General features: G+C 40.6%; 50 protein-coding genes. 30 read left to right on the top strand and 20 right to left on the bottom strand.

From position 1 onward, the window contains the following. Positions 1–13: 13 nt before the first annotated feature. The 5 genes from C7972_RS15155 (at position 14) to C7972_RS15135 (ending at position 6,416) form a co-directional block, all read left to right on the top strand. The gene (locus tag C7972_RS15155; RefSeq protein ID WP_110357023.1) at positions 14–1,216 is read left to right on the top strand and encodes a glutamate-5-semialdehyde dehydrogenase; all 1,203 of its coding nucleotides are present in this window, start codon (positions 14–16) and stop codon (positions 1,214–1,216) included. A gap of 364 nt (positions 1,217–1,580) precedes the next feature. Beyond that, a complete protein-coding gene (locus C7972_RS15150) occupies positions 1,581–2,165 on the top strand; it encodes a bifunctional precorrin-2 dehydrogenase/sirohydrochlorin ferrochelatase (RefSeq protein WP_110357022.1) in 585 nt (194 codons plus the stop codon). A 295-nt stretch (positions 2,166–2,460) separates the two neighbouring features. Next, positions 2,461–3,939 (top strand): xylulokinase, encoded by a 1,479-nt coding sequence (locus C7972_RS15145; RefSeq protein ID WP_110357079.1) that lies wholly within the window; start codon positions 2,461–2,463, stop codon positions 3,937–3,939. 10 nt (positions 3,940–3,949) lie between these two features. After that, the gene (gene xylA / locus C7972_RS15140; RefSeq protein WP_110357021.1) at positions 3,950–5,275 is read left to right on the top strand and encodes a xylose isomerase; all 1,326 of its coding nucleotides are present in this window, start codon (positions 3,950–3,952) and stop codon (positions 5,273–5,275) included. A 124-nt stretch (positions 5,276–5,399) separates the two neighbouring features. Beyond that, positions 5,400–6,416: a LacI family DNA-binding transcriptional regulator gene (locus C7972_RS15135; RefSeq protein WP_110357020.1), complete on the top strand. Its 1,017-nt coding sequence runs from the start codon at positions 5,400–5,402 to the stop codon at positions 6,414–6,416. A gap of 23 nt (positions 6,417–6,439) precedes the next feature. On the opposite strand, the gene C7972_RS15130 is transcribed toward C7972_RS15135, so the two are convergent. Together C7972_RS15130 and C7972_RS15125 are read right to left on the bottom strand one after the other, a co-directional pair. Next, positions 6,440–7,513 carry a phosphotransferase enzyme family protein gene (locus C7972_RS15130; protein ID WP_110357019.1) on the bottom strand — a complete coding sequence of 358 codons (1,074 nt, stop codon included), beginning with the start codon at positions 7,511–7,513 and terminating at the stop codon, positions 6,440–6,442. 12 nt (positions 7,514–7,525) lie between these two features. Beyond that, positions 7,526–8,416 carry a sugar phosphate nucleotidyltransferase gene (locus tag C7972_RS15125; RefSeq protein WP_258364874.1) on the bottom strand — a complete coding sequence of 297 codons (891 nt, stop codon included), beginning with the start codon at positions 8,414–8,416 and terminating at the stop codon, positions 7,526–7,528. Between the two features lie 258 nt (positions 8,417–8,674). On the opposite strand from C7972_RS15125, the gene hemN reads away from it, so the two are divergent. The 3 genes from hemN to C7972_RS15110 all read left to right on the top strand — a co-directional run bounded on the left by hemN (position 8,675) and on the right by C7972_RS15110 (position 12,124). Further along, the gene (gene hemN, locus C7972_RS15120; protein WP_110357017.1) at positions 8,675–10,036 is read left to right on the top strand and encodes an oxygen-independent coproporphyrinogen III oxidase; all 1,362 of its coding nucleotides are present in this window, start codon (positions 8,675–8,677) and stop codon (positions 10,034–10,036) included. A 53-nt stretch (positions 10,037–10,089) separates the two neighbouring features. Next, positions 10,090–10,911, top strand: a complete 822-nt coding sequence (locus C7972_RS15115; RefSeq protein ID WP_110357016.1) for a universal stress protein — start codon at positions 10,090–10,092, stop codon at positions 10,909–10,911. Positions 10,912–11,056: 145 nt separating this feature from the next. After that, positions 11,057–12,124, top strand: a complete 1,068-nt coding sequence (locus C7972_RS15110; RefSeq protein WP_110357015.1) for an amidohydrolase family protein — start codon at positions 11,057–11,059, stop codon at positions 12,122–12,124. Between the two features lie 28 nt (positions 12,125–12,152). Here the strand turns inward: C7972_RS15110 and C7972_RS15105 are convergent, their stop codons facing one another. From C7972_RS15105 to ccoS, 8 genes are all read right to left on the bottom strand, one after another. Then, entirely contained in the window at positions 12,153–13,022 is an 870-nt protein-coding gene (locus C7972_RS15105) for a PIG-L deacetylase family protein (RefSeq protein ID WP_110357014.1), read from the bottom strand. 144 nt (positions 13,023–13,166) lie between these two features. Continuing rightward, positions 13,167–13,868, bottom strand: a complete 702-nt coding sequence (locus C7972_RS15100) for a sulfite exporter TauE/SafE family protein (protein WP_110357013.1) — start codon at positions 13,866–13,868, stop codon at positions 13,167–13,169. A gap of 37 nt (positions 13,869–13,905) precedes the next feature. Next, complete coding sequence (locus C7972_RS15095) at positions 13,906–14,364, bottom strand: FixH family protein (RefSeq protein ID WP_110357078.1); 459 nt, start codon at positions 14,362–14,364, stop codon at positions 13,906–13,908. Between the two features lie 79 nt (positions 14,365–14,443). Continuing rightward, positions 14,444–15,862, bottom strand: a complete 1,419-nt coding sequence (gene ccoG / locus C7972_RS15090) for a cytochrome c oxidase accessory protein CcoG (RefSeq protein ID WP_110357012.1) — start codon at positions 15,860–15,862, stop codon at positions 14,444–14,446. A gap of 69 nt (positions 15,863–15,931) precedes the next feature. After that, the gene (locus C7972_RS15085; RefSeq protein ID WP_110357011.1) at positions 15,932–16,810 is read right to left on the bottom strand and encodes a cbb3-type cytochrome c oxidase N-terminal domain-containing protein; all 879 of its coding nucleotides are present in this window, start codon (positions 16,808–16,810) and stop codon (positions 15,932–15,934) included. Continuing rightward, on the bottom strand, positions 16,807–17,001 hold the full coding sequence (locus tag C7972_RS15080) for a CcoQ/FixQ family Cbb3-type cytochrome c oxidase assembly chaperone (protein ID WP_110357010.1): 195 nt from the start codon (positions 16,999–17,001) through the stop codon (positions 16,807–16,809). The genes C7972_RS15085 and C7972_RS15080 overlap by 4 nt, the downstream gene beginning before the upstream one ends. A gap of 3 nt (positions 17,002–17,004) precedes the next feature. Further along, positions 17,005–19,206 carry a cytochrome-c oxidase, cbb3-type subunit I gene (gene ccoN / locus C7972_RS15075; protein ID WP_110357009.1) on the bottom strand — a complete coding sequence of 734 codons (2,202 nt, stop codon included), beginning with the start codon at positions 19,204–19,206 and terminating at the stop codon, positions 17,005–17,007. A 2-nt stretch (positions 19,207–19,208) separates the two neighbouring features. Beyond that, positions 19,209–19,415 (bottom strand): cbb3-type cytochrome oxidase assembly protein CcoS, encoded by a 207-nt coding sequence (gene ccoS, locus C7972_RS15070; protein WP_110357008.1) that lies wholly within the window; start codon positions 19,413–19,415, stop codon positions 19,209–19,211. 424 nt (positions 19,416–19,839) lie between these two features. Between ccoS and C7972_RS15065 the strand changes: the two genes are divergently transcribed. Next, on the top strand, positions 19,840–22,449 hold the full coding sequence (locus C7972_RS15065; protein ID WP_110357077.1) for a c-type cytochrome: 2,610 nt from the start codon (positions 19,840–19,842) through the stop codon (positions 22,447–22,449). 114 nt (positions 22,450–22,563) lie between these two features. Here the strand turns inward: C7972_RS15065 and C7972_RS15060 are convergent, their stop codons facing one another. After that, positions 22,564–24,945 (bottom strand): heavy metal translocating P-type ATPase metal-binding domain-containing protein, encoded by a 2,382-nt coding sequence (locus C7972_RS15060; protein WP_110357007.1) that lies wholly within the window; start codon positions 24,943–24,945, stop codon positions 22,564–22,566. 173 nt (positions 24,946–25,118) lie between these two features. Here C7972_RS15060 and C7972_RS15055 point away from each other — a divergent pair, with 173 nt between their 5' ends. From C7972_RS15055 to C7972_RS15030, 4 genes are all read left to right on the top strand, one after another. Then, positions 25,119–25,754 (top strand): Crp/Fnr family transcriptional regulator, encoded by a 636-nt coding sequence (locus C7972_RS15055; protein ID WP_110357006.1) that lies wholly within the window; start codon positions 25,119–25,121, stop codon positions 25,752–25,754. Between the two features lie 267 nt (positions 25,755–26,021). Further along, positions 26,022–26,924, top strand: a complete 903-nt coding sequence (locus tag C7972_RS15050) for a universal stress protein (RefSeq protein ID WP_110357005.1) — start codon at positions 26,022–26,024, stop codon at positions 26,922–26,924. Between the two features lie 447 nt (positions 26,925–27,371). Continuing rightward, complete coding sequence (locus C7972_RS15040; protein WP_110357003.1) at positions 27,372–28,067, top strand: NUDIX domain-containing protein; 696 nt, start codon at positions 27,372–27,374, stop codon at positions 28,065–28,067. 548 nt (positions 28,068–28,615) lie between these two features. Beyond that, positions 28,616–29,773, top strand: coding sequence for a homogentisate 1,2-dioxygenase (locus tag C7972_RS15030; protein WP_110357001.1), 1,158 nt, complete (start codon positions 28,616–28,618; stop codon positions 29,771–29,773). A gap of 48 nt (positions 29,774–29,821) precedes the next feature. On the opposite strand, the gene hutG is transcribed toward C7972_RS15030, so the two are convergent. The 7 genes from hutG to hutH form a co-directional block, all read right to left on the bottom strand. After that, complete coding sequence (gene hutG, locus C7972_RS15025; RefSeq protein WP_110357000.1) at positions 29,822–30,793, bottom strand: formimidoylglutamase; 972 nt, start codon at positions 30,791–30,793, stop codon at positions 29,822–29,824. A 141-nt stretch (positions 30,794–30,934) separates the two neighbouring features. Next, positions 30,935–31,897: a glycosyltransferase family 2 protein gene (locus C7972_RS15020; protein ID WP_110356999.1), complete on the bottom strand. Its 963-nt coding sequence runs from the start codon at positions 31,895–31,897 to the stop codon at positions 30,935–30,937. 50 nt (positions 31,898–31,947) lie between these two features. Continuing rightward, positions 31,948–34,350 carry a tetratricopeptide repeat protein gene (locus tag C7972_RS15015; protein WP_146216333.1) on the bottom strand — a complete coding sequence of 801 codons (2,403 nt, stop codon included), beginning with the start codon at positions 34,348–34,350 and terminating at the stop codon, positions 31,948–31,950. Positions 34,351–34,404: 54 nt separating this feature from the next. Continuing rightward, the gene (locus tag C7972_RS15010) at positions 34,405–35,259 is read right to left on the bottom strand and encodes a class I SAM-dependent methyltransferase (protein WP_110356997.1); all 855 of its coding nucleotides are present in this window, start codon (positions 35,257–35,259) and stop codon (positions 34,405–34,407) included. 231 nt (positions 35,260–35,490) lie between these two features. Beyond that, a complete protein-coding gene (locus C7972_RS15005; RefSeq protein WP_110356996.1) occupies positions 35,491–37,503 on the bottom strand; it encodes a urocanate hydratase in 2,013 nt (670 codons plus the stop codon). Then, positions 37,484–38,782 (bottom strand): imidazolonepropionase, encoded by a 1,299-nt coding sequence (gene hutI / locus C7972_RS15000; RefSeq protein ID WP_110356995.1) that lies wholly within the window; start codon positions 38,780–38,782, stop codon positions 37,484–37,486. Before hutI ends, C7972_RS15005 begins: the two co-directional genes overlap by 20 nt. Positions 38,783–38,824: 42 nt before the next feature. Further along, a complete protein-coding gene (gene hutH / locus C7972_RS14995) occupies positions 38,825–40,405 on the bottom strand; it encodes a histidine ammonia-lyase (RefSeq protein WP_110356994.1) in 1,581 nt (526 codons plus the stop codon). Positions 40,406–40,483: 78 nt separating this feature from the next. Between hutH and C7972_RS14990 the strand changes: the two genes are divergently transcribed. Then, a complete protein-coding gene (locus C7972_RS14990; protein WP_110356993.1) occupies positions 40,484–41,377 on the top strand; it encodes a LysR family transcriptional regulator in 894 nt (297 codons plus the stop codon). 41 nt (positions 41,378–41,418) lie between these two features. After that, on the top strand, positions 41,419–41,973 hold the full coding sequence (locus C7972_RS14985; protein WP_110356992.1) for a nitroreductase: 555 nt from the start codon (positions 41,419–41,421) through the stop codon (positions 41,971–41,973). A 6-nt stretch (positions 41,974–41,979) separates the two neighbouring features. Here the strand turns inward: C7972_RS14985 and C7972_RS14980 are convergent, their stop codons facing one another. Further along, the gene (locus C7972_RS14980; protein WP_110356991.1) at positions 41,980–42,495 is read right to left on the bottom strand and encodes a DUF456 domain-containing protein; all 516 of its coding nucleotides are present in this window, start codon (positions 42,493–42,495) and stop codon (positions 41,980–41,982) included. A 778-nt stretch (positions 42,496–43,273) separates the two neighbouring features. Here C7972_RS14980 and C7972_RS14975 point away from each other — a divergent pair. From C7972_RS14975 to C7972_RS14905, 15 genes are all read left to right on the top strand, one after another. Further along, entirely contained in the window at positions 43,274–43,636 is a 363-nt protein-coding gene (locus tag C7972_RS14975) for a BlaI/MecI/CopY family transcriptional regulator (RefSeq protein ID WP_110356990.1), read from the top strand. Further along, the gene (locus tag C7972_RS14970; protein ID WP_258364873.1) at positions 43,633–45,717 is read left to right on the top strand and encodes a M56 family metallopeptidase; all 2,085 of its coding nucleotides are present in this window, start codon (positions 43,633–43,635) and stop codon (positions 45,715–45,717) included. The genes C7972_RS14975 and C7972_RS14970 overlap by 4 nt, the downstream gene beginning before the upstream one ends. Positions 45,718–45,721: 4 nt before the next feature. Then, the gene (locus tag C7972_RS14965; RefSeq protein WP_110356989.1) at positions 45,722–46,861 is read left to right on the top strand and encodes a lipopolysaccharide assembly protein LapB; all 1,140 of its coding nucleotides are present in this window, start codon (positions 45,722–45,724) and stop codon (positions 46,859–46,861) included. Between the two features lie 42 nt (positions 46,862–46,903). Continuing rightward, on the top strand, positions 46,904–47,380 hold the full coding sequence (locus C7972_RS14960; RefSeq protein ID WP_110356988.1) for a hypothetical protein: 477 nt from the start codon (positions 46,904–46,906) through the stop codon (positions 47,378–47,380). A gap of 26 nt (positions 47,381–47,406) precedes the next feature. After that, positions 47,407–47,964 (top strand): crossover junction endodeoxyribonuclease RuvC, encoded by a 558-nt coding sequence (gene ruvC / locus C7972_RS14955; protein WP_110356987.1) that lies wholly within the window; start codon positions 47,407–47,409, stop codon positions 47,962–47,964. A 184-nt stretch (positions 47,965–48,148) separates the two neighbouring features. Beyond that, a complete protein-coding gene (locus tag C7972_RS14950; RefSeq protein ID WP_110356986.1) occupies positions 48,149–48,514 on the top strand; it encodes a four helix bundle protein in 366 nt (121 codons plus the stop codon). An 88-nt stretch (positions 48,515–48,602) separates the two neighbouring features. Next, positions 48,603–49,742: a radical SAM family heme chaperone HemW gene (gene hemW / locus C7972_RS14945; RefSeq protein WP_110356985.1), complete on the top strand. Its 1,140-nt coding sequence runs from the start codon at positions 48,603–48,605 to the stop codon at positions 49,740–49,742. 37 nt (positions 49,743–49,779) lie between these two features. Next, positions 49,780–50,529 (top strand): cyclase family protein, encoded by a 750-nt coding sequence (locus C7972_RS14940; protein WP_110356984.1) that lies wholly within the window; start codon positions 49,780–49,782, stop codon positions 50,527–50,529. 11 nt (positions 50,530–50,540) lie between these two features. Beyond that, a complete protein-coding gene (locus C7972_RS14935) occupies positions 50,541–50,900 on the top strand; it encodes a DUF4260 domain-containing protein (RefSeq protein ID WP_110356983.1) in 360 nt (119 codons plus the stop codon). Then, positions 50,893–51,516, top strand: coding sequence for a DUF4230 domain-containing protein (locus tag C7972_RS14930; RefSeq protein ID WP_110356982.1), 624 nt, complete (start codon positions 50,893–50,895; stop codon positions 51,514–51,516). Before C7972_RS14935 ends, C7972_RS14930 begins: the two co-directional genes overlap by 8 nt. Before the next feature lie 181 nt (positions 51,517–51,697). Continuing rightward, the gene (locus C7972_RS14925) at positions 51,698–52,021 is read left to right on the top strand and encodes a Dabb family protein (RefSeq protein WP_110356981.1); all 324 of its coding nucleotides are present in this window, start codon (positions 51,698–51,700) and stop codon (positions 52,019–52,021) included. 9 nt (positions 52,022–52,030) lie between these two features. Next, complete coding sequence (locus C7972_RS14920) at positions 52,031–52,558, top strand: GNAT family N-acetyltransferase (protein ID WP_110356980.1); 528 nt, start codon at positions 52,031–52,033, stop codon at positions 52,556–52,558. A gap of 18 nt (positions 52,559–52,576) precedes the next feature. Continuing rightward, a complete protein-coding gene (locus tag C7972_RS14915; RefSeq protein WP_110356979.1) occupies positions 52,577–52,936 on the top strand; it encodes an MmcQ/YjbR family DNA-binding protein in 360 nt (119 codons plus the stop codon). Positions 52,937–52,970: 34 nt separating this feature from the next. Continuing rightward, positions 52,971–54,743, top strand: coding sequence for a DNA mismatch repair protein MutS (locus tag C7972_RS14910; RefSeq protein ID WP_110356978.1), 1,773 nt, complete (start codon positions 52,971–52,973; stop codon positions 54,741–54,743). Positions 54,744–54,792: 49 nt separating this feature from the next. Continuing rightward, positions 54,793–55,794 carry a metal-dependent hydrolase gene (locus C7972_RS14905; protein WP_110356977.1) on the top strand — a complete coding sequence of 334 codons (1,002 nt, stop codon included), beginning with the start codon at positions 54,793–54,795 and terminating at the stop codon, positions 55,792–55,794. A 102-nt stretch (positions 55,795–55,896) separates the two neighbouring features. On the opposite strand, the gene C7972_RS14900 is transcribed toward C7972_RS14905, so the two are convergent. Then, the gene (locus tag C7972_RS14900; protein WP_110356976.1) at positions 55,897–56,997 is read right to left on the bottom strand and encodes a DUF4407 domain-containing protein; all 1,101 of its coding nucleotides are present in this window, start codon (positions 56,995–56,997) and stop codon (positions 55,897–55,899) included. Between the last annotated feature and the right edge of the window lie 674 nt (positions 56,998–57,671).

Below are 57,671 nucleotides of genomic sequence, written 5' to 3'. Positions count from 1 at the left end.
TAAAATAGAAAGAATGAAATTGTTAAATACAGATATTAAAAATAAAGTATTGAGATCCATGATGCGAATATTGGATAACAATAGGAACCGCATAATTGCCGCCAATCGGAAAGACCTTAAACTTTTCGAAAAAGGGGACAGGGCTATGTACGATAGGCTTGTTGTGGATGATAAAAAGGTGGACGAAATGATTGTGGCTATCCAAGAAGTGCTACAACAGCAGGATCCAGTGGGCAGAATAAAATCGGAACAGGCCTTGGAAAACGGTTTGAAAATTGAAAATAAAACGGCGCCTTTTGGGACTATAATGATCATTTACGAATCCAGGCCGGATGTTACCATAGAAGCCGCTGTTTTGGCCTTCAAAGCCAATAATAAAATTTTGTTGAAGGGAGGAAAGGAAGCGGTTCACAGTAATGTTATTTTGGAGAAATGTTGGCACCTGGCACTAGAGGAAAATGGTTTGGATACGCAGTGGATACAATTACTTCATATGAACAGGGAAGAGACCCAAGAGTTTTTGAGGAATCCTTCCGAGAAGTTAGACCTGATCGTTCCACGGGGCGGGGAGCGTTTAATAGCTTTTGTAAAGGAACATGCCAAATGCGCAGTACTGGTCAGTGGAAGAGGCAATAATTTTCTCTTTGTGGACAAGGAAGCGGATTGGGCACAAAGTATGGAGGTAATCTTAAATGCAAAGACCCAAAAGATATCGGCCTGTAATGCCCTTGATAAAATCCTGATCCATACTAAAATGGATGACTATTACAACAAGTTAACAGAGCTCAATACTATCCTGAATAACCATGGGGTCACCGTTGTGGTCGATAGGAAAGTGGCCGAGGTACTACCCGCAAATACTACCATTAAAACCGAGTCTATTTGGTATGAAGAATTCCTCGCCATGAAATGTGTTATTGGAGCGGTTGATGATTTGGAATCAGCGGTACAAAAGATAAATAACTATTCCGGAGGGCATTCCGCGACCATTATGACCCAGAATAAGGAGCTGGCCATGGAATTCATGAATCAGGTGGATACTGCCGCAGTATACCACAATGCCTCGACCAGGTTTACGGATGGTGGACAAATGGGAGTTGGTGCCGAATTGGCAATCAGTACGGACAAGCTGCACCATAGGGGGCCGCTGGGACTGGAGCAGTTGGTAACCAACAAGTATTACATATACGGAGATGGGCAAGTAAGAATGTCTTAATTTCATAGGCCCTTAAAGGAACGGGCAACTGTGCTGTTCCAAAGGCAAGTTTTTACGGGTTTACAAGGACGGTCACTATAGGTTAGAAAACAGTTATTTATCACAACAAGTCCTAGCTATTATTAGGGGCTAGGGCGTTATAAGTAGTGTTTTTTGTCATGGCCATAAAAAGGTGGGCACCATTTTCCATAGAATTGTCATAAAGGAGATGGTGTATGGAAAAAATCTAGCCAAAATGAAAGAGGGCCTAGCATTTTGTGCCTTATCTTTGAATGGATTGTTTTTTTTGGATAAATGGTGATATCCTTTAAGGAAAGGCAATTGTTGTAACGCGTATGTGTAGTGGAACAAAACAAGAGTCATTATGGAAAGGAATGAATTATATCCTGTTTTTTTAAAGGTATCCCAGCTCAATATTTTAATAGTGGGGGGTGGCAATGTTGGTTTGGAAAAACTAACGTTCATGCTTAAGTCCAGCCCCAATGCCCAAGTAGAAATGGTGGCACCCGAATTCTTGGATGCAACCTTGGAACTTGCCAAAAAGTATCAGGTAAAAATAACGCAGGATAGCTATAGGAAGAGTTATTTGGAAGGTCGTCATATGGTTATTGCCACAACGGATAAAGTGGCCGTAAACGAACAGATTTATCACGACTGCAGGGAAAAGCACTTACTTGTGAATGTAGCCGATAATCCACCTTTTTGCGATTTTTATATGGGAGGTATCGTTACCAAGGGCAATGTAAAGGTGGCCATATCTACCAATGGGAAATCGCCCACTACCGCAAAACGCCTAAGACAGTTTTTTGAAGATGTAATTCCGGAGAATATAGATGATCTGGTTAAAAATCTAAACGAATTCCGAAAAACCATAAAAGGGGATTTTGAGGAAAAAGTGGAGACCTTGAACGAGTTTACCAAAGGTCTGGTTAGCAAGAAAGAGAAGTAGATTAAAACAAGGGTTCTGGCCATATATCGTAGTCTCTTTTAGGACGGCCTAAAGATATAGGTGCCTAATTCTACGAAAGCGTTTTCGAAAAGTTTCGTAAATATACCAAAAGCATGTATTTATTTAATTTTCAGATGCTTATGTTTATTTTGATTTGCTATTGGATACTTACTTTGCTTGTATTTTTTTATGCCCTATACCCCAAAATGCTTATCGTGATATAGATTTTAATATATTTGATTGGTTCTTCGAGAATTTTCATATTGGGAATTTATCCCATAAAAATTTAAGGCATATGTATTATTTGGGATTGGATATTGGAAGTTCTTCAATTAAGGTGGCTTTGGTGGAAGTGGCCACAGGGAAAAGTGTTGGGGTTGTTCAGGAACCGGAAACGGAAATGGAAATGCTGGCCTTGAAAAATGGTTGGGCAGAACAAGATCCCAAGGAATGGTGGGGATACGTATGTAGGGGCATAAAGAAAATTAAGCAAAAGTACAGTGTAGCGGAAAATCAAATAGAGGGAGTGGGCATTGCCTATCAGATGCACGGACTGGTATTGGTGGATAAACAGGGCGAGCCGGTAAGGAAATCCATTATTTGGTGCGATAGTCGTGCAGTGGAAATAGGAAGGAAGGCTTATGACGACATTGGGGAGGACATTTGCAAGGCCCATTTATTGAATTCCCCTGCAAACTTTACAGCTTCCAAATTGAAATGGGTAAAGGAAAACGAACCGGAACTTTACCGGGCCGCCGATAAATTAATGCTGCCAGGAGACTATATAGCCTTTCGTTTTTCCAATGTTTTAAATACCACTATTTCCGGGTTGTCAGAGGGTATCCTTTGGGATTTCAAGGAAGATGCGGTAGCAGACCTGCTCCTAGGGCATTATGGTATTCCCAAGTCTTTTATTCCGGATATTGTGGATACTTTTGGACTTCAGTCCAAAGTAGATGCCAAAGGGGCCCGAGAAAGTGGCTTGGCAATTGGTACACCAATACTATATAGGGCGGGTGACCAGCCCAATAATGCCTTGGCTCTTAATGTTTTTAATCCCGGAGAAGTCGCTGCTACGGGAGGTACCTCTGGGGTGGTCTATGCGGTTACGGATAGTTTATCGGGTAAGGAAAGTACCAGGGTTAACAATTTTGCCCATGTTAATTATAGCAAACAGACGCCAAGAGTAGGAAAGTTGCTGAATATCAATGGTGCCGGAATTCAATATCGCTGGCTTTTGAATAATCTGGATGTGGACTCCTATGAGGAAATGAATTCCCTGGCTTCGGGTATTCCTGTAGGTTCGGACGGGGTATGTCTAATTCCGTTTGGAAATGGGGCAGAGCGTATGCTTAACAATATGGATATTGGAACCAGGCTGGTCAACATCAACCTGAATAATCACACCAAGGCACATGTTTGTAGGGCAGCTTTGGAAGGGATAGCCTTTTCCTTTGTCTATGGGATGGAAATCCTGAAGTCCGACGGCATAAACATTGGAGTAATGCGTGCCGGGAACGATAATCTGTTTAGATCGGACATTTTTTCAAATACTATATCCACCTTGGTGTCGCAGGACATTGAGATTTACAATACCACTGGGGCCATTGGCGCAGCAAGGGCCGCCGGTATCAATGAAGGAGGTTTTGAAAAATTTGGAACCTATATCACCAATAACGACCATGTAAGCACCTTTAAGCCTTTGAGCGATAAAAGTGCTTATCAATTGGCCTATGAAAATTGGAAAAAAGAATTGGAACTAATCATTAAATAACAAAATAGAGATGGCAATAATTGGAAACAAAGAATACTTTAAGGGAATTGGGGACATTAAATTTGAGGGGAAGGAATCTGATAATCCTTTGGCTTTCAAATATTACAATCCAGAACAAGTGGTTGCTGGGAAAACCATGCGGGAGCATTTTAAGTTTGCCATAGCCTATTGGCATACCTTCTGTGGGCAGGGAGCGGATCCGTTCGGCCCAGGAACCCAGAATTTTGCATGGGACCAGTCCTCCGATCCAGTACAGGCGGCAAAGGACAAGGCGGATGCAGCTTTTGAGTTTATCAGTAAAATGGGATTCGATTATTTCTGTTTCCATGATTTCGATCTTATACAGGAAGGAGCCACTTTTGCCGAATCAGAGAAACGATTATCTATAATAACCGATTACCTGAAGGAGAAAAAAGCAAATTCTGGAATTAAATTATTGTGGGGAACCGCCAATTGTTTCTCCAATCCCCGTTATATGAACGGTGCGGCTACCAACCCTGATTTTAATGTAGTGGCCAGGGCAGGGGGACAGATTAAACTGGCCTTGGATGCAACTATTGCCCTTGGTGGCGAGAATTATGTTTTCTGGGGCGGAAGGGAAGGTTATATGTCCCTTTTAAATACCGATATGGGACGTGAGTTGGATCATATGGCGCAATTCTTGGGGATGGCAAGGGATTATGCAAGGGCCCAAGGTTTTAAGGGAACCTTTTTTATAGAACCCAAACCTATGGAACCTTCCAAGCATCAATACGACTTTGACACAGCAACTGCTATAGGGTTCCTGCGTGAATACGGATTGGAGAAAGATTTTAAAATAAACATAGAGGTAAATCATGCTACCTTGGCCCAACATACTTTTCAACACGAATTGGCAGTAGCGGCCAAAGCCGGAATGTTGGGAAGTATAGATGCCAATAGGGGGGATTACCAAAATGGGTGGGATACCGATCAGTTCCCAAACAATATACAGGAAACTACCGAGGCAATGTTGGTATTCCTTAAAGCTGGTGGACTGCAAGGTGGTGGTGTAAACTTTGATGCCAAAATAAGAAGGAATTCCACTGATTTGGATGATGTTTTCCATGCCCATATCGGAGGGGCCGACACCTTCGCCCGTGCTTTGATTACCGCGGATAGGATTATTTCTTCCTCTGCCTATGGAAAAATGCTAGAGGAAAGATATAGCTCCTTCGATTCAGGGAAAGGGAAGGACTTTGAGAATGGTAAATTGAATCTGGAAGCCCTTTACAAAATAGCCCAGGAAAATGGGGAGTTGAAGTTGCAGAGCGGGAAGCAGGAGCTGTTCGAGAACATCATAAATCAATACATTTAACAAATATAAATAGAACAAAGAAATTGGGTAATCAACTTGGGCTAATCCAAAGATTTTTGCAAAAAATCTTTTAAAAATATTGTAAAGGGAGTTATTTTACCGAAATTCGGGATAAGATGATTCTATGAAAAAAATAACCCTAAAGGAGATTGCCCAATATTTTGGTGTTTCTATTTCAACGGTTTCCAAGGCTATCAATGATAGTCATGAGATCAGTGATGGACTGAAAGCTAAAATACAGCAGTTTGCCAAGGATAATAAATACAGGCCAAACAAAGTGGCCCTGAGTTTATTACAGCGGAAGACCAAGACCATCGGGGTCGTTGTGCCCAATATCCTCAATTATTTTTTTACCCAGGTATTTTCAGGAATTGAAAAAGTAGCCAACGAACACGGCTATATTTTACTTAGCTGTATAAGCGATGAATCATATGAAAAGGAGGTGGCGACTCTTGAATTTCTAGGAGGGGGTACGGTTGATGGATTAATAGTGTCCATGGCTGAAGAGACACAGTTTAGGAACAAACTTGAACATTTTCAAAATATCCTGGACGAGCAAATTCCTTTGGTAATGTTCGATAGGGTTTCGGATGAAATTTCATGTGATAAGGTGATAGTCGATGATTTTGAGGCGGGCTATAAAACCACTAAATATTTTTTAAATTTAGGTTGTACAACAGTTGCCCTGGTTACCGCTATTGATCATTCAAGCGTAGGTAGATTGCGGGTGGAAGGCTATAAGAAGGCATTGGCAGAGGCAGGTATCCCCTTTGATGACAAATTAATATTAAGGGTGGGCAAGGAGGATGATATGGAAGTTCTCTTGACTTTTTTGTTGAATTACAAGTCTATTGATAGTATAATGGCTTTGGATGAAATTACAGCGGTAGAGGTCTTGAAATTGATCAAGGCGAGGGGGTATAGGGTGCCGGAAGACATTTCCGTTATAGGGTTTACCAATGGGAAACTATCACGCTACGTAAGTCCGGCTCTTACAGCTGTAAGTCAGCACGGTACTTATATTGGGGAAACGGCAGCCAAGGTCCTGATCGAAAGGATGGAGAGCAAGGAATATTTGGATTGTACCACCAAGGTAATTAAAACCAGCCTAATTGTTAGGGATTCCACCAAGAGGGTTTAACCTATGGGAGATACCCAATAAAACTAAACTTGGGGTGTTAGCCCATTCTTTACTATTTGGGTCATATACCCAATTTCTTCAATTGCCTTATTCGTGAAATAAAACAGGCTAAGACAGCGGTCCAAATTTTGGTTCTCGTAAGATACCTTGTAATAGATATTGTTGTTCAAATAGTCTGTGAGGGCCCTTAAGCCGTGAATGAAGGGCATAAATACAGCTCCCCAAGGCAGTAGGTCTATTTCTTCCTTATGTAAAAAGGGGCCGTTACTTTCCAGACCTTTTATGAAAGCTTCAAAGAAAGGCCTTTCAAAAGTAATCTTACTGTGATCCTGTTCGTCTTCGGCAGCGGTATTTGCAACGGTCCTTATGGCATCTCCAAAATCAAAATAAAAATACCCTTTCATAATGGTGTCCAGGTCTATAAGGCAAAGGGCCTTGTTGTTTTCCTTCGAGAAAAGGATATTGTTTAATTTGGTGTCATTGTGGCAAACCCTTAACGGCAACTTGGAATTGTCCAAGATTTTCAGCTTTTCCAATGTTTGCTTGGCGAAGGCTATGGCCGCTTTGGCAGTTTCCAATTTTTCTGTTTTCGCGGATAGAACGGCTTCTTCAAACTGACTTTCCCTTAAGGTAAGATTATGGAACTGTGGGATGGTATCCACAAAATTTCCCAAGGGGGCCTCTGCCAGAAGTTGATGGAATTTCCCGACCACCCTACCGGCCTCGAAAGCAATGCCTGTATCCGTGGCATTGTCATAGGCGGTAGTGTTGTTGAGATAGGTCATCAACCTCCAGTATCCTGTTTCTTCATCCTTAAAATAGGAATTGCCCGATTGCGTTTTTAAAAGTTCAATGGGCGTATAATTTTGGTCCTTTAAATGTTGAAAAGCATTGGCAATATTGCCCATGAGGCCATGTACGTCCTTAAAGACATTGTGGTTTACCCTTTGTAGAATATACAAGGGGTAATCGTTGTCCAGGACCAAATAGGTGTCATTGATATACCCCTGGTTTATTCCTTGGAATCCATAGGCCTTCCTATCTACAGAAAAGTTTTTCAATAGCTCGTTGAGCTCCGCATTTTTAGTTGCAATCATGGATAAGCTTTTCTAAACGTTGTCCCAAAGTGGAGAAGTATACCCATTTTCGTCTGTCATGCGCTGTAATTCGGAAACGGCAACATCCTTGTCGCTGGCGTAGGTAACCCCGAACCATTGACTTGCGGAAGGAATTACATCTACATCTATCAAATTCTTTGCAATCATTTCCTTGATCGCGAACGGAAGATATATTTCCCCTTTGGCATGGTTCTCCTTATTTCCGATAAAGTCCTTGAGGTAATCCGTAATAAATGGAAATATGGAAGGTTGACAAACCCAAAAATTCATACTGACCAATTCTTCCCCGGTAAATTTGGTGCCAGAATCCGTATCGATAATTCCATTTTCCTGAGCTTCTATTTTAGTATGTTCTTGTATGGAAGTTAGTTTTCCTCCCTCGGATTTGCATACACCCCTGGATACGGAACCGTGTTCGGATAAGGTATTTTTTAATATATAGGCTATAAGACCAAATGTCTCTTTGTTGCCATTGTTTTTGATAAAGTCGGCAGCGCTTTCAAATGCATTTTTACCATAATAGTCATCCGCATTAATTATGGCGAACGGCCTGTCAATAACATTTCTTGCAGTCCATACGGCATGTGCAGTTCCCCATGGCTTAGCCCTTTCACCGGTAAAGGTTACTCCTTCGGGAAGATCGTTTACTTCTTGGGCCAAAACATCCAGTTTAATATTCTTTGGCAATCTACTGGATAAATGCTCCTTTAAAAAATCTACATTTTCCTTTTTTGTAATGGCAACGATGTGGTCAAAACCATTTTTTAAGGCATCATAAATACTAAATTCCATTAGGAATTCGTCTTTTGGTCCCAAATCATCAAATTGTTTTAGTTTGCCATATCGGCTGCCACTACCGGCCGCCATTAAAAGTAATGTCATAATTGGTTATTTTTTAAGTTTACAAAAATATAGTTTTTATCATAAAGGGGCTTCTAGAACGGATTATTTAAAAAATTAGTTTCCAATTTGCAGTTTTTAACGATTATTTAAATTACGGCCGACTTCAAATTCTTTAGAAGAATAATTATTTGGGGAACCTTGGTACTTGTTTTAGGGATGAAAGTGAAACCTGATAAGTGTCATATTTTTACAGGCGGTGTAATAGTATTTTTGTAGCTATTGTAAAGAACATAGCTTATGACCAACCTAGTACAAAAATACAATATCCCTGGTCCCAGATACACCAGTTACCCTACTGTTCCGTATTGGGATTTGGACACTTTCTCTGGCCATCAATGGCGGAATACGTTAATTAAAAATTTTAATGAAAGTAACGGAGAGGAAGGCATAAGCCTATATATACATTTGCCTTTTTGTGAGAGTCTCTGTACTTTTTGCGGATGTCATAAAAGAATTACCAAACGGCATGAAGTTGAAAACCCATATATAAGTGATGTCTTGAAGGAGTGGAAGCTTTATTGTGATTTATTCGAAACGAAACCAAGGATAAAAGAGCTTCATCTCGGGGGGGGTACGCCCACTTTTTTCTCCCCGGAAAATTTAACGCGTCTTATCAATGGTATTTTTACCACTGCCAGCCGTGCGGATGATTATGAATTTAGTTTTGAAGGACATCCGAACAATACTACCCAAGAACACCTAAAAGCACTTTACGATGTAGGATTTAGAAGGGTTAGTTATGGGGTTCAGGATTATAATAAGAAGGTTCAGCTCGCCATTCACAGGCTACAACCTTTCGAAAACGTAAAAAAGGTTACCCAATGGGCCAGGGAAATAGGATATACTTCCGTTGGGCATGATATAATTTTTGGCCTGCCCTTCCAAACGAAGGATGATGTTGCCGAAACTATTCTAAAAACCAAGGAATTGATGCCAGATCGATTGGCTTTTTATAGTTATGCACATGTTCCTTGGTTAAAGGGTAATGGGCAAAGGGGGTATAAGGATTCCGATTTGCCAACTGCGGAGGAGAAGCGGGAGCAATATGGGATGGGGAAGACATTGTTGGCCGAGGTAGGTTATGAAGAAATAGGAATGGATCATTTTTCATTGAGGACGGATTCGCTTTTTAAAGCAATGGAGCATGGAAGCTTACATAGGAATTTTATGGGTTATACGGCCTCTAAGACCAGGGTTATGGTTGGTTTGGGTATCTCCAGTATAGGTGATAGTTGGGATAGTTTTGCACAAAATGTAAAAAGTCTGGAAGAGTATCACCACCTAGTGGAAAGTAAGATCATACCTATTTATAGAGGACACATTTTATCCGAAGAGGACAGGGTTCTTCGTAGGCATATCTTAAATTTAATGTGTAAATTTAATACTAGCTGGGAGAAGCAAAAGGAAAGGTTTAACGAATTGGATGAGGCCATGGATAAGCTCAAGGAAATGGCCCATGATGGCTTGGTCGAAATGGTTTCAAATGGTATTTATGTTACCGAAAAAGGAAGGCCTTTTGTACGCAATGTCTGTATGGCATTTGATTTGTTCCTGCATCGCAAAGCACCGGAAACTAGATTGTTTTCGATGACCATTTAGTTGTGCGGGCTATTTTTTAACCCTTTGATAATAAAATCAGTAAAAATAAACCTATGAAAAAAATTATTGTACCCGTCGATTTTTCAGAACAATCTGAAAATGCCCTTAAAACGGCCGCTTCCATTGCTACAAAATATGGATCTGAAATTTTTGTCCTGCATATGCTGGAATTGTCGGAGGCCCTTATTTCTGCCAATGAGCAAGCGCACTATGAGCAAGCCTTATTTTTAATAAGGTTGGCGGAAAAAAGATTTGAAACATTTTTGGAAAAGCCATATCTGCAGGGAATCAAGATTACGCCTATAGTAAAACATCATAAAGTGTACAGCGAAGTGAATGCCGTAGCAGAAAAACATCAGGCAGATCTAATTATAATGGGATCTCAAGGGACTGACGGAATCAAAGAGATTTTTGTAGGTTCCAACGCTGAGAAAATGGTAAGAAATTCCAATATTCCTGTTTTGGTCATCAAGGATTATATAGAGGGCTTTGAGGTAAAGAGATTTGTTTTTGCCTGTGACTTTGAGAAGGAAAACCTGGAGGCCTTTCAACGGGCCAAGAAATTGGCGGATAAGCTTGCTGCTGAATTGATTTTGGTATATGTCAATACACCAGGCGATAATTTCCTGAGCACCAAGGATGCCTTTAAAAAAATTAATAAATTCCTGTATTTGGCCAAAGCCAGTTTGGAAGTAGAGATTTATAATGACTATAGCGTAGAGAGGGGAATATTGGCATTTGGCGAAAGTAGGAACGCCGACTTAATAGGATTGCCCACACATGGTAGAAAAGGATTGACGCACTTTTTGATGGGAAGTATCGGGGAAGATGTGACCAACCATTCAAAAATTCCCGTTATCACCTTTAAAATTTAGGGAATCATGAGGGCAAGGAACACGACCAAGGCGATTATTCCAAGTGTCAAGGATTGGTTGACCTGCCGGTAATAACTAAAGCATAAATTATTATATTTGACATACTTGGGATAACCATCACGGCCCAATTGCCTTAAACCTCGATATGAAAATTTACCACATCATTTTTTTATTCGCTGCTTTTAGTACTACTTTGGTTAAAGCACAAGAAGATATGCTTTTAAAGGATTACGAACCAATATCCATTTATAACACCCCTAAGACCACCATCTCCAAAGCTAAATTTCCCGTGGTGGATTTTCATTCACATCCTTATCCCAAATCGGAACAAGAAATAGGTGAATGGGTAAAGACAATGGACCGGGCAGGAATTGTGAAATCTATTGTTCTTACCTATCGGACGGGGAAGTCTTTTGACAGTATTGTTGATCTTTATTCCAAATATGGGGATCGTTTTGAACTTTGGTGCGGCTTTGATTTTACAGGTTATGAAGAAAAAGGCTGGAGCAAGCGTGCCGTAAAGGAGTTGGAAAGATGTTTTGAGAAAGGAGCAAGAGGGGTTGGTGAATTGGGAGATAAGGGTGTTGGTTTTTTTTACTCCAAGCCTACACCGGCAAAAGGAATGCATGCGGATGATCTAAGGATGAGGCCCCTCTGGGAGAAATGTGGGGAACTGGGCATGCCAGTGAGTATCCATGTTGCGGACCCCATGTGGATGTATGAGCCCATGGATGTCCATAATGACGGGTTGATGAACGCCTACAAATGGCGAATAGATACCAAAAAGGAGGGGATGTTGACCCATGGGGAACTAATTACTGCTTTGGAAAATGCAGTTAGGGAAAATCCAAAAACCACTTTTATAGCCTGTCACTTTGCCAACTGTAGTTATGATTTGGATATCATAGGGAGGCTTTTGGGGACCTATGATAATATGTACGCGGACATTTCTGCCAGATATGCGGAAACGGCGGCCGTTCCCCGTTATACAAAACGTTTTTATGAAAAGTATCAGGATAAATTGGTCTATGGTACCGATATGGGTACCGATCCCAATATGTATCAATTAACATTTCGCATTCTGGAAAGTGAGGATGAGCATTTTTATGACAGGAATATTTCCTCCTATCATTGGTCGTTTAACGGGCTGGGCCTTAGTGATGAGGTGTTGAAGAAAATATACAGCGATAACGCCAAAAAGATACTGGAGTAGTCAAACACCGGAATAATAACATTCCGTCCTATTTTTTAAGCATTGGGAAAAGGGTCCTAATCTCATCATCGGTGGGTTGTTTGCCATACTCGCATATTTCAAAACCCTCTATATGATTGGCACTGGAAGCTTTGGTTCCGTACCATTTTGCAGCACATTTCAATAGGGCTTCCTTGGGAGGCTGAGACCTCCAATTGGCCAACATTTCCAATCTGCCCTGATCGTCCTTTGGCACTTTCTCCAAATTACCTGAAGTCCATGGAAGCCATTCAAAGAATTGGGATTTATGTGCGGACATGGCATACACTTTTTGATCAAAAACAGAATCGATGATTACTGCAATGTCGGGTTCGAATGGGCTGGGTTTTTGAAAACTATCTTCCGAATAAAGAAAAACCGGATTTTTTTGGAGCGGGGGTACTTCAGGGGCTACATTGGGAACTATAACCATATAGGCGGCATCCTGTACCAAAACTCCCGTATACCTGTGGTCTGGATGATAATCATTGGGTCTGGGGGCAATGACCACGTCGGCCTTCCATTTTCTAATTTCACGTATCACCTTAAGCCGATTTTCCAAAGTTGGCATCAACTCCCCATCGTGGTTGTCCAGGACAGTATAGGTAACCCCAAATCTTTTGCCCGCTTCCTCGGCCTCCGCAATCCTAACCTTGGCAAGCTCACCGCCTCCCATGGCATAATGTCCGGCATCACCGTTGGTCAAGGATACAAACTTTACATTGTGGCCCATTTTTGCGAGTAAAATGGCGGTGCCACCCGTGTCAATGTCACAATCGTCTGGATGGGCTCCAAAGACTATTATGTTGACCTTTTCCCCTTGGGAAAATAATAAGGTTGCATTTAAAATAAGATAACAGAGAAGTATAACTTTTTTCATTGGTAGTTGTTTAAGGTCTGGTTGCTAGTTGGCCATTGTTCACTTTAATCCCTAATGTACATGAACAGGGATTCCTGTGCACTAGAAAAATACGTTATTTTTACAAGTACTACAAATCGGAAGTGAGGTTGGTGGATGGGGCTTTTATTGGCATTCCAGATTACTGCTAACTACCTCCGTAATGGGTTCTGGAGAAATATAGGGAATTCCGAGTCCCAATCCCCTTATTATGAATAGCAGCCCTACTAGGATTACGAATACAGGGATTAGTCGTTGAACCGATTTTTTAGCTGGGCCTTTTAACAAACTGCCAAAGTAAACGGCAGTGGTCATTAAGGGTATGGTCCCCACACCAAATAAAACCATGAACAATGCGCCAAGCCAGGGGTTGGCAGTGGCAATGCTGCCAAATAGAGCCATATAAACCAATCCACAGGGCAGTAATCCGTTCAAGAAGCCAATGGTGATAAAGGTGTCCGGACTCTTTTTTTGTAGTTCCTTTCCAAGCCGGCTTTTTATTTTGGTCAAAAAGGAATAAATGGGTTGGGAGAAATTGTATTTGCCAAATGTCTTGTGAGGAATGAGGATGATGACGATCATTAGGATTCCAATGATTATGGAAAGCTTTTGCTGTAGGCCGAAGACATATAGCCCTTTGCCCAAAAACCCAAAAATCAGCCCAAGAATGCCATAGGATGTAAGTCTCCCCATGTGGTAGAGAAAAACCTGTATTAATTTTTTGGCGGGTTTATGGTGGTCTACCGGTAACATAAAGGCTATGGGACCGCACATTCCCACGCAGTGAAAGCTTCCCATTAATCCCAAAATTACGGCAGATAGCAACATAGTTTAAAGGTATTGACCTTTGTGGTGTTAATACTTTTTATTTGCTTTGGCGATAGGTTATTTTTTCCTTGAATAAAAAAGCTTCCCCCTTATATTCCCAAAATACTTTAATGTCCCAGCGACCATCCAACAAACGGTTGTCAGGTATGAGCAAATAGTCTTCGGATAAACTTAAAGGTAAGTCAAAATCCAAGTGCTTGTTAGATGGCCTGTACAGGGACACTGTGCCTTTGATGTTCTCTATATTCAAGTTGTTTGGGAAGATGAGTTTTATACCCTTATCGGTAGATTCCAAACTAAGGTCTACTTCTTTGATACGGGCATTGTTTTCTGCATCAATTTCATTTTGATAGCCCAATTCCGCCTTGTAGTAATTCTCAGTCACCAAATCGTGATTGGCCTTATTGTCCATGCTCATTCGAACTACAAAAAATAATATAAAACTTATAAACCCTATAAAGGCTAGTACAATACCGGTTCCCCAATTAATTTTCATAGCTTCTTCCTTTAGTTTCACTTTCCATTGGAATGGAAAATCTATTCGCTTTTCAGGTATTTAACCTATCCTTTTTATTTTATTTATAGCTTCTTGGAGCTAAAAATCTGGCCGTAGCCGTTTCAATTAATTTATCCCCGCTATAGACACCAATACTTAATTTGTTCTTGTCGCCCTCCAAAGCCGAATTATTTATTTCCACAAAAAGGGTGCCTTCCGCCAATCCTTGAGCCGGTACTGTAAATAGTTCATGCCTAACCAGATTGATGGTCCCTTTGTGGGAGATTAACTTAAAGCTTACGTTAGGTATGTCCTTGGTGGTTTTGTTGACCAATTTATAAGTATAAACGTTGCTAATGATATTGTTTTCCTTGTGCTCGTAAAGTTGTCCTGGTAGTCTTAATATATTTGCCTCCACTTCATTTCGCAAAAACAGCATTCCGATCAAAATTCCAGTAAGTATCACTAGTACCGCAGTGTACCCTTTTAATCTGGGCGTAAATTTGAACTTGGACTTTTTCTCAATATTGTCTTCACTGGCATAGCGGATAAGTCCTTTGGGAAGGTTTACCTTTTCCATTATGGTGTCGCATTCATCAATACAAGCGGTACAATTGACGCATTCCAGTTGGGTCCCATTTCTTATGTCTATACCGGTAGGGCAGACATTTACACATTGGAAACAATCAATGCAGTCGCCATGTCCCAGGGCTTGCCTGTCCTCTCCTTTTCTAAACTTTTTCCTGCCGTTTTCAGCTTCCCCCCGCTTATGGTCATAGGCCACCACAATGGATTTATTGTCCAGAAGTACGCCTTGCATCCTTCCATAGGGGCAGGCTATTATACATACTTGTTCCCTAAACCAGGCAAATACAAAATAGAATACCGCTGTAAAAATTAGAAGCGATACCAAGGTACTTACATGTTGTAAAGGGCCATCGGTGATATATTCTATCAATCGGTCACTTCCTATTAGATAAGCTAGGAATACATTGGCTATCAAAAAGGAAATAAAGAAAAAGACAATTAGTTTCAGGCCACGTTTCCTAATCTTCTCCGCGTTCCAAGGCTGTTTGCTAAGACGTATTTGGGCACCACGATCACCATCGATCCAAAATTCGATCCTTCTGAATACCATTTCCATAAAGATGGTTTGGGGACACATCCAGCCACAAAAAATTCGTCCAAAAGCAACTGTAAATAGGGCTATGAATATTACCCCGATAATCATTGAAATTACAAAAAGATGAAAATCCTGCGGCCAAAAAGGGAATCCAAAAATATTAAAACGCCTTTCCAGCACATTGAACATTAGGAACTGGTTGCCGTTTACTTTTACAAAGGGAGCTAGAAAGAGAAAGGCCAAAAGTACATAACTCACATATTTGCGATATTCATAAAACTTGCCACTAGGCTTTTTCGGAAATATCCAAGCCCTTTTCCCATCTTCATTTATAGTTCCTATGGAATCCCTAAAATTGTCCTGGTCCTGTGCCATTTCTATGTAATGCTTTTTTTGGAATTATGTGTATGCCTTAATTTGTGCTCCATATTGAATTTTAGGAATTTACTCCCCTGTCCAAATTTCTCCCTCCGCTGCCTTTGGGTTGGCAGGGGCCTTGCCATTTATTTCGCTGAGAATATAGCTGGCTACCTGAGCTATTTCGACTGGCTTTAGGGTCTGCTTCCAAGCTATCATTCCCTTTCCGTCCCTTCCACCTTCTGAAATGGTATGGAAAACGTTTTTTATGCCACCTCCCAAAATCCAGTATTCGTCGGTAAGATTTGGCCCAATACCGCCACCGCCGTCCGGCATATGGCAAGCTACACAATTGGCACTGTATATTGCCCCGCCTGCCTTAATATCGGAGGCTTCGGTCAATAGTTCCACTGTGTTGGCATCGACTAAACCTTTTGCAGTTTTTTTATACGCTTCAATGGCTATTTGGGCTTCGGCTACTTCCTGTTCGTATTCCATGTCCTGGGTGTAGTCATTAAAAACGTGAAAACGCGCTAAATAAACCACGGCAAAAATAATGGTGCCATAGAACATGTACACCCACCAGGGCGGAAGATTGTTGTCCAATTCACGGATTCCGTCGTAATTGTGGTCCAGGATAATCTCCTTTTCTTCTTCAACAGCTTTGTTTCCAGTAATTTTTTTCCAAAAGGCTTTGCCCCATTTCCACTCCCATTGCTCCGATTTAGCTTCCAAATATCGCTTTTGTGCATCGGGGGATAGGGTTTGGAACATTACGTTCTCCACGGATTTTAGAATCAGTTCAATTCCGATCAAGAGGAACAACACCATCAACATAAAAAACAGGGTGATAGGATATTCAATAAATGCTGGTTTGTCCCCGGAGTCAATAAAATACTCCATCAATCCGAAGATTAGGAAAAAGATTAGGGGGACTCTTATCCACCAAGGTGACATATTTCTCATAACGATTCTTCTTTAGGTTGGTTTTCTGTTTCTAATGGTATTTCGCTAACTTCCTTGATATGTTCCTTAGAGGCAGAAAATACCCACCAGAAAAGAATGGTGAAAAACAAAAAGAAGATTAGCAGTGATATCATGGGATAGGTGGCAACGCCATCTATACTCTCCATATAACCTTTTACAAATTTTAGCATAACTTATTTGTTTTGTGAAATTATTTCGTCCGTTTCCTTTATTTTTATATCTGTTCCCAGACGTTGCAGATAGGCTATCATAGCTACAATTTCCCTATCCTTCATTTCTATGAATTCCTCTCCATTTTCGGCAGCATATTTTTTGTCCTCTTCATATCCTTTGGCGAAATCCGGATCGGAGTATAGGTTTTTTTCTATTTTGCTTGCTTGCTCATCCATAGCTTGTTCGGCATTGGCAATCTCCTCCTCGGTATATGGAACCCCTAGGGTAACCATGGTCTCCATTTTTGTTTGGATATTACTTCTGTCGTGCCTATTGCGCACCAACCATGAATAAGATGGCATGATAGATCCGGAAGAAGTACTTTGAGGGTCGTACATATGGTTTAAATGCCAGTTGTCCGAATATTTGCCGCCTACCCTTAAAAGATCGGGCCCGGTACGCTTACTTCCCCAAAGGAAAGGATGGTCATATACATATTCCCCTGCCTTGGAGTATTCGCCATAACGCTCTACCTCACTTCGGAATGGCCTTACCATTTGGGAATGACAGCCAACACAGCCTTCCCTGATATATAAATCCCTACCTTCCAATTCCAAAGGTGTATAGGGTTTAACACTGCTAATGGTTGGAATATTCGATTTTACCAAAATAGTGGGGACAATTTGGATTATTCCCCCTATTAGAATGGCAATGGTGGCCAAAATTGTCAATTGAATGGGTTTACGCTCCAACCAAGTGTGGAAAGTTTCTCCAGCGGTTCTTTTCTTGGATACGTTGGTCAATGCGGCCGCTTCTGCCAATTCATCCTTTACCTTTGTACCGTGTTTAATGGTTACAACTACGTTGTATATCATGACAATTGCCCCAATAATATACATGGTGCCACCAATGGCCCTCATCCAGTACATGGGAATAATTTCATTTACAGTCTCCAAAAAGTTACCATAAGCCAAGGTTCCATCAGGGTTAAATTCTTTCCACATTAATGCTTGGGTAAAACCGGCAACATACATGGGAAGTGCATAGAGTATGATTCCTAATGTCCCTATCCAGAAATGGAAATTGGCCATGGGAAGTGAGTGCAACCTTGTTTTGAACATTTTTGGAACCAACCAGTAGATCATCCCAAAAGTCAGGAATCCGTTCCATGCCAAGGCTCCAACGTGTACGTGTGCAATAATCCAATCGCTAAAATGTGCTATGGCATTTACATTTTTCAGGGAAAGCATTGGGCCTTCAAAAGTGGCCATACCGTAACCGGTTATAGCTACTACCATAAATTTCAAAACCGGGTCTGTCCTTACCTTGTCCCATGCTCCACGCAAAGTTAAAAGTCCATTGATCATACCTCCCCAGGATGGGGCAATCAACATTATGGAGAAGGCTACCCCTAAATTTTGGGCCCATTCCGGTAAAGTAGAATATAATAAATGGTGCGGTCCGGCCCAGATATAGATGAATATCAAGGACCAGAAGTGTACAATGGATAATCGATAGGAGTATATAGGCCTATTGGCCGCTTTCGGCACAAAGTAGTACATTAAACCTAGGAAAGGTGTGGTAAGGAAGAAGGCAACGGCATTGTGTCCATACCACCATTGAACCAAGGCATCCTGCACTCCTGCATAAACCGAATAACTTTTTAAGGCACTAACGGGAAGGGCAAGACTATTGAAGATATGTAGTACTGCTACGGTTACAAATGTTGCCAGATAAAACCAAATGGCCACGTATAAATGGCGTTGTCTTCTTTTTAGCATGGTCCCGATAAGGTTCCAGCCAAAGGCTACCCATACCACTGCAATGGCCAAATCTATAGGCCATTCCAATTCGGCATATTCTTTGGAAGAGGTGTATCCCAAGGGTAAGGTGATTGCAGCCGCCACTATGATGGCCTGCCACCCCCAAAAATTAAAATTACTTAGGGCATCGCTGAACATCCTCGCCTTTAACAACCGTTGGGTAGAATAATAAACACCCGCAAAAATGGCATTTCCCACAAAGGCAAATATAACCGCGTTGGTGTGCAAGGGCCTTAATCGGCCAAAACTCAACCAGGATATTCCATCGGTTAAATTTGGAAAAAGAAACATAAAGGCAAGCAATAAGCCTACCGACATTCCTACAATTCCCCAAAACATAGTAGCATAAAGGAATTTTTTTACGATTTTATTATCGTAATAAAACTGTTGTACTTCCATAATCACAATTTTTGACTTTCACTTTTTTGGTTAGATATTTTTTTGGTGTCCGCAGTAGTGCTTTTTACGAGTTCATCTTCAAAAAGCATGCGAACGGATGGGGTATAGGAATCATCATATTGACCATTCTTGGTGGCAATAATAAAAGCCGCAAAAAAAATGACGGCTACAATAATACTCAATGACAGCAATAAATAAATTACACTCATACCTACCTGAATTTGGGCGTAAAACTAAACATGGGGAGTGTGGTATAATATGACATTTGTCAGCTTTTAATAAAATATTGAAAGTTCTTCTCCCCTGGCGCTTATTTATCTCACTCCCTTTTTTCAAATATGCAATATTTTATTGTGATACTTTAATTGTAATCTATAAAATTTTAAAGGTTGTTATAGTGATTGTATAGGGGTTGGGTATGTGGTCTGGAATGGGGGTAATCATAATTATGGTGTTTTTAATCCAAATAATTCATTTAATTCAAGGAATTATGTGAAAGATTTTTAGTTTTGCCCAGCTCCATTGAAAATTTTGCAACCCATACCCGATATTTTCAATCTAGGGTATTAATTATAAATTTTAACTAAATACAATATGTTTAAAAAGGCAGGCTTTATTTTAATTTTAAGTTTGATGGTTTTAAGTTGTAAACACGGGGAGGCCCCATGTAATCCAAGTACCGAGGTGATTACTTATCCCTCGTCGGATTCTTTGGCACAGGTTTTAAATTGGCCAAAGGATTTAAAAATAACTGGCTTCTCCGGCCCTGAACTAACCCCAAGCCCTGCCTGTATGGCCGTTGCAGCTACAGGGGAGGTCTATGTGGGGGTAGATATGATGGGCTCCCTGGGGAAGGAAAAGAACAAAGGGTTTATAAAGCGTTTGGTTGATTGCAACCATGATGGCATTATGGATTCGTACACCGAATTTGCCCAAGTGGATAATCCTCGGGGTATTTTGGCCATAGGGGATGAGGTATTTGTACTGCATACCACTTTTTCCCCCGAAACAGGAAAGGCTTTTAATATGGACTTGGTGGTATTTGAAGATGTGGACAAGGATGGAGTGGCCGATGGTCCCGCCAAGGTTTTAATAAAGAATTTGAGCAATTCCAAATACCTAGCAGAGAGAGGAACCGATCATGCAACCAACGGGATTCAGATGGGTATAGATGGATGGATATATATTGCTGTGGGCGACTTTGGTTTTCACAACGCCACAGATCGTGATGGAACACAATTGACCATGTTGGGCGGAGGTGTTTTGCGAGTAAGGCCGGATGGAACCGAAATGGAAGTGTACACCCATGGACTGAGAAATATTTACGACGTGGCCATTGACCCTTTCATGAATATTTACACCAGAGGGAATACCAATGATGGAGGGGGATGGAATATTAGATTTATACATCAGATACAAACAGGGGAATATGGTTATCCTGTGTTGTTCAAACATTTTACCGAAGAGATCCTTCCTGCCCTGGTGGATGTTGGTGGTGGATCCGGAACAGGATCACTTTATATGAACGACAGCCGTTGGCCAGAAAAATACAACAATGTTCCCATGATGGCCGATTGGGGTAGAAGCTACCTGTACTTTCATAGGCTTACCGAAAATAAGGCCAGTTTTATTCAGGATGAAGAAGAGTTTATCCAACTGCCACAAATAACCGACGTGGATGTAGATGCTGCAGGAGCCATGTATCTTTCGGCTTGGGATGGTGCAGGATATTCAGGAAGTCCGGATAAAGGCTATGTTGTGAGGGTGGTGCCCGAAGATTATAACTATGAACCATTCCCTAATTTAGAGGATTTTTACTGGACCAGTAGTTTGGTAGATTTATTAAAGGCAGGTAATGCCAAGACACGTCTAAGTGCCCAATATGAATTGATCAAAAGAGGAAAAGGGGCCGATAAGGTATGGCAATTGGCAGAAGACAATACATTGTCTTTGGAAGTACGCGCCGCAGCTATATTCACTTTCGCCCAATTGTCGGGGGACAAGGGAGTAGATCGCTTGGTGTCGCTGACAGAAGATCCACAAGTTCAGGAGTTTGCACTAAGGGCCTTATCGGACCGTTTGGGGACCATAGAAAAAGTGCCTACGGAGCCATTTGTAAATGCCCTGAAGTCCGATTCCGACCGGGTAAAGGCAGCTGCCATTGTTGGTTTGGGCAGATTGGGGAAAAAGGAAGTTGCCAATGATTTATTGGAGATTCCAGTGCCAAATTCATTTATTGCTCCAGAAATAGGGAAGGAAGGTCCTCATGCCAGGCCAAATGCGGAAATTGTTGTTCCACATTTAGCGGTCAAGGCATTGGTTAAATTAGATGCTGTGGACGCCTGTGTAAGTGCCTTGGATACCGATCAAAGGGATATGGCCCTTTGGGCAATGCGATATATGCATAACCCCAAGGCTGTTGATGGACTGATAAAGGCCTATGAAAATACGGACGATGTAGATTTTAAGAATAAAATCATTAATACCTTGGCGCGTATTTACCACAAAGAGGCGCCTTATGATACTTCCTGGTGGTGGAGTACCCGTCCGGACACCCATGGCCCTTATTATAAAACGGTAGAATGGGAATACACTCCGGTGATACGTTCGTTTTTAAAGGGAGAATGGGAAAAAGCTCCAGAAGAAGGAAAGGAATTATATGCAGCGCTGAACAGTAAGTATAGGTTGTCGATAGATGATTTTGGTACAGTGGAATTAACAGCTCCCAAGGAAGATATGCCGGCCGTGGATCTGGAAAAGATTAAAAACAAAAAAGGGCAGATTGGGGAAGCTTCTATTGAAGATATTATGATCGCCTTGAAAAAGATTAAGGGAAATCCGGAAAAAGGCAAGGAGATTTTTAAGAATCAGGCATGTTTTACCTGTCACAGTGTATCTTCTGGAGAAGTAATGAAAGGTCCATTTATGGGGCAAATAGGTTCCATTATGAACCGGGAGCAGATTGCTGAGTCTATTTTGAAACCTAATGCCTCCATTTCCCAAGGATTTTCAACGGTACAGATACAGACCAAGGGAGGCGATAATTATGTGGGCTTTGTAACCCAGGAATCTGCCACTGACCTGACCATAAGAAATATTGCAGGTATAGCTACCCAATTAAAAAAATCCGATATAGCCGAAAGAAAGGAGTTGGAGACCTCAATGATGCCTTCCGGTTTGGTGAATGCCCTTAGTTATGAGGAAATGGCTTCTTTGGTAGCGTATTTGGAGCAACAGAAATAAGGAAAGTTAAAATAACTTAGTTCTTATATCGGAAAAGGGCAACTGTCTTGCATCAGTTGCCCTTTTTGCGTAATTATTAATTATGATCTACCCCAAAAGTTGTGGTCCGGATGGCTATTTCCACACTAGTTTTCTACCTAGAAGGTTTGTTGCCACGGTGGTGAATACAACGATGCTGATAGAGCTTAATGGCATTAGAATGGCCGCAATTACGGGTTCCAATTGTCCGGTAACCGCAAAGTACAATCCCACTAGGTTGTACATCAGGGAAAGCATGAAACTAAGTTTTATGATCTTAATGGCTTTTCTTGAAGCCAGAATATATTGGTAAAGGGATTTGAAATTTTTGGCATCCAGAATACCATCACAGGCGGGGGAAAAAACATTTACATTTTCGGAAATGGCTATGCCTACATTACTTTGTGCCAAGGCTCCGGCGTCATTTAGTCCGTCACCCACCATCATAACTTTTTTATTTTGATCTTGGAGCGACTTTATAAATTGGAGTTTGCTATCCGGTTTTTGATTAAAATATAAAGGGGTCCCTTTTGGCAATAATTTGGTCAGATTGGATTTTTCGCCAGCGTTGTCGCCCGAAAGAATTGCCAATTCCAAATCTTTGGACATTGTATGGAAAGTTTCCCCCACCCCATCCCGATATTGGTTCTGAAAAACAAAACAGCCCTTGTATTGATCGTTGGTGCTAAAGTGTACCGAGGTGTTTTCCGTATTGTCTGTTTCGGTATTGCCGACAAAGGCCGCCGAACCAATTTTAATGCTATCCGTAACTGTTGACCCTTTAATCCCCTGGCCCAGATATTCTTCATATTCTTCCAGTGGCACAATGTTTTGTTCTGCCAACATATCGTAAAGCTTTCTGCTTAATGGGTGATTGGAAGAACGTAGGGTGTTTTTTAAAAGAGACTCTTCCGCACTGGTCAATTCCAATCCCTCATAGTACACATGTCCCTTTTCGGCGGTCGTAATAGTGCCTGTTTTATCAAAAATGGCGGTATCTATCTGTGCCAGTTGTTCTATGGTCTGGGTGTCCCTAAGGTAAAAGCCGTGGCGGCCAAAAATTCGTAACATATTGCCCAAGGTAAAAGGAGCGGCCAAGGCAATGGCACAAGGGCAGGCAATAATGAGTACAGCGGTAAATACATTTATTGTTTTACTAGGATCTATTATTAACCATATGATAGCTGAGACGAAAGCAATGGTCAGTACGGCTATGGTAAATCTTTTGCCTATACTATCTGTCAAGGTTTGAAAGCTCCCCGATTTATCCTGTTGGAAAACAGCGTTGCTCCAAAGTTGAGTTAGGTAACTCTGGGAAACAGATTTTAAGGTCTCAATTTCAATAGCGCTGCTCAACTGTCGTCCGCCGGCATAAACTTTATCGCCGGATTTTTTGTCTACTGGTTCCGATTCGCCAGTTACAAAACTGTAATCTATTCTTGCATTCCCATTGATAAGAATACCATCCACCGGAATTAATTCCCCACTTCTTATTAGGAGTCTATCCCCACTTGTTATGTCGTAAACCTGTATGTTCTCCTCGGTATTGTTAGTTGTTATTCTGGTAACGGCTATAGGAAAGTAGGATTTGTAATCCCGTTCAAAAGATAGATAGGAATACGTTTTTTGTTGAAAGAATTTACCTAAAAGCAAAAAGAAGACCAAGCCCGTAAGGCTGTCGAAAAAACCCGACCCCCAATCGAAAATAATTTCAGCGGTACTCCGAAGGAACAGCACCAAAATGCCCAATGCAATTGGGATATCTATATTTAGGAACCCAGATCTCAATCCCTTGTATGCCGAAATAAAATAATCTTGGGCAGCATAGAAAACTACTGGCAGGGAAAAGGCAAACATTAGCCATCTAAAGACCCCTTTAAATTGATCCAGCCAAAATTCCCCCACCTCAAAATATTCTGGAAAGGAAAGAAACATTACATTTCCAAAAGCAAAACCGGCAATGCCCAATTTATAGGATAAACTACGGTTTATGCCTTTTTTCTTTTTGTCATAGTCATCCAAGGAAATGTAGGGTTCATATCCAATTCTAGATATTAGGAGCACCAATTCCTTAAGGGAAATCCTGTCAGAATTATAAGTGACCCTAACGGTCTTTTTAGGGAAGTCTACCTGCGAACTATTGATACCAGCGTTTAGCTTATTTAGATTTTCCAATATCCAGATACAGGAACTACAGTGTATATGAGGGATGTATAAATTTATGATTTGGATACCATGGTCGTTGAACTCTATAAGTTTTTCTATAATGTCCGTGGATTCCAGAAAGTCGTACTTACCTTCAATTTCCGAGGGAGAGGCACCTGCTGCCGACTGAAGGTCGTAATAGTAGGATAGGTCGTTATTGGCAAAAATCTCATAGACAGTTTTGCAGCCAACACAACAAAAGTTTTTATCATCGTGATTTATGGGAGTTTTCCCGCAATCGTCACCACAGTGATAGCAAGTTACTTTATCCATAGATTATTTGCTTAATACCTGGTTGCAAAGATGGCCCCGATTGCCATCCCAAAACATGACAATTGTCAGTTTTTTCCCAAGATATAACCTTTAAATTTGTCACATCAGGTAATTGTGAATATATGGGCAGATGTGAAAATTGTATTATTCGCCAATTCAATTCCTTGCGCGCAATGAACAAGGAAGAATTGAAGAGGGTTTCAGATACTAAAACTACCAAATTTTTAAAAAAAGGGGAAATTATTTTTGGGGAAGGAGATAAGCTCAATGGTGTATACTGTGTGAGGGATGGGGTTTCCAAGTTGTCCAAATTAAGTCCCAACGGCAAAGATCAAATAGTAAAACTGGCAACCAAAGGTGCGGTTTTGGGTCAGCGTTCCGTGATTACCGAAGAAGTGGCCAACTTAAGTGCAATTGCAGTTAATGATATGGAGGTCTGTTTTATTCCTAAGGATGCTATAGTAGATACATTAAACAGTAATCCCAATTTTGCCGTGGAAGTTTTGAGGCATATTGCACACGACTTAAAGGAGGCAGATGATGTTATAGTTAATATGTCCCAAAAAACTGTAAAGCAGAGGATAGCAGAGGCCTTTATTTATTTGGAGGAAAATTTCGGCAATGATAAGAACGGCTATTTGGCCTTAACATTGTCCAGGGAAGATATAGCCAATGTAGTTGGTACGGCCACAGAATCTGCCATCCGAATTATTTCAGAATTCAAAAAACTGGGGCTGATAAATGCCAATGGAAAGAAAGTTGCCATAGCGGACAGAAAGGCCCTGGGGCAGGTGGCAAAGGGATGTTGACGCCAAGGTTTGTCTTTCCTTTTACCCTATTGTAGTTGGCATTGTTGGGTTCCCAAAATTTCACTTGGACTTATGAGTCTTATTTCTTCATTTTATAGCGTATAAACAGTTACATCTAACCTTGCTACATGGACAACCCACAAGTTTTTTTGTGGTGGTGGATCCATGCAAAAAGCTGATAAATGTCATAGTTCAGGTTTTTCACTTCCTATAATTTTACGCAGTGGTCTTAACCTCTAAGAGGGTTTTTATAAAATATAAAATAGTTTGAAAAAGATATTATTACCTACAGATTTTTCTCCCAATGCCTGGAATGCAACCAAATATGCAATTTCGCTTTATAGGCATGAAGAGTGCGAGTTTTATATTTTAAATACGTATACTCCTACCATTGCCCATAGCCGGTTTATGGCTACAGGTGGCAGTGGCAGGGCGTGTGAGGATGTGGTTAAAAATAATTCCGAAAAAGGTTTGGATCAACTTTTGGCGAAGATCCAGGAAAAGTACCATAATCCAAAACATAGGTTTATTACTATTTCTTCCTTTAGTCTATTGGTAGATGAAATAAAGAATATCATAGAAACCCATAAAATTAGTTTGGTGATTACGGGGACAAAAGGTGCATCCGGTTTGGAGGAAGTATTTATGGGGAGCAATACCGTTAGAATAATAAAATCCATAAAGAACTGTCCGGTACTGGCCATTCCCCAACATTTTAAGTTTAAGACTCCCTCGGAAATAGCTTTTGCAACAGATTTTAATAGGTTTTACACAACTTCCGAACTGAGACCGTTGTTGGAAATGGCAAAATCCTTTAAAGCAGCTATTAGGATCGTACATGTACAATACGAGATTAAATCGCTTACGGAAGTCCAGCAATTCAACCTCAATATGTTAAGGAAGTACATTGGTGAGGTTGAGCATTATGTGCATACGGTTTCAGAATTGAATTCGGTTTCCCAAACCCTGGAGGTATTTGCAAACGAATTGGACATTCACTTGTTGGCCATGCTCAATTATCAGCACAGTTATATGGAAAAAATGACGCGCGAACCCGTAATTAAACGTTTGGCCTTTCACACCCAAATACCTTTATTGGTAATACCCGAATTGGGTATGGGCACTCCACCAAGCAGCAAACAGGATAAGGAAGTAACAACTTCTAATTAATTTCACTCTTCATAGGATGATCCTCATACAGGTCCCTAAAGGTCCTGTTGGTGACGTAGTTGTCCGTAAGAACCCTAAATACCATATATACAAGTAAAATTTGCCCTAGGACACAAATGTAAAAGACCCAATTAAAGGGGAGGTTCATAGTGGCCATTATACCAGTGGTAATTAAAATCAGGGTTGTAACTGCCACCCAAAACATAGCGGTATTTTTCATTTTTTTTATTAAAAGTTATTTAAAATTAAGGAGGTTTCATGTTAAATGACTGCTAATTGTGTTTGGGGCAATGGGTGGTATTTGGATGAAAAATAATATCTTGGATTTGGTCGTGGATATTCAATTCTTAGCTTTTGCGATCTTGCTTAGGGGTTTAAAATTGGGGCTTTTGAGGATTTGAATTGTTTTTTTGATATTTTAGTGCATTATAGATGAAATAAAGGCTTTTGGAGAATAAACGAACTTATATTGCCCAGCCTAAAATACTCGTGGCAACAGACTGTATTGTTTTTGGTTTTGATGATGGCATATTAAAACTTTTGGTTTTTAGGAGAAGAATAGACCCTTTGAAGGGAGAGTGGTCCTTAATCGGCAGTTTTGTGGATGAAGAAGAGAGTGTCCCAGAGGCTGCTCGCCGTGTGCTTTCGGAGTTTACCGGCTTGGAGAATATTTTTTTAGAGGAACTAAAGGTGTACAGCGATGTAGAGAGGGATTCAGGTGCAAGATGTATTTCCATTGCCCAATATGCGCTGATCAGAATTAAGGACTATGATAGGGAACAAGTTAAATTGCATGGCGCAAAATGGTTCGCCCTGGATGATGTTCCCCAATTGGTACTTGATCATAACGTTATGATTGCCGATGCCTTGGAGCGATTAAGACAGAAAACAGCCCATAGGCCCATTGGATTTGAACTACTCCCAGAAAAATTTACCATACCACAGCTTCAATCTTTATATGAGGCCATTCATCAGACCAAATTGGATGATCGTAATTTTAGAAAGAAATTATTATCCTTCAATTTGCTTATTAAATTGGAAGAGAAGGATAAATCCACCTCTAAAAAAGGTGCCTTTTTGTACAGGTTCGATTATGACAAGTACAAAAGGTTGGAAGAATCAGGTTTTAATTTTATACTTTAACCAATCTGAAATATGACAATAAGGGATTGTCCAAATAAGCTTGCCCAAATAATGAAAATCTAAAAACCTTTACTATCTTTGTCCAGTTGTGTTGTGTCTCAATGCAAATTGAGGCAAGGTTGTATTTGTCGATTTTGTCCGGATGTATATTTGGACCGACAAGCACCGATGAAAGGCTTTCCATTTTGGGAGGCTTTTTTTGTTTGTACTGCCTTAATATCATTGTTTTTTCTTGGATTTCGTGAATCATACATTTCTTTGCTTGTCCAAAAAAACCTACACAGGAGGTTCATGAATACCTTATTGCATAAAATGAACAGGACACAAACTTGAGATAGTAAATTATATCTTTTGGTAATTTACACACAACTTTTGGGATTGATTCATCAATTTACGCTAATTCTGTTCCATGTAAATTCCAGAAATGGATATGGATTAAAAAACTATGAAATTCCAACCATTGTATCATTAATAATTGAACTTCAATATTGTAGATACTCCTTATTTTATTGTATTTTTAAATAGGAATCATTAATAAGGATATAGTTATGCCCTTGTATCACAGATTAGGTAAAATACCCTCCAAAAGACATACTGTTTTTAAGAAACAGGACGGAGGCCTCCATTACGAGCAATTGTTCGGGACCATAGGTTTTGACGGAATGTCGTCGCTTATGTACCACTTGCATAGGCCTACTATGGTAAAGGAAGTAGGGAAGTCTTTTGATGTTTCCCCAAAGGCTATGGTATCCCTTAATATAAAGTCCAGGTTGCTCAAGGGTTTTGAAGTAGAGCCCATGAACGATTATCTGGAAAGTAGAAGTGTAATGTTGTTCAATTCCGATGTTCATATCTCACTGGCAGCACCCAAAAAGTCCATGATGGAATATTTTTATAAAAATGCGGATGCCGATGAACTGTTGTTTGTCCATGAAGGCACAGGTGTCTTGAAAACCATGTTGGGGGAATTGAGGTTCGAATATGGGGATTACCTTATTATTCCCCGTGGAATGATTTATCAGATTCATTTTGACAGTGAAGATAACAGGCTCTTGGTCGCGGAATCCTATCATCCCATTTATACCCCAAAAAGATATAGGAACTGGTTTGGACAGCATTTGGAACATTCCCCGTTTTGTGAGCGGGATTTCAAATTGCCACAGAATTTACAGACCCATGATGAGTTGGGCGATTTCGCGATCAAGGTAAAAAAGCAAGGGCAATTGCACCATTTGGTGTATGCCTCGCACCCATTTGACGTGGTTGGTTGGGACGGGTTCAATTATCCCTATGGCTTTTCCATACATAATTTTGAACCCATAACAGGACGTGTACACCAACCACCTCCGGTGCATCAGACTTTTGAGACCTCTGCTTTTGTCGTCTGTTCCTTTGTGCCGCGTTTGTACGACTATCACCCCCAGTCCATTCCTGCCCCTTATAATCATTCCAACATAGATTCAGACGAGGTGTTGTATTATGTGGATGGCGACTTTATGAGCAGAAAGAATATAGAAAAAGGATATATTTCACTGCATCCTGCGGGCATTCCACACGGGCCACATCCCGGGACCTATGAGGCAAGTATAGGAAAATCCAAAACCGAGGAGTTGGCGGTAATGATAGATACTTTTAGACCATTGCAAATAACCAAGGCAGCTATGACGATTGATGATGGTAAATATTACCGCTCCTGGTTGGAATAGGGCTTCCTAAATGATGGGATTAAAAATGGATTTTCTTGGAAAGCGACGTTAGTGACTTTGGTGGATCACAAAATGAATCAGGGAAGCAGCCAATTTGGCTGTTTGTTGGTCAATATCATAAGTAGGATTCATTTCGGCAATATCGAGGCTGATCATTTTTTTTGATGCCATTATAATTTTCAGGCATTCCAGAACAATTTCCGGGGAGAAACCCATAGGGGAAGCGGCACTAACTCCAGGGGCGTAGGCCGAGGAAAAGCCGTCCAAATCTATTGTAGTGTAGATATAATCCACCTCCTTGGTAAACTGCTCTATCCTATCTTTAATTTTATCATAATGTAGGAGGTTGAAGTTTGATTTTTCAATATAGCAAACACCTAGGTTTCTTGCAGTGTTATAAAGGGCACTGTTGTTGGCATCCTCGCGTATTCCTAGGCAGAGGTATTGGAATTTGGATAGGTCCTGTTTGCATTCCTCTGCAATTTGAAAAAAGGGCGTTCCTGAATTATTACTGTTTTGGTTGCTTCTTAAATCAAAATGCGCATCAAAATTAATGATGCCAATGGATCTTTTGTTGCCTTTCGTATCCAGATACTTCTTTATTCCGTTATAATGGCCATACGCCATGTCATGCCCTCCTCCCAAGAGTATGGGGAAGGAGTTTTGCTGAAGAAGTTGGGCAACGGTACGCGATAAAACGGTTTGTGTTTTTCTTAAATCCCCATCCTTACAATCTATTGTTCCGGCATCTATCAATAAGGTGTTTTCCGATAAGTGGTTAGGGAGTTTGGCTAGTTGCTTACGGATGGCGTCGGGGCCCAATACGGCACCAATTCTACCTTCATTTCTTTTTACACCCTCATCGCAGGCATATCCCAATATGGCCCAAGAACCTACATTTACGCGTGGGACTTGCTCGGAATTAAGATCTATGCAAAGCACCTTTTCATGAAGATAAAGCTGTTGGCCAGACTTGCGTCCTGTCCAAAGAAAAGGGTCCGTTTTGGAATAGGTGTGCATTTTAATTGAATTTTATAGGTTGTTGACCCTGTTGACCAATTTATTGATACCCAGTGGGCAATATGCCTCTATCAATATTAGTGTTTTTCCTCGGACAAGACCAACCGTTCCAAAATATTTTAGTGATTTTTTTTAATGTCTTTACGGTGCTTTCGGAGCATTTATTATGTCGTATTGTATGGCCTGAAGGATAAGTTGAAAGCCCAATATAATGGATAGGGTAACGATCATAATGGTACCTGTTGGAGCAAAGGTATTTATGGAAGCATAATATATCCATTCCGTAGCACCAAAAAGGAGACCGAACATAAAAAGTGGAAAACCGAATAAGAGATACATTGAACCAATATTGAAATCGTACAAAAAGTATTCCTTTACAATACGCTTTACAAAAGTGTTGGTTAGTCTAGCTCCAAAGACAAAGGGCATTTTCCATATTTTCATGTGCGATTTTTCATCCCCATATATGGCTGGCATGGCAATATCCTTAACAGTTGCTTTTTCGAAGTATAGCTGGGATAAAAGGGAGGTTTCAAAATAATAGCGGTTGGCAAGTTTGTTGAAGTCCAACTTTTTTAAAACATCGGTTTTAAGTGCCAAAAATCCATTGGTGGGATCAAAATTGTGCCAATACCCTGTGGCCGATTTTATAAGGAAGGATAAGCCTAGATTACCTATTCTTCGTACAAGGGGCATAGCCCTTAGGGCCTTTAAATCCCTGAATCTATTTCCTTTGGCAACATCGCAGTTGTTTGCAATTAATGGGTCCAGTAAATCGGGAAGGTAGCTCAGGTCCATCTGGTCATCGGCATCGATCTTGATAATGATTTCGGCCCCTATTTTAATAGCTTCCTCAAACCCTCTTTTGGTAGCGCCGCCTACCCCTAAATTTGTCGGATTCTCTAAAAAATATATTGTAGCCTTGGGAGGGGAAAGATTTTCTATATCCGATTTGGGAAGGGGGGTGGAACTATGGTCGTCTACAATAATAATATCTTGGATATAATTCGGTAATTTGGAAATGACGAGCAATATTTCATTGGAGGCATTGTAAAATGGGATTACAACAGCAATTTTATGTGAGCTATATTTCTGTGTTTCCATGGTAGCCGAGTTAATGGGTGATCATTGTTTTTATTGGGTTGACTTTTGTTCTAATGCTTCTCTTCCTGTTGCAGGGCGTAATTTAAATTGCCTTTGGCCAATTTGGAACTAGCGTCTAATTTTAACGCCTCATTACATGCGGCTATTGCCTTTTGGTATTCCTTTAGCTGGTTGTAGGCAGAACAAATATTGTTATAAGCTATGGCATTGGGTTCTATTGCGATCGACTTCCTTGCGACCGCGATGCAGGTTTGATATTTTTCCTTATTGTAAAATTCAAGACTAAGGTTTATGTAATAGGACGATATTTCCTTATCGGATAAATTTGAAATGACACGTGCCATTTCCATCTTTTTGTCTTTAGCATTTTTCAAATTGTTTTTCGCCAATTGAAAGGAAGGGTTTAATTCCAGTGCTTTTTGGTATGCTTCAATGGCCTTGTCATAATTTAAAAGATAATAGTGCCCAATCCCAATATTGTTATAGGCGTCAGCGTATTCCGGATTTAATTTTACGGCCTTTCCTGCTACCCGGATACAATCGTCGAAATTACCTTCGTTGAAGTACTGTAAACTCAAATTCAAGTATTTCTCTGGGCTGGGTGCAGTGTTGACCTCTTCTTCCAAAACTGTAAGTATGGATTTTTTGTTCATCGCAATATCCAAATATTTTTTTGTAGTATCATCGTTTGGCCAATTCGCCAAAACCTCTTGACTGTAGCTTTTCATATTTTCCCAATCCTTAAGTTTGTGATAGGATTTAAAGATATAGTCGTTGGTATCAAGGTAATTGGGAACAATAAGATTTATTTCTTTAAATTGGTCAATAGCCTCCTTAAATTTATCATTTTGAAACAAATACCTACCATAAAAGTACTTGGTTCTATGGTTGGCATCACTAAGGGATAAGGATTTTTGGAAGTACTTTTCGGCACTTTCCTTATCGCCAATAGCATTTTTTAATATACCCATATTAGTGTAGATACTGGAATAATTTGGGACATATTCCAAGGCCTTTTTGAACGATATTTCGGCGTTGGTATAATCTCCCTTGGCCATTAGTGCGAGGCCATAATTCATATGGCCTCGTCCATTTTTTGGACTTTTTACGGTGACATCCTGCCAAAGACTGAGTTCGTCTTTCCATACTTTGTTTCGCTGGTGCACCCCATAGGCGTTGGCGAAGAGGAAAAGGATAATAAACAGCGTTAATATGGATTGCCCTTTTTTTGAGCTCACAATTTTAGGATAATAGGTTTCAAGGACATATTTGGAGCCAAAAACAAAGGCTATTGTAAGTCCCATATATGGGATAAAGCTTCGGTGGTCGTTAAGCACCTCGGCAAAGGGAAGTACGGAGGAAGAGGGCAGGAGCGAGATGAAGAACCAAAGAAGGCCAAAGGAAAATAATTTTGTTTCCTTTTTACTGGATGTTTTCAGCGCAAAGAAAATTAATATGCCTATTCCTATAATGCCCAATATTGCCCTGTAATCCGTAATGGATTCAAATGCCACCCAATCCGTATCTGCAGAGAGGTTGTAAGGTATAAAATAGGTTAAAATATAGTGGCACATTACCAAGGGCTGGGTAATTAAATAATTGTAACGATCAGGACCACCGGGAGCAAAAGTTTCCGGGAGCATGCTGAAATAGAAAATTAAAAAGGCCAGTGTTAGGACAAAGGACGGAAGCACCTTTGTAAAGGAGCGGATACATTTTTTAAGTTCCCTTGTCCTGTAGAAGTGTAAAAGATCTACCTCCTCTTCAAAAATTAAAAGATATAGGAAAAGCAGCGGTGAAAAAACCAGTGCCATTTCCTTGGAAAAGAAACCTATAAAGGGAAAAATGAGGTAAAGGTGCCATTTTCGCCATTTCCCACCACTTAAGAAAGCTACAAATCCCAATAGCACATAGAAGCCAGCTACAATTTCCGATCGTTGTATAATGTAGTTGACAGTTTCCGCATTGGCACACAACAAGCCAAAAGTGGCAGCTATCAGAAGTCCCCAAAACTGGTTGTATCTGGAGAATTCCAACTTATCCAGAAGTTTTTTAACAAAAAGGCAAAGGACGCCACAGGTCAAAACAAAAAAAACGAAAATGTGGATATGAAATACAAAAGGGTCCAGGCCACCTCCAAGTTTGTAATCAATGGCATTTTCAAGTGTGGTATAGGGTCGGTAAGACCTGTTGCTGGGGAGGGTGCTAAAGGTTGTTGCGTCCGTAAAAAATGCCAATGGATCTACTTCTTTAATGGCCTTGTTCTCCTCTATGGTATGGTTGTCGTCAAAATGAAAACCATTTTGGAAATGATTGGAATAGGCAGCAAAGAGGGTTAATACAAAAAGAAGGCCTAGTAGTATAAATATCGGATCTCTAAAGGAATTGTGCTCCTCGGTAAACCCGGTAAACTTGGTTGTCCATTTTTTAATTTTTAGCAATACTTCAATCATCGGATTTGTTGATTTTATATGTTGCTTGGAAGAAACTTCATTTTTTATGCCCAATTATTTTTTTCTAAATATAAAACAACGGGTGTCCGGAAAAATTTGTAATAATGGAAACATTAGGAACACCCCTATTTTAGTTGCCATCTTCGCAAAAGTTCCTTGTTGGTCATCCTGTTCTATCCTATCCGATATTTCGGATAGATTAATAGTTTTTAAAGGAAATGATTCTACAGCATCAAAATTGTTGTCCTGGGCCAATTTTAGCAAGGTCTTTCGGGTAAAATAGCTTAAATGTGGGCTATGGAAATTAAATTGCCACATTCTGTCCAACAACGATTTTACCCCAAATAGATAGGCTATTTTGGAAATGAAATAAATTATACCATCTTGTTGCGGTAAATTAACGATCAAGAGGCCTTGCGGATTTAGTAAAGCATAATTGGCCGCCATAATTCCTTTTAGATCGGGTAGGTGTTCCATCACATCATTATAGGCAATAAAATCAAAATGTGATTCCTTTTGTAGATCTTGTGGAAAAAAGCCATTCTGTACTTCCAAGCCTTTTTTAAGATATTGTTCATTGAAGCGGGTTTCAGGTTCAATGCCCAGGCAATCAATGCCATGATCCCGGCAGACCTCCAAAAACCAACCATATCCCGGGCCTACCTCCAGCCCTTTGGATTTAATGTCCTTGTTTTTTTTAATGGAAGCGATGATATGTTGAAAATTCCCTTTCCTTAAATTGATAAGTGCTTTTTCACGGGTTTCTTCATTTAAATCCGAAACCAAACTTTTATTAAAGGTGGCCTCGGGACAAAATTGAAAACCGCAATTGGGACATTCATGTACATTAAATTTAAGCTGGTATTTTAATTTGGTTTTGGGATGGTTACAGATTGGACAGGGAATCATTGTTTTAAATATACTTATTTATCGAATGTTTGTTCCAAAATTGAGGAACAGTCTTTAGGGCCATTTTTATATCTGGATGAAGAGCTGTTCAATGAATAAAAATAGATGATTCCAAGTAAAATTTAAAATTATGGATATCTATTTTTGCCTCAATTTAGTAGCTTGTAGGATTTTAATTACGGTATTGTCTTGTCTGACATATGCGGCAAGCAATAAAGGCTTAAAATATTTTTATTGAAATAAATAATCCAGCAATCCATCCTCAACCATATTTGGCAAGGTAACCTTTAATTCCGGGCTACGGGCCATTTCCCGTTTTATTGTAAATAATGCTTCCTTGTTTCTTGCCCAACTTCTTCGGGATATTCCATTGTTTACGTCATAAAAAAGCATGCTTTTTAAGCGTCTGGCAGCATCGTTCGAACCGTCCAGCACCAAACCGAAACCACCGTTGATGGTTTCGCCCCAACCTACACCGCCACCGTTGTGAAGGGAAACCCAGGTAGCGCCACTAAAACTATCCCCAACTACATTGTGGACAGCCATGTCTGCGGTAAACTTACTACCGTCATAAATATTGCTCGTTTCCCGAAAGGGGGAATCCGTACCCCCAACGTCATGGTGGTCCCTTCCCAAAACAATAGGCGCACTGATTTCTCCTGTGTTTATAGCGGTGTTAAAGGCCATGGCAATTTTAGACCTACCTTCTGCATCGGCATATAATATACGGGCCTGTGATCCTACGACCAAGTTATTGGATGATGCTTCCCGGATCCATTTTATATTGTCCTGTATTTGCTGTTGGATTTCGAAGGGTGCGTTAGGCCTAATTTTTTCCAAAGTTTGCAGTGCAAGTTTATCGGTCGTTTGTAAATCTACGGGGTCTCCTGAGGTGCATACCCATCTAAAGGGGCCAAAGCCGTAATCGAAACACAAGGGGCCTAGGATGTCTTGAACATAAGATGGGTATCTAAAATCTTTGCCATGGCCCGCCATTATATCTGCGCCCGCTCGAGATGCCTCTAATAAAAAAGCATTGCCATAATCAAAGAAGTAAGTCCCTTTGGCGGTATGTTTGTTAATAGCGTCAACATGTCTTCTTAAGGAGGCCTGTACTTTTTGTTTAAAAACTTTGGGTTCCCTATGCATCAGAATATTGGATTCTTCAAAGCTCAGCCCAGCCGGATAATACCCCCCTGACCAGGGGTTGTGAAGGGAGGTCTGATCGGATCCTAAATGAACGAATATCTTTTCCTGGTCAAACCTTTCCCATACTTCAACAATGTTGCCAATGTATGCCAAGGAAACAACTTCTTGATGTTGTATGGCCTGTCTAGTTCGTATAACCAATTGGTCCAAGTCTTCCAAAAGCTGATCTACCCAAGCTTGCTGGAATCTTTTTTCTGCGGCAACTTTGTTTACCTCGGCACAAATGGTAATGCAGCCGGCAATATTACCCGCCTTGGGCTGGGCCCCGCTCATCCCCCCTAAACCCGAGGTAAGAAATATTTTTCCTTTGGCCGATTCGTTATTTTTCAAGACTTTTCTAAAGGCGTTCAGTACGGTTATGGTGGTGCCGTGGACTATTCCTTGGGGTCCTATGTACATATAGGATCCTGCCGTCATTTGTCCATATTGTGTAACCCCAAGGGCATTATACTTCTCCCAGTCGTCCTGTTTGGAATAGTTGGGGACCATCATCCCGTTGGTAACCACTACTCTTGGTGCTTCTTTGGAAGAGGGAAATAGTCCCATAGGATGCCCGGAATAAATATGCAAAGTTTGCTCATTGGTCATGGTAGCCAAATACTGCATGGTAATGAGATACTGTGCCCAGTTCTGAAAAACGGCACCATTGCCCCCATAGGTTATGAGTTCTTCTGGATGTTGTGCAAGTTGGGGATCTAAATTGTTTTGGATCATTAGCATTATACAGGCAGCTTCAACCGTTTTTGCAGGATAATGATCAATTGGTCTTGCATAAAGAGGGTAATCGGGTTTGAAGCGATGCATATAGATTCTGCCCAGAGTATTCAATTCTTGGGCAAATTCTTTTCCAAGGATCTCGTGCCAATCCTTAGGAAAATAACGCAAGGCATTGCGTATGGCCAATTTCTTCTCCTCCAAGGAAAGGATATCCCTGCGTTTGGGTGCTCTATTGGTATTCTTGGGAAAGACGTTTTTTTCTGGTAATTCTTTCGGTATCCCCTGGAGTATTTGTGCTTTAAAGTTCTCTTCCGTCATGGTTTAGGTCTCTTTTAGGGTATTGTTTATGTACTACCAATTTTCCTCTTTTGCAGACAAGCGAAGGCGGCATCATTCCCTGTTGGTAAAGAATTTCTTGGTAATCCTTGTGGGGGAATGCAATGAGATCTGCCAATAACCCACTTTTTAGGGTACCGCGGTCCTTTAGGTTTAAAGCAGCTGCGGCCCTAAAGGTTATTCCGGCCAGTACCTCAGTATTGGAGAGTTTTTCAAAGGCGCCCAGAACCGCGGCCTGAATCGTTAAATTGCCCATTGGGGCGGAACCTGGGTTCCAATCACTGGCGATGGCAAGGGCCGACCCGGCATCCAATAGTCGGCGGGCTGGTGCATAGTTGCAGCCCAAGCCCAAAGAGGCGCCCGGCAAGGCAGTGGCCACTACATTGCTTTTGGCCAGAAGCTGAATTTCTGTTTCTGTACTGGCTTCCAAATGATCGGCACTGATGGCATTGTATTTTACCGCTACGGCACTACCACCAATAGAAAATTGGTCTGCGTGCACAGTGATATCGAACCCCATGGCTTTTGCTTTGTCAAAATAGGGGGCAATCAAAGTAGGGGAAAATGCCCCTTCTTCCAGAAAGGCATCGATCCTATTCGTCAATTTTCCCTTTTTTATTATCGGAAATAGTGTATTGCTTATTTCCAATAGATAATTGGATGGACTTCCCTGGTAGTCTTTAGGGACCATATGGGCAGCCAAGCAAGTAGGTATTAGGTCGGGCTGGCATATTTTATTGGTTGAAGCAATAGCCCTTAGCATTTTTAGTTCTTCCTGTACCGTAAGGCCATAGCCACTTTTTACTTCTATGGTGGTCACTCCATGTGCCAAATGTCTATCCGCTCTTATCTTGACACCCTCAATTAGTGAGGGTGTTAGGGATATTCTTGTCTCGGTTACCGTATCCCAGATTCCACCCCCGGCCATGGCAATTTCGAGATAGGTTTTACCGGAATTTCGGAGGGCATAGTCTTTGGCCCTGCTACCGCCGAAGCAGATATGGGTGTGGGCATCAATTAACCCGGGAAGGCATACCATTGTGGATTGGATATGGATAATTTCAGCATTTAGGTAGTTTGCTTCCGCCTGAATTTCAGGATATGGTCCTATGGCATGGATTTTTTCATCTGCCATAATAATGCCCCCATTTTCCAATATGGGCAATTGCTCATCGGATAGGGCTCCTTTTAACGGTAAACCTACCATCGTCAAGATTTGCTTAAAGGGGCCTATTAGGGTGTATTTTTTTATTTTGTCCATGGGTTATATTAGACTAACTATAGCTGAGGGCATGACTATTGTTCAATATTTTTCAAATTCATCTTCGAATGGACTTTCCATTTTTAGATTGTGGTGCTGCATTGTTTTTTGTATTGACTGTATTATCGTACGGTTTTTAATTATTTCAATTCCCTTTTCAATGTCATCCGAGAATACCCTGTCCTTATGGGCAAAGGCCACTTTTTTACGAATCGTTTTATGGACTTCATCCAACAAGACTCCTGATTTCATAGGTTTTCTAAATTCAAAAGCCTGTGCTGCCGTAAGGAGTTCAATGGCCAATATTTTTTCAACGTTCTCTAAGACCTGCATCGCCTTTCTGCCGCTGATGGACCCCATACTTACATGGTCTTCCTGTCCTAGGGAAGTTGGGATGCTATCCGCACTGGCAGGAAAACACAAACCCTTATTTTCACTGGCCAAAGCCGCCGTGGTGTATTGGAGGATCATATAGCCCGAATTGATTCCTGTATCTTTCATCAATAATTTTGGTACCCCGGGGCTATTGCCTTTCAAGGCCAGATAAATACGGCGGTCCGAGATGTTTCCAAGCTCAGAGGCGGCCAAACATACATAGTCCAGCGCCATGGCCAATGGCTGTCCGTGAAAATTGCCCCCACTTATCGTTAAGTCCTCATCTATAATAATGGGGTTGTCCGTAACTGAATTTAACTCTATCTCCAATAGTTCCTTTAAATGTAACCACGCATTTCTGGAAGCACCGTGGACTTGTGGAATGCATCTGAGCGAATAGGGATCCTGTACCTTTTCACAATCTATATGATCTTGCATAATTTCCGAATCCTTCAATAGGAAACGGATTTTTGCGGCCACGTGGCTATTGCCTTTAAAGGGACGTAGATCATGCAACTCTTTATAAAATGGTTTTACACTGGCTTGTAACCCTTCGATCATCATGGCACCAATGATGTCGGCATGGGTAAGGCAAGCGTACATTTTGTCAATGACCATTACGGCGTGGGCAGCAATAAATTGCGTACCGTTTATTAACGCCAATCCCTCCTTGGGCCCCAATTCCAGAGGTTGAAGGCCGTAAATTTTATGTAGTTGCTCTGTGGAAATCACCTTTTTGATATACCTAACTTTTCCCATACCAATTAGCGGTAAAAACAAATGGGATAAAGGGGCAAGGTCACCCGATGCCCCTACAGAGCCTTGGGAGGGCACTATTGGAATAGCATCGTTATCTATATGCCATAATATACGGTCCAGGGTGGCTTCAGCAATACCAGAACAACCTTTGGCAAGGGAATGGACCTTTAAAACGAGCATCAACTTGGCAATCTCGTTTTCGATGGGCTCTCCAACTCCTACGCTATGGCTTTGCAGAATATTGTTTTGTAATATGTTGGTTTCGGTTTTGGAGATTTTAGTGGTGCATAAGGGGCCAAAACCGGTATTGATTCCGTAAACAGCTTTTCCCCTTTCCACAATACATGCCACGGCATTATTACTGGCACGAATCCTTTTTCTTGCTTTCTCTGAGATCTGTCCGTGGATCGTTCCTCTAGTAAGGCCTAGAGCGAGGCCTGCAGAAAGATAATCTTCCCCGAAAAAAAATGTTTTTTTTGAAGTAGACATGGGATTATTTTTATCAATATAAAATTATTCATTAAGTTTGATAATCACCAATACTATTAATATACATACTTAATAACTATGGGTTATCAATTAGAAATCCGACATTTCAATTATTTTTTGGCAGTGGCCGAAGAATTGCACTATAGAAAAGCGGCGGAAAAGCTTTTTATCTCGCAGCCTGGCTTAAGTAGACAGATTAAACAAATGGAGGAGATATTGGACGTAAAACTTTTTGTTCGAACTAAGAAGAAGGTAAGTCTTACGGCTGCGGGGGAATATCTCAAAAGTGAAATTGAGTTTATTCTAAACCATTTGGAAGTTACCAAAAAGCAGTTGGGGCATATTAGGGATGGTAATTTTGGTGAAGTCCGGATAGGTTTTTTGGGTTCGGCCATGCAGGAAGTGATACCCAATCTTCTGATTAAGTTAAAAGACAAATTTCCAGGAATCCGGACTACTTTGGAGGAGTTGTCCAACAATGCCCAAGTAAATGCCATTTTAAAGGATAAATTGGATATGGGCTTTGTACGTATGTCCCGTGTGCCTCAGGGCCTAAACATTCAGCCGGTCTATACGGACACCTTTTCCGTGGTTTTACCGGAATTATATCCCATGTTGACCAGGGAATTTAGGGATGTAGGGCAATTGGCGGCAGAGAATTTTATTTTGTTCGCCCAAGATTATAGTCCTTTGTACTTTGACACGGTTATGAGTATTTGTGAGGATGCGGGTTTTACTCCCAAGGTTTCCCATAAATCGGTGCATGCCCAGACCATTTTTAAGTTGGTGGAGAATAATTTGGGCATTGCTATAATACCTACTTCTTTGCAATACGGCTTTCAGATGAAGGTGAAGTTTATAGAACTTAAGAATATTCCGCAAAGGGCAGTGCTATCCGTTTGTTGGAAGGAAGACAATAGAAACCCTGCTTTACGCCATTGTATTAATTTGTTGTTAAATCAATCGCAGTAGGGCTTTAAAAGCCTAATTTGTACTATTTAAATTGAGAGATTATGATTTTTGATATAATTAAGAGGCGTCGGTCTATTTTTCCAGCCCAATATAATGACAGGCCTATTGAAAGGGAAATCATAGAGAAGGTCCTGGAGGCGGCCAATTTTGCGCCTACCCACAAAAAAACGGAACCTTGGCGCTTTAAAGTATTACAAGGGGAATCCAAGGAAAAATTGGGATTGTTCCTTTCTTTGAAATACATGGAAACCGACCCCAAGCCAAAGCAGTTTAAGGTTGAAAAGTTGATACAAAACCCTAAAAAGGCTGGGGCTGTAATAGCTATTTGTATGCAACGTGATCCCTTGGAAAGTTTGCCTGAATGGGAAGAGGTGGCTGCAACGGCCATGGCGGTTCAAAATATGTGGCTTTGCTGTACCGAAATGGGGATTGGCAGTTATTGGAGCTCCCCTGGCCTCATTAAACATATGGACGATTTTTTTGAGTTGAACTCCGGGGAGGTGTGCCTAGGTTTTTTCTATATGGGCTATTATGACGAAGAAATTCCTGAAGTTGTTAAGGGGCCATGGCAGGAAAAAGTTACCTGGATGAAGTAATGGTGGTTAATTAAAAAAGGGAAATAATTCCGATTTATATTCCCAGGCCTTATAAATAAAGAGGCCCAAATAAATTATAGTGACCATAAATTTTAGGAAGGTTCCGGTTAAAAAACCCAAAAAAGAACCAAAAGCGGCCTTTAGGGCCGTTTTTTGGTCGGCCTTGTTGATAAGTTCCCCGGCCAAAGCTCCCAAAAAAGGCCAGATTATTATTCCAAAAAAACCTAGAACAGGAAATATTAAGGCTATAAAAAGCCCAATGGTGGTGCCTATCATACCCCATTTGCTTCCCCCAAATTTTTTGGTTCCCCAAACCGGAATAATATAATCCAAGGCAAAAACCATTAAGGCAATGCCCAGGGTAATACCCAAGAAGACCCAATCATCAGGAATGGCATTGGTAAGGTAAAGTAGGAGCAGGCCTATCCAACTTATAGGCGTTCCTGGTAATACCGGTAGAAAACTACCCAGCACTCCAACAAACATTAAAATAAACCCGATAATCAATAGCGCAATATCCATACTAATCTTTTGAATTCCGGTGACGGAATACGTTCTCTGTTTGACGAAGATAGGGAGGAATTGTTACATGGATGGGAAAGGACTGGTACAAGTCACTTGGACATCAGGCAATTTCAGTGACGATCCAAACCTAAGTTGTCAATTGGAAATTATGTGCTTTTCCAAGGACTTAGGCTTACAATCCCTTCCGTCTCCTCGGCTGCTAGCCGAGAATCCACCTTCCCTTAGCCAAGGGAAGGAGCTTACAATGATTATACTTATGGTTTTATGTCACACAATGTAATGCAAAAATAATGTTCCTTCCCCTAATCAGGGGAAGGTGGGTTCGACGAAGGAGAAGCCGGAAGGGGAGAGAAACACAAACCTTGGCTTGGAAACATGAGGTTGGTTGCTTGTGTGATTTCTTACCTTCGTTCGAAATGACCAGAGTGGTTACTTCGACAGCGTCCTTTTTCGGGAACGCCGAGAAGTCGCACAGGTTTTGGTTTTAATTTTGGTACCCTATATTTCATGTTCATAGTGGTAGTTGCGTCGTGGATAACTTTCAAAACTTCGTTGAGCTACTTGTGTGATTTCTCACCTTCGTTCGAAATGACTGGGGATAGTCACTTCGAAATGAGGTGCCATTTTGCACCGAATGAGAAGTCGCACTTGTAGCTTTTTTAATATAGGAATTAAACATCTATTTGACATGCAACGTAATTTTATAACTAAAAAATTAGTTTAAACTAAATATTTAGTTATATTTGTTGTGTAGATCAACTAAAAAGTTAGTTAAATGAAACAATTGACCAAAGCAGAGGAGGAAGTAATGCAGGTATTATGGCAGTTGCAGAAATGTAATGTGGCCGCCATCATAGACGAACTTCCTGAGCCCAAACCGGCGTACAATACAGTTTCCACCATAGTACGCATCTTGGAGAGCAAAGGTTTTGTAGACCACGAGCAAGAGGGCAGGGGCTATCTTTATTTTCCGCTGATCAAGAAATCGGATTACGGCAATCAGTCCATTAACAAATTGGTGGATGGCTATTTTCAGGGCTCCTTCAAAAGTATGGTGTCCTTCTTTATGAAAAAGAACGATATGAGCCTTTCTGAATTGGAATCGATACTCAAGGACATTAAAGAAGAGAAGGAATGATACGGTACATTTTAGAATGCATGGCCTTCCAGCTATTGTTTTTGATCATTTACGATCTGTTCCTAAAACGGGAGACCTTTTTTCAGTGGAACAGGGTGTACTTGATCGGGACTTTTGTATTATCCCTTTTGCTGCCATGGATAAAGATCGAGGCTTTTAAGACTACAGTATCTTCTGAATATTTTGTATATCCCGAGTATTTATGGGGAATGGATATGTCCGAAGGGGTGGTAGTTGCTCCTGAAAATTCTACTTCTTTTGATCTTTCTGCAACCGAAATAATATTTTACGGCGGAATGTTAATTGCAGCCTTGCTGTTTGCCTACAAATTGTTCCAAATAGACCGACTAAAACGTCAGGGTGAAATCCGTTATTTCAAAGACTTCACTAGGGTAGTGGTAAGAAACAGCAATATGGCCTTTTCTTTTTTCAGGTCTATTTTCTTGGGGGACCAGGTGTTGGAAAAGGAACATCAAAGCATAATTCAGCACGAGCTGGTACATATAGAACAAAGGCATAGCTGGGACCTGTTGTTCTTTGAACTGATGCGCATTTTGGGCTGGTTCAATCCCCTGGTCTACGTATATCAAAATAGGGTTTCCGAATTGCACGAGTTCATCGCCGATGCAAAAGTGGCCAAGACCCATAAGGCGGAGCAGTATCAAATGTTGTTGTCACAGGTCTTTCAGACCCAACATATTTCTTTCATCAATCAATTTTTTAAATCATCATTAATCAAAAAACGAATCGTCATGTTACAAAAATCAAAATCTAAAAGAGTTTGGCAGCTAAAATATTTATTGTTGGTGCCGTTGGTAGTGGGAATGTTGGTGTACACTTCCATGGAGGCCAAAGAAAATAGAATTTCTGAGGAAGAACAAGCTACTGGCGATGCACAGTTAATAAAAAACACCAAATTGCCTCAACTTAGTAATCCTAATCAAGACGATGTTGACGTTCCTTTTGCTCAAGTAGAAAAGGTGCCAGTTTTTCCCGGTTGCGAAGACGCGGAAAATATGAGGGATTGTTTTCAAAAACAAATGCAGAAACATATTGGTAAGAATTTTAATTATCCTGAAGAGGCCATGGAAAAAGGTATTCAGGGACGGGTAAATATTATGTTCGTTATTCAGAAAGACGGAAGTATAGGGAATGTTCGCATGCGCTCCCCGGATAAAATTTTGGAAGCAGAGGCAGCGCGAATTATTTCACTGTTACCACAAATGGCTCCTGGCGAACACAAGGGAAATAAAGTGAGGGTTGCTTATTCCATTCCCATTACATTTAAGTTGGAGCGAAAAGAGGAATTTGGTATAATGGAAAATAATGATGGAACATCAGATGTAGCCTTCGCCATAATAGATAAAGTTCCAGTCTTCCCAGGTTGTGAGGATGCAGGGGATATGAGAGCCTGTTTTAATCAAATGTTGCAGAGGCATATTGGAAAGAATTTTAGATATCCCGAACAAGCCCAGGAAATTGGCATTCAGGGACGGGTAAATGTGCTGTTCATTATCCAAGAAGATGGAAGCATTGGTAATGTTAGTTTACGCGGTCCGGACAAATTATTGGAGGATGAAGCGGCCCGTATTATCTCTTTGTTGCCACAAATGACCCCTGGGGAACACCGTGGTGAAAAAGTACGGGTACCTTTTTCGATTCCGATTACTTTTAGGCTGGAACGCAGCTCGGAAGAAGAAACTTCACCTCAAACCTATGAATATGACGGTAACGGACTGGTTCCGTTTGCCTTTGTAGACAAGGTGCCTGTATTTCCAGGATGTGAGGATTCAGATAATAAAAGGGACTGTTTTAATACCATGATGCAAAAACATATAGGAAAGAATTTTAGTTATCCTGAGGAAGCTCAGGAAAAGGGTATTCAGGGTCGAGTAAATGTAATGTTTACCATTGGCGAAGATGGAAGGATTGGCAATGTAAGGTTACGCGGTCCAGACAAATTATTGGAGGATGAAGCGGCCCGAATTGTTTCATTATTGCCTCAAATGAAAGGTGGAAAGCATAAGGGAAAAGAGGTGAAAATTCCCTTTTCCATTCCTATTACCTTTAAATTACAATAAATTAGTGACCACAATTCTCAGGATTATTTTTCTGCTATTATTCGTCAAGACCGGAGCTCAATCCTCCGTCTTGGCAGTTGCCGACAGCCTTTATGCTATTGGCAATTACACTTTGGCTATAAATGAATATGCCAAGGTGGCAAGCCCAAATGCCCAATTACAGATTGCCCGAGCCTACAATGCTATAGGGAATTACGAAAAGGCACTGGCACAGTATGAAAACATAGTCCAGAAAAACGAATTCCAAGAATTGGCAACATATGAACTTGGAAGGCTGTATCTAAAACTTAAGAAACATGCTCTTGCCAAGGAGGTCTTTTCTCAATTAGTACATGGAAAGAATCCTAACCCTGAATACTTCTACTATCTAGGGGAGTCCTTAAAGGAATTAAATCTTTTTCCCGAGAGTATTGCTGCCTACAAGCACTCGGTAAAGGTTGATAACACCCATTTGCGCAGTTTGTTTCAATTAGGGAAATATTATTTATTACAAAGGGAACGGGACTCAGTTCTGAAATATGTGGATAAAGGATTGCATTTTTACGAAAACGATGTGAGCTTGATCAATCTAAAGGCCCTAGCCAACTACAATGATAATTTGCTATGGCTTGCTTTACCTTTATTTGAACGTCTGGTTGACTTGGGAGAGTATAAGGAATACATTTTTGAAAAAATGGGGTATTCTTATTTTGCCTTGGGTAAGTTCGAGAAGGCAAAAAAAGCCTATGAAAATCTTTTAACTTTTGATGAAGAGAACCCAATTGCACTTTACGGCATGGGAAGTGCATTTGCAAAATTGCAGCAACTGGATAGTGCCAATATTTATATTAAAAAATCTATTGAAGTTCAGAAGGTGGTGTTGGACAAGGAGTATAATGCCTTGGCAAGACTTGCAGTGGAGCAAAACAATTTAAAATTGGCGATCGAATATTATAAAAAGGCTTTTATGGAAGATCCAACAGGGTATTTATATAAATATGAAGTTTGCCTATTAACCGATCAATACTACAAAAATCCCAAAATGTCCTTAAAATGCTATCAGGAATATCAGGAGCAATTTGGTGGTAAAGGAGATTACTTTTCGGAATTCACCTCCAAAAGGATAATGAAACTAAAGGAGGAAATTCATATGGAAACCCCTTAAATTGATCAAAAAATTGTAATTTCCGCCCAGAATCTGGCATACATGAGGAAAGTTGCGGTTTTGGCTTGTTTTTGTCTTTTTACCTCTTGCGACTGGTTTACTTCCAAGGAAGAAAGAACCCAAGAATTGGTAAATGAGGAAATGCGCAATATAAATTTCAACGAGGTAGATCGTTATCCACTATTTGACAATTGTGATGAAATGATGGATAAGGCGGAACAATTGGATTGTTTTCAGAATACCCTTTTGGACCAATACACGGAGACTTTGGAGGATTTTGAATTTCAGTTCGTGTCCGATGTCAATACCAACATATACGTAGATTTTTTAGTGGATTATCAAGGGGAAATATCCGTCTTGGAAGTGCAGCGTAACGAGGATATTGAAAATCAGATCCCAGAATTTCGCACTATCATCACCCAAAGTCTAAAAGGCCTGCCCCCGTTATCGCCAGCCCTAAAAAGAGGGGTGCCCGTATCCTCAAAATTCAGGATTCCTATTATTGTGAATTCTAAATAACGGTAAAACCTAAAATAATTCCATCATTGGCAAACGAAAAGATAATATTGGGTATTGATCCTGGGACTACCATTATGGGCTTTGGCCTAATCAAGGTGGTGAACAAAAAGATGGAGTTTCTTCAGATGAACGAGCTCTTGCTCAAGAAATATGACGACCCTTATACCAAACTTAAACTCATATTTGAGCGCACCATAGAACTGATCGATACCTACCACCCGGATGAAATCGCCATTGAGGCCCCTTTTTTTGGAAAGAATGTTCAATCCATGCTCAAACTGGGCAGGGCACAGGGGGTTGCCATGGCCGCTGGCTTATCGCGCCAGATCCCCATCACCGAGTACCTGCCGAAAAAGATTAAAATGGCCATTACCGGGAACGGAAACGCCAGTAAGGAACAGGTGGCTAAAATGCTTCAAAGCGTACTGAGTTTAAAGTCGCTCCCCAAAAACCTGGACAGTACCGATGGCTTGGCAGCTGCTGTATGCCACTTTTATAACGAAGGCCGAATAGAAGTTGGCAAAAGCTATAGTGGTTGGGATGCTTTTGTGAAACAGAACGGTGACAAAATCAAGAAACAATAATCAATTACCAATTACCAATACTTTGTATGGGAACAGATAGTAATCCTTTAGCCGATATATAGTGAACAGTAATCAGTAATGAGTAAACAGTATGGTAAGAGCCAACAGTTAAAATTCTGATCAGACCTATTTGCCAATTAATTCGAAGACTTATTTTTGATGTATTGAACAATAATCAGTAGTTATGAGATTTCAAGATTTATTGGCCTATAAAAAATCTTTTGCCTTGGCAATGAGGATTTATGAAATTTCCAAATCCTTTCCAAAAGAAGAAAGGTATTCCTTGACCGATCAAATAAGAAGATCTTCCAGAAGTGTTTCAGCTAATATTGCCGAATCTTATGCTAAGCGACTTTATCCTAAATATTTCATCAATAAATTAACCGCTAGCGATGCTGAGAATTTAGAAACCCTAGTATGGATGGAATATGCCATGGAATGCCAATATATAAAAAAGGAAATATTCGATGAGATGGTAAGTGAAAGTCAGGAAATTGGGAAGCTAATTTATTTTATGATCAATAACCCCGATAAGTTTGGTTCCAAATAGGTTAATTTTACTGACCACTGACCACTGACCACTGACCACTGACCACTGACCACTGACCACTGACCACTGACCACTGACCACTGAAAAAATGAGCGGCATTTACATACATATTCCTTTTTGCAAGCAGGCGTGCCATTATTGCGATTTTCATTTTTCCACCAATATGGGGAAGAAGGAGGCAATGATATCGGCGCTGATTAAGGAACTGGTTCTTAGAAAGGAAGAATTTAAGGATGAGGTGGTACAGACCATTTACTTTGGGGGCGGAACGCCATCGGTATTGGATACGGCCGAAATAGACCTGATAATCGGGGCAGTTTATAGTAATTATACCGTAGTAGCTGATCCTGAAATAACCTTGGAGGCCAATCCGGATGATTTGTCCTTGGATAAAATAATGGAATTGGCCCGATCTCCAATCAATAGACTGAGTATTGGTATTCAATCTTTTTTTGGGGAGGATTTGAAAATGATGAATAGGGCACACAATGCTAAAGAAGCGGAGGATTGTATTGGGCTTGCAATAAAATATTTTGATAACATATCCATCGATCTAATTTATGGCATTCCCGGAATGACCAATGAAAGATGGATTTCCAACATAGAAAAGGCCTTGGACTTTGGCGTACCCCACATTTCCAGTTATGCCCTTACCGTAGAACCCAAAACAGCCTTAAAGACTTTTATAGAGAAAGGACTAATCCCGCCCGTTGATGATGAATTGGCAGAAGCCCATTTCCATATTTTGGTCCGGAAATTGGAAGAAGAGGGTTTCGTAAACTATGAAATTTCCAATTTTGGAAAACCTGCTTACTTTTCTAGGAACAACACGGCTTATTGGCAAGGAAAAAAATATCTTGGCATTGGTCCCTCTGCCCATTCCTATGACGGGATTAGAAGAGGGTGGAATATTAATAACAATGCAAAATATATAAAAGCATTGGCTCTAAACCAACTGCCTATGGAAGTGGAAACGTTGTCCATAACGGATCGTTACAACGAATATATCATGACCGGATTGCGGACCATATGGGGAGTTTCCTTGGATAGGATAGAGTCCGACTTCGGAACGGAATATCTTTCGTATTTGGTGCAAGGGGCCGACAAAAGAATTGCAGATGGACTGCTTTATATGGAGAATGGGAATTTACTGGTCTCAAAAAAAGGCAAATTTTTGAGTGATGGGATTGCCGCAGATTTATTTATGGTTAGATTTGATAGCAAATAGACACCTGTTTCCAAGGCGGGTATAGTGCCAATTGAACATGAAAACAATTATAAAACACAACACAAAAAATTACACCATAGACCTGTCCAAACCTTTGGATATCTCCATTCCTATCACCGGTAGAAGTACCAATGTCAATGCATGGTATGTTGATGCTCCAAAAATTCAGCCTCATAGCGAGGGCGATTTTGTTGGAAAGGTGTCCGAAGGGGCTTCGGTAAATTTCAATGATATTTGTTTTAATCCCCATGCCCATGGCACCCATACTGAATGTATCGGACATATTACCGAAGAGTTTAACTCGGTAAATACAAGTCTTTCCAAATTCTTTTTTATGGCCGAGGTGATTACCATAGCTCCGGAAAAAATAAACGGCGATTTTGTAATCTCCAAAAAGCAATTGCAGTATGCCTTGGGCAATAAAAATAGGGAGGCAGTAATCATCCGGACCATACCAAACCTAAGGGATAAAATGACTAGGCAATATGCCAATACAAACCCCCCATATTTATTGGAATCGGCAGCACAGTTATTGGTGGATAAGGGAGTGGAGCATCTGTTGATAGATCTTCCTTCCGTGGATAAGGAAAAGGATGGGGGTGCTTTATTGGCGCATAAAACTTTTTGGAATTATGATGGAAAACATCGTTTGGAAGCTACAATAACCGAGTTTATATTTGTGGCAAACTCCATTAAGGATGGAAAATATTTCTTGAACCTTCAGTTGGCATCATTTGAAAATGATGCCAGCCCCAGTAGGCCTGTTTTGTATTTAATAGAAGAATAATAATTTGCGGTATGCGGTTACTTTTAAAAATAGAGGAACTATTGATGTTCTGTCTAGGATTATATCTTTTTAGTTTGTTGGATTATAGTTGGTGGTGGTTTATATTTCTGATTTTGGCTCCCGATATTGGGATGCTGGGATATCTTATGGGAAATAGGGTTGGTGCCATTGGGTATAATGTATTTCATCATAAGGGTTTGGCCATCGCTATTTATTTTTTGGGGATTTATCTTTCATTACCTTTGTGTCAGTTAATGGGAATCATCCTATTTTCGCATGCTTCCATGGACAGGATATTTGGCTATGGACTAAAATATAACAAGGGGTTTAAATATACCCACTTAGGACAAATAGGTAAGGGAGATGAGTGATATATTGGAACTTTTTTTAGGCCTTATTCTCGGGGCCATTACCATGTACTGGGTGTTTTCCTTTTTTCGCAAAAAGAGGAGCAAGGAACTTACGGAACATCAGTCGACCATTCTGTTGGATAAGATAAAAAGCGTATGCAAGTTAATAACGGTGGAAGGTGATTTTGCCGAAATTTATCGGTACGAAAACACCAAGGAGCGTTTTCTTAGCTTGGTAAGCAGCAAAAAGAAAGCCTTGATCATCATCAACGCCAAGGCACATATTGGTTTTGACCTTAAGAAGTTGCAAATGTACGCGGATAACGATAAGAAAAGAATTATCCTTACCAATTTTCCACAACCTGAAATTTTGTCCATTTCCCCGGAACTACAGTTTTATGACATTCAAAACGGACTTTTCAATTCCTTTACTCCAACGGATCTTACCTCACTGAATATGGAGGCAAAGCAACATATAAGGGATAAGATTCCCCAAAGTGGTTTGATGGATACTGCAAATAAGGAGGCTTTGGAGGCGGTGCTTTTAATTGAAAAGATTGTAGAGACCATAGGTTGGAAACTGGATTATTCCGCCTTGGAATTAAGCAATAGAAAGAAGCAATTCTTGGAGGATTAATTTCCTTTTATCCAAAAGGCACAAATTGGATAATTGTTTTTTATTTTAGCAGATGAAAAATCTATCCAAATATTGGGAAATTTGGGACAGATTCAAACAATATTCAAAATTATTGACACTATAATTTACCGTAATATTTTTAACAATGGCCGTATGTAATTATGGTTAAAACAAGGAAGATATGAAGAACTTTGATTCCAATTTTGTACACACCGTTTATTTTTGGTTAAAGAACCCTGATAATGTTGAGGATAGAAAGGCTTTTGAAACCTCCATCATGAAGTTTATGCGGGATTCCAAATATGCCAAGACCAAGTTTGTGGGGGTTCCACCCAAGGCCACCCGCGATGTTGTGGACGGGTCCTTTACCTATTCTTTGGTAGTTTCCTTTGAGTCGGCAGACGCACAGACAAAATATCAGACAGAGGAAGCGCACAACCTATTTGTTGCGGAATCGAGCAATTTATGGACCAAGGTAATAGTGTACGATTCCCTAGGAATTTAATCATTTGTTATGTTGACGTATAGGCAAGCCAAGGCCGGTGATTATTTGGAAATCGCCAAATTGCACGTAAAAAATTGGCAACAGCATTACAGAGGTGATTTTAGTGATCATTTTTTGGATGTGGAAGCTGCATTGGAGAGAGAAGAGGTTTGGAAAGATAGACTAAGAAATCCCTCTCCTAATCAAGTCGTTTTGGTAGCTGAACAGGATGGGGAAATCTGCGGATTTGCCTGTGCCTTTCTTGAGGATGATGCCGAACACGGTACCTTATTGGACAATTTGCATGTATTGATGACGGTCAAGGGAAAGGGAATTGGCAGACATCTGATGGGCATGGTGGCCCAAGAAGCACTGAAGAAGAATCCCAAAGGAAAATTGTATTTATGGGTGCTAAAGAACAATACCAGCGCTATGGCCTTTTATGAGCGTTTGGGAGGAGTTAATTTTGAAACCTTGGTGGGAAATGACATCGGTGATCAGGAGGTGCTTAAATGTAGGGTGACATGGGGTAGTTTAAAAGAACTGGCCCGCTTGTGATTCAATAGAATCGATACTATGAATATAGAGGAATTTAGAGAGCATTGCATTCATAAAAAGGGGGTTACGGAAGAATTTCCTTTTGACGCCAGTACCTTGGTGTTTAAGGTAATGGGGAAAATGTTTGCCCTTGTGCCCTTGGAAAGGATTCCGTCCCAGGCTAATTTAAAATGCGATCCGGAAAGGGCCATTGAATTACGGGAGACATATGAAGGAAAAATCACTGCTGGGTACCATATGAGCAAAGTACATTGGAATACCCTTTATCTAGAGTCCTTGGATCCTACTTTGGTCCGGGATTTGATAGACCATTCCTATGATCTGGTCGTTGCCGGTCTGACAAAAAAGCTACAGGCCCAACTTAAGACTTTGGATTAACTACATTTGCATAATTTACTTTTCAAATTCCTAGATGGATAACCTAAGAACATTTTATAAAAACAGAGTTGAATTGCAAACCGGATTGCTGGGGCGGGTGAAAGGACAATTGGCCTTATCCAGTACCATCAGATTGATCGTTTTTCTTGTGGCTACCAGCCTTACCTACCTTTTTTTTGGGGAGACCAAATTGGTTATAGGGATTGTTATAGTCGCTATCGGCCTATTTTTATATCTGGTTTCCAAACATACGGATCTACAATACAAACGGGACAAATTGTTGGCCCTTGTAAAAATTAATGAAACGGAAATTAAGGTGTTGGAACGCAATTTTCATCACCTTCCCGATGGTTCGGAATATAAGGATCCCACCCATTTTTTTGCCCAGGACATTGACCTGTTCGGAAACGGGTCTTTCTATCAGTATAGTAATCGTACCGCCTTGCTCCAAGGTAGCGATATGTTGGCGGAGATGCTATTGTCCAATAATTTGGCCAATATTGCCGACAAGCAGAAGGCTGTGGAAGAATTATCCAAATTACCCGACTGGAGACAGGAATTTTCTGCAATAGCTAGCCTGGTAAAAACTGATATCAGTACCAAGACCATAGTTTCTTGGCTTTCTGGGTATAAGGCATACGTTCCCAAGGTGATGCGTTTTGTATCCTATGCTTTTTCTTTGGTTTCCCTGATTTTAATTGGAGGATACTTATTGGGGCTATTACCCGGTTACCCAATTTTCATAATACTATTGGCGGGTTTGTTATTGAGTGGTTTTTACCTAAAAAGCACTTCTAAACTGGCTTCGGATGCCAATAGGGTACAAAGCACCTTTCAGCAATATCAAAAATTGATTCTAGAGATAGAGGAACAGGAATTCACCTCCGATCTTTTAAGGGAAAAGAGGAATTCTGTGGTCTCCCAGAAAGAGTTGGCCTCAAAAGTTTTAAAGGAATTCTCAGAAATTCTCGGCGCTTTGGACCAAAGGAATAATATGTTTTTTGCCTTGTTAGGGAACGGATTTTTTCTTTGGGACCTGCTACAGGCATATAGGATAGAACGGTGGATAGACAAACACGGGCCAAAGGTGGAACAGTGGTTTAACGCCATAGCTTTTTTTGATGCTTTTAATAGTTTGGGAAATTTCGCCCATAATCACCCCAATTATAGCTATCCCAAGTTGGTGGATAATGAGGTTATATTAAAATCGATTGAGGCGTCGCATCCTTTGTTGGATCCCCAAAAAGCGGTTCCCAATGATATAACGATCCTTAGGGAGCAGTTTTTTATTGTTACCGGAGCCAATATGGCCGGGAAAAGTACCTTTTTAAGAACGGTTTCCCTGCAAATTGTCATGGCCAATGTAGGGCTGCCTGTTAGCGCAACTGAAGCCGAGTATTCACCGATCAAATTAATTACCAGTATGCGCACAACCGATTCCTTAACGGATGATGAATCTTATTTCTTTTCTGAATTGAAACGCTTGAAGTTTATTGTGGATGAAATTCAGAACGACAAATATTTTATTGTTTTGGATGAAATATTAAAAGGAACCAATAGCATGGATAAGGCTATTGGTTCTCGGAAGTTTGTTGAAAAGTTGGTAGCCTCAAAATCTACAGGGATTATAGCGACCCATGATTTAAGTTTATGTGAAGTTTCAGAGGTGTTGCCACAGGTTAAGAACTACTATTTTGATGCTGAAATCATCAATAATGAACTTAATTTTGACTATACCTTTAAAACAGGCATATGTAAGAATATGAATGCTTCCTTTCTTTTGAAGAAAATGGAGATAGTGGAATAATCACTATGGTTTGGATTGGGGGCTTGGTCTTTTTGTATAAATAATAAGGATGGATTCGCTAACGCAGATAGTATTGGGTGCCGCAGTTGGAGAAGCGGTTTTGGGCAGGAAAGTAGGCAATAAGGCCATGCTTTATGGAGCTATTGCCGGGACCATACCGGATTTGGATGTTTTGGCCAACTATGTTACTGATACGGTTACCGCAATAGAATGGCATAGAGGGCTTACCCACTCCATCTTCTTTTCCATAATTTTCGCCCCTATCTTCGGTTGGTTGGTTTTTAAATTGGAAAGCAAGGGGCCTGCCACTTGGAAAGATTGGTCATGGTTGTTCTTTTGGGGACTTTTTACCCATCCCGTTTTGGATGCCTTTACCACATGGGGGACCCAACTTTTTTGGCCTTTTGATCTTAGGATAGCTTTTCAGAACATATTTGTGATTGACCCTCTATATACGTTGCCCTTTTTGGCATTTCTCATAATGGCCCTGCGACAAAAGCGCGATTCGCCAAGGCGTGGTCGTTATAATACTATGGGGTTGATGGTTAGTAGTGCCTATTTGGGACTGACTTTGGTACTGAAGGGAATTGCATTTAAAAAGATTACAGATAGTCTGAACGCACAAGGGATAGCATATGATGAAATGGATGTGAGACCGTCACCCTTTAATACTGTTCTATGGTCGGCCAATGTGGATACTGGGGATGCCTATCTAATAGGGAACTACTCTTTTTTTGATAATAAGCCCGTTCATTTTAGTCGCTATCCAAAAAACCACGACCTATTGGAAGGCCTGCCCGAAAGCGATAAGATACAACGGCTTAAAAAAATTACGCAAGGTTGGTATACCATAAATGAGGTAAACGGACAGCTGTTTTTTAATGACCTGCGATTCGGGTTGATGAGCTTGGATTCCAATGAATCCCAATTTGCCTTTAATTATAAATTGATCCAGAAGGATGGGGCGATCTTGGTTCAAGAAAGTCCAAAATTAAAAAGGGATGCCAAAAAACTCCTTTTGGCCCTTTGGGCTAGGATGTGGGGGAATTAACAGGGGACTGCCCCTAGTCTCATTGTCCTAAAGAATGTAATCGATAGGTTGATGGCTTTTTGTTTTTTTAGGTTAAGAGCCGTGGAATATTGGATCGATGCTCTATAAACTCTTTATTTGTGCTTCATGAAAGGCATTGGCCTGAAGCCTTAGTAATTCCTCGGCCTTTTGTTTTTTGTATTTGTATATTTCTTCTTCCTTGGCTATTTCACTGTAAATTTTATTGTTTAACTGTGTATCTGTTTCCAATACTTTTTCGCGTTGACCAACTTTTTGGGTGGCCCAGGTCCTAACGGCACTTTCTTCATCTTCCAATTTGTAATCATAAGACCCTTTTGGGGATAGTAATTTAGCTATTATGGGCGATGTTTCTATGGCCAAGAACAATAGAAATATAAAAAAGGAAGGCATCCAAGGTAGTCTTTCCAAGGCATTTATGCGCGCCATAAGTCCGTCGAAACCATCAATGATGGGTTGTGTGGTTGTTATTTGATCGGCATATTCAAGATTTAAGGCTTCAATCTGCGCTTCCAAGGCTGAAATTTTGTCGGCGTTGGTTTGTTTTAGGGATTGAAGTTCTGTTAGTGCAGCGTCGTGTTTATCCCGTTTTTCCTTGTACACCGGGCCTTTGCCCAATAATTTGGTGCCTGCGGTACCCTCGGCTTCAGAAATATAGGTGTCATAAAGGGCATTGGTTTCAGCTTCTTTAGTCGCTATTTCATTTTTTAAGCCCAAAATATCGGATGTTAGCTTTTCAATTTGTGGGGTATATTGGGTTGCGATTTGCTCTTTATTGGCTAGAGTCATCGTATTTTTTTCTTCAAGTAACACTTGATTGATCTCCTTTTCAAAAATTTTCATTTCCAAGGGTTTGGAAATAACAATGGCGATTATGATGGCTAATATTATCCGTGGCGTAGCTTGTAAAAATTCGCTCTTAAAACTATCGTTCTTTTTTATGGTAGAAACTATAAATCGGTCCAAATTAAAAATTAGCAGACCCCAAATAAGGCCAAAGAAAATAGCCGTGTAGACATTGTCGAAGACGGTAAAGAGGGCATAGGCACTAGCTATAAATGCCATGAGGGCAGTAAAGAATACCGTGGCACCGATTCCGGCATATTTGTTTTGCTCTCCCTTGGAACAGGTTTTTAGAATATCGGAATCTGCTCCGGAGCAGAGAATAAAAAATTTCTGTAACATAGTGTTCTGATTTTGATTGATGTTCAATATCCGATGTAATCACATAATTGGCTTTTGGCAATGTTTTTAAAAAGCTGTTTTTTGGAAACATCCGATACCAGTTAGAACGCAGAGGGCTGGGAATTGTTACATTATTTATCATAAAAAATAGAACAATTCCTAATTGTGTTTTGATGAAACCACTTCATTGGGTGTAATTATGGGGACAATGGATAGTCTTTGTTTAGGCGGACTCATATCATTTTTTTAGTAAGGAATGTTGACGATATGTATAGTGGTGGGGCATGATTATTTTTCTGGATTTCCCGTTTGGGCAAGTTTCTGATCCTGCAAGGTTTTTTTAACCTTGTAGGTATGGTGTTGGGACATGATTGTTTTCCGGATTTCCTGTTTGGGCTAGTTTCTGATCCTGCAAGGTTTTTTTAACCTTGTAGGTATGGTGTTGGGACATGATTGTTTTTCCGGATTTCCCGTTTGGGCTAGTTTCTGATCCTGCAAGGTTTTTTTAACCTTGTAGGTAAACTGTTGGGGCATGATTATTTTTCCGGATTTCCCGTTTGGGCTAGTTTCTGATCCTGCAAGGTTTTTTTAACCTTGTAGGTATGGTGTTGGGACATGATTGTTTTCCGGATTTCCTGTTTGGGCTAGTTTCTGATCCTGCAAGGTTTTTTTTA

The sequence above is a fragment of the Arenibacter sp. ARW7G5Y1 genome (assembly GCF_003201775.1).
Classification (GTDB): Bacteria; Bacteroidota; Bacteroidia; order Flavobacteriales; family Flavobacteriaceae; genus Arenibacter.
This window is presented reverse-complemented; position numbering and strand designations above follow the sequence as displayed.

Coding starts and splice junctions, on each gene's coding strand:
- C7972_RS15155 (WP_110357023.1), top strand. CDS start 14: ATGAAATTGTTAAATACAGATATTAAAAATAAAGTATTGAGATCCATG.
- C7972_RS15150 (WP_110357022.1), top strand. CDS start 1,581: ATGGAAAGGAATGAATTATATCCTGTTTTTTTAAAGGTATCCCAGCTC.
- C7972_RS15145 (WP_110357079.1), top strand. CDS start 2,461: ATGTATTATTTGGGATTGGATATTGGAAGTTCTTCAATTAAGGTGGCT.
- xylA (WP_110357021.1), top strand. CDS start 3,950: ATGGCAATAATTGGAAACAAAGAATACTTTAAGGGAATTGGGGACATT.
- C7972_RS15135 (WP_110357020.1), top strand. CDS start 5,400: ATGAAAAAAATAACCCTAAAGGAGATTGCCCAATATTTTGGTGTTTCT.
- C7972_RS15130 (WP_110357019.1), bottom strand. CDS start 7,513: ATGATTGCAACTAAAAATGCGGAGCTCAACGAGCTATTGAAAAACTTT.
- C7972_RS15125 (WP_258364874.1), bottom strand. CDS start 8,416: ATGACATTACTTTTAATGGCGGCCGGTAGTGGCAGCCGATATGGCAAA.
- hemN (WP_110357017.1), top strand. CDS start 8,675: ATGACCAACCTAGTACAAAAATACAATATCCCTGGTCCCAGATACACC.
- C7972_RS15115 (WP_110357016.1), top strand. CDS start 10,090: ATGAAAAAAATTATTGTACCCGTCGATTTTTCAGAACAATCTGAAAAT.
- C7972_RS15110 (WP_110357015.1), top strand. CDS start 11,057: ATGAAAATTTACCACATCATTTTTTTATTCGCTGCTTTTAGTACTACT.
- C7972_RS15105 (WP_110357014.1), bottom strand. CDS start 13,022: ATGAAAAAAGTTATACTTCTCTGTTATCTTATTTTAAATGCAACCTTA.
- C7972_RS15100 (WP_110357013.1), bottom strand. CDS start 13,868: ATGTTGCTATCTGCCGTAATTTTGGGATTAATGGGAAGCTTTCACTGC.
- C7972_RS15095 (WP_110357078.1), bottom strand. CDS start 14,364: ATGAAAATTAATTGGGGAACCGGTATTGTACTAGCCTTTATAGGGTTT.
- ccoG (WP_110357012.1), bottom strand. CDS start 15,862: ATGGCACAGGACCAGGACAATTTTAGGGATTCCATAGGAACTATAAAT.
- C7972_RS15085 (WP_110357011.1), bottom strand. CDS start 16,810: ATGAGAAATATGTCACCTTGGTGGATAAGAGTCCCCCTAATCTTTTTC.
- C7972_RS15080 (WP_110357010.1), bottom strand. CDS start 17,001: ATGCTAAAATTTGTAAAAGGTTATATGGAGAGTATAGATGGCGTTGCC.
- ccoN (WP_110357009.1), bottom strand. CDS start 19,206: ATGGAAGTACAACAGTTTTATTACGATAATAAAATCGTAAAAAAATTC.
- ccoS (WP_110357008.1), bottom strand. CDS start 19,415: ATGAGTGTAATTTATTTATTGCTGTCATTGAGTATTATTGTAGCCGTC.
- C7972_RS15065 (WP_110357077.1), top strand. CDS start 19,840: ATGGTTTTAAGTTGTAAACACGGGGAGGCCCCATGTAATCCAAGTACC.
- C7972_RS15060 (WP_110357007.1), bottom strand. CDS start 24,945: ATGGATAAAGTAACTTGCTATCACTGTGGTGACGATTGCGGGAAAACT.
- C7972_RS15055 (WP_110357006.1), top strand. CDS start 25,119: ATGAACAAGGAAGAATTGAAGAGGGTTTCAGATACTAAAACTACCAAA.
- C7972_RS15030 (WP_110357001.1), top strand. CDS start 28,616: ATGCCCTTGTATCACAGATTAGGTAAAATACCCTCCAAAAGACATACT.
- hutG (WP_110357000.1), bottom strand. CDS start 30,793: ATGCACACCTATTCCAAAACGGACCCTTTTCTTTGGACAGGACGCAAG.
- C7972_RS15020 (WP_110356999.1), bottom strand. CDS start 31,897: ATGGAAACACAGAAATATAGCTCACATAAAATTGCTGTTGTAATCCCA.
- C7972_RS15015 (WP_146216333.1), bottom strand. CDS start 34,350: ATGATTGAAGTATTGCTAAAAATTAAAAAATGGACAACCAAGTTTACC.
- C7972_RS15010 (WP_110356997.1), bottom strand. CDS start 35,259: ATGATTCCCTGTCCAATCTGTAACCATCCCAAAACCAAATTAAAATAC.
- C7972_RS15005 (WP_110356996.1), bottom strand. CDS start 37,503: ATGACGGAAGAGAACTTTAAAGCACAAATACTCCAGGGGATACCGAAA.
- hutI (WP_110356995.1), bottom strand. CDS start 38,782: ATGGACAAAATAAAAAAATACACCCTAATAGGCCCCTTTAAGCAAATC.
- hutH (WP_110356994.1), bottom strand. CDS start 40,405: ATGTCTACTTCAAAAAAAACATTTTTTTTCGGGGAAGATTATCTTTCT.
- C7972_RS14990 (WP_110356993.1), top strand. CDS start 40,484: ATGGGTTATCAATTAGAAATCCGACATTTCAATTATTTTTTGGCAGTG.
- C7972_RS14985 (WP_110356992.1), top strand. CDS start 41,419: ATGATTTTTGATATAATTAAGAGGCGTCGGTCTATTTTTCCAGCCCAA.
- C7972_RS14980 (WP_110356991.1), bottom strand. CDS start 42,495: ATGGATATTGCGCTATTGATTATCGGGTTTATTTTAATGTTTGTTGGA.
- C7972_RS14975 (WP_110356990.1), top strand. CDS start 43,274: ATGAAACAATTGACCAAAGCAGAGGAGGAAGTAATGCAGGTATTATGG.
- C7972_RS14970 (WP_258364873.1), top strand. CDS start 43,633: ATGATACGGTACATTTTAGAATGCATGGCCTTCCAGCTATTGTTTTTG.
- C7972_RS14960 (WP_110356988.1), top strand. CDS start 46,904: ATGAGGAAAGTTGCGGTTTTGGCTTGTTTTTGTCTTTTTACCTCTTGC.
- C7972_RS14950 (WP_110356986.1), top strand. CDS start 48,149: ATGAGATTTCAAGATTTATTGGCCTATAAAAAATCTTTTGCCTTGGCA.
- hemW (WP_110356985.1), top strand. CDS start 48,603: ATGAGCGGCATTTACATACATATTCCTTTTTGCAAGCAGGCGTGCCAT.
- C7972_RS14940 (WP_110356984.1), top strand. CDS start 49,780: ATGAAAACAATTATAAAACACAACACAAAAAATTACACCATAGACCTG.
- C7972_RS14935 (WP_110356983.1), top strand. CDS start 50,541: ATGCGGTTACTTTTAAAAATAGAGGAACTATTGATGTTCTGTCTAGGA.
- C7972_RS14930 (WP_110356982.1), top strand. CDS start 50,893: ATGAGTGATATATTGGAACTTTTTTTAGGCCTTATTCTCGGGGCCATT.
- C7972_RS14925 (WP_110356981.1), top strand. CDS start 51,698: ATGAAGAACTTTGATTCCAATTTTGTACACACCGTTTATTTTTGGTTA.
- C7972_RS14920 (WP_110356980.1), top strand. CDS start 52,031: ATGTTGACGTATAGGCAAGCCAAGGCCGGTGATTATTTGGAAATCGCC.
- C7972_RS14915 (WP_110356979.1), top strand. CDS start 52,577: ATGAATATAGAGGAATTTAGAGAGCATTGCATTCATAAAAAGGGGGTT.
- C7972_RS14910 (WP_110356978.1), top strand. CDS start 52,971: ATGGATAACCTAAGAACATTTTATAAAAACAGAGTTGAATTGCAAACC.
- C7972_RS14905 (WP_110356977.1), top strand. CDS start 54,793: ATGGATTCGCTAACGCAGATAGTATTGGGTGCCGCAGTTGGAGAAGCG.
- C7972_RS14900 (WP_110356976.1), bottom strand. CDS start 56,997: ATGTTACAGAAATTTTTTATTCTCTGCTCCGGAGCAGATTCCGATATT.